Origin of the sequence: Bradyrhizobium sp. CCBAU 25338 (assembly GCF_028128965.1) — a bacterium.
Taxonomy (GTDB): domain Bacteria; phylum Pseudomonadota; class Alphaproteobacteria; order Rhizobiales; family Xanthobacteraceae; genus Bradyrhizobium; species Bradyrhizobium liaoningense.
In genome coordinates this window covers 619941-676979 of record NZ_LFKY01000002.1, presented here as the reverse complement: position 1 = coordinate 676979, position 57039 = coordinate 619941, and the positions used below count along the sequence as shown (strand labels likewise).

The window sequence follows — 57039 nt, the reverse complement described above, 5'->3', positions numbered from 1 at the left end:
AGGAGCAGGGGCTGATCGCGGCCGGCGCCGTGCTGACCGATCACGAGATCCACCAATTCCTGTTCCACCCGGGCTTCTCGACCGCCCAGACCATCTCGGCGCTGTCGGGCCGCGGCGTCGGCATGGACGTGGTCAAGCGTACCATCGAGAACATGCGCGGCACGATCGATTTGTCGACCAGGCCGGGACAAGGCACCACCGTGACGCTGCGCCTGCCTTTGACGCTCGCGATCATCGAGGGCCTCCTGATCCGCGTCGGCGAGGGTCGCTACATCATTCCGCTGTCGGCGGTGGAGGAGTGCGTCGAGCTGACGGCCGAGGACGAGCGTTCGCGCGGCCGCAACTTCCTCAATGTGCGCGGCAACCTCGTCCCGTTCTTGCGGCTGCGCGAGATCATGTCTTCGTCGGGTTCGCCCGACAAGCACCAGAAGACGATCATCATCTCCACGGGCGAGACCCGCGTCGGCCTCGTCGCCGACCAGATCATCGGCAACCACCAGACCGTGATCAAGTCGCTCTCCAAGCTGCACTCCGACGTCACGATCTTCTCCGGCGCGACGATCCTCGGTGACGGCACGGCGGCTCTGATCCTCGACGTCGCGCAGCTGGTCTCGCTGGCGCAGTCGAAGGTCGAGAAGCAGCATATCAGCGAGGCGGCGTGATGAACGGGAATTTGGCGGGCGAGGATCAGTCCGTCGCAATGCAGGTCGTGATGATCGGCCTCGGCGAGGAGAAGTTTGCGCTCGACGCGGGTCTCGTCCGCGAGATCATCGATCCCGTTCCCGTGACCAAAGTTGCGGGTGCGCGCGCCTTCGTTCCCAGCGTGATCAACGTGCGCGGCAACGTCATTCCGCTCGCGGACCTGCGCATCCGCTTCGGCATGCCGCAGCTCGACAACTCGGCCGACACGCGCATCGTGGTCATCGAGCTCGAGCTCGACGGCGAGCCCGTCCTGGTCGGCCTCACCGCCGACAAGGTCTACGAAGTCACGGAAATCGCGCAGACCGACGTGCAGCAGACGCCACGTGTCGGCATGCACTGGAAGCCGGAGTTCATTCGCTTCATCGCGAAGTGGCGTGAAGAGTTCGTCATCGTTCCCAACATGGAACGCATTCTGAATTGAAATGAGGTCTCGGGGGCGAGATCTGTAGGGGCTGGAAATGAGATTTACCGTCAAGGCAAAGCTTGCCACCGCGTTTGGCTTGGTCATCGTCCTGTCCGGGCTCGCGGGCGGCGTGGCCTACATGAAGCTCGGCGACATGATGGCCACTGCCGACAGCATGGTCCTGCGTGCAAACCGCATGGAGAAGGCGACGCAGATCGAAAAGGATATTCTGCTTCAGCTGCGCGCCGAAAAGAACGCAGTTCTTGGAACGGAAGCTCAAGCCGAGCAGTTTGCCGCTGAGGCCGCGAGGCTTCGCGAGCAAGCGACGAAGACCAGGGATGAGGTCTACACGCTGGCGAGCGAGGGGGGCCGGAAGCTGCTCGACAGCTTTGCAGCCACCTACGCGAAGATGAATACGTACCAGGAAGAGACGTTTCGGCTTGCGAAGACTGACAAGCCCAAGGCCATGGAGCGCTCGATGGGTGACGGCCGCAAGGTCGTCGCGGACGCGATGGAAGCCATGGGCGCCTACGTCGTCAACACGAAGAAGCAGATGGCCGAGCAGGCGGTCCAGTCCAAGGCAGAGGGGCACCAGGCCCAATTCCTGCTGATGACGTTGATCGGCATCTCGCTGGCGGTTGCTATCGGGGCCGCGCTCTGGATCTCCATCTCTATCAGCCGTTCGCTCGGAAGGGCTGTTGGCCTTGCGGGCGCGGTCGCGGAGGGCGATCTCAGCCGGACCATCCCCTCGGCGAGCAACGATGAGATCGGAGATCTCGTCAGGTCGCTGAACGTGATGGTCGAGAAGCTTCGGCAGATCGTCACCGAGGCGATCACGGCGGCGCAGAACGTCTCGGCCGGCAGCCAGGAGCTGTCCGCCAGCGCCGAGCAGCTCTCGCAGGGCGCGACCGAGCAGGCTTCGTCGGCCGAGGAAGCCTCCTCCTCGATGGAGGAGATGGCCTCCAACGTGAAGCAGAACGCCGACAACGCCAACCAGACCGAGAAGATTGCGGCGCAATCGGCCAAGGACGCCGAGGCCAGCGGTGTCGCCGTCGGTCGTGCCGTCGAGGCGATGCAGACCATCGCCGAGAAGATCACGATCGTGCAGGAGATCGCGCGCCAGACCGACCTGCTCGCGCTCAACGCCGCAGTGGAAGCGGCGCGCGCAGGCGAGCACGGCAAGGGCTTTGCGGTGGTCGCCTCCGAGGTGCGCAAGCTCGCCGAGCGCAGCCAGGCGGCCGCGGCGGACATCGGCACGCTCTCGACCGAGAGCGTCAAGGTCGCGCAAGAGGCGGGCCAAATGCTGTCCAAGCTCGTGCCCGACATCAAGAAGACCGCGGAGCTGGTGCAGGAGATCACCGCGGCCTGCCGCGAGCAGGACGTCGGTTCGGCCCAGATCAACCAGGCGATCCAGCAGCTCGACAAGGTCGGCCAGCAGAACGCCAGCGCGTCCGAGCAGGTGTCCTCGACCTCGGAGGAGCTCGCTTCGCAGGCCGAGCAACTCCAGTCCACCATCTCGTTCTTCCGGATCGAGCACGCGGCACGCAAGGAGAATGCCGCGGCCGAGCCGATCGACCGCGCCGTCGGTCAGCTCCGGGCCAAGGCTGCGCACATGGCGGCTGTGGATCGCGACACCAAGAAGCCGGCCCCCGTTCGCAAGCCGGCGCGCGCGATGAAAGTCGCCGGTGGTGGTGGCTTCGCCTTCGACATGCATGACGGCGAAGACGACCGCGACGCCGAGTTCCAGCGTTGATCAGCCGGTCCGGCCGTTGTGCCGGGCCGCATTCATTTGCCAACCTCCGGATTCTTGGACTGCATCATGGCCGCAACCTCGCAATATCTGACGCTCGGGCTCGCCGGCGAGACGTTCGGCATCAGCATCCGCAATGTCCGTGAGATCCTCGACATGCGGCCGATCTCGCGGCTTCCGCACGCCCCGAACTTCCTGCTCGGCATGATCGACGTGCGCGGCAGCGGCTATCCGATCGTCGACCTCCGGACCAAGCTCGGCCTGCCGAGCGTGCCGTCCACCGAAGCCACCCGCATCATCATCCTAGACGTGCCGATGAAGGACCGCCTGGTCGGCGTCGGCTTCGTCGCCGACTGCGTGTTCGAGGTCACCGACATCGACGAGCAGGCGATCGAGCCCATCCCCGAGGTCGGCGGGAAATGGCAATCCGACTATGCCGTCGGCATCGGTCGCAAGGGCGAGAAGTTCGTCGTGATCTTCGACCTCGCCAAGCTGATGGCGAACGACAAGATCCCGGAAGGGCGCGATGCCGGCGCGGACGCACCTCGCGCCGCCTGAGTTGCAAGAGTCAAGCGTGATCACGCGTAAACACCCCAATTCGAACCAACGAGACTGACATGAGATTCACCGTCAAAGCCAAGCTTGCCAGCGCCTTCGGCGTCGTCATCCTGCTGTCCATGATCGCCGGCGGCGTCGCGTATCTGAAGTTGAACGACATGGTCGCGACGGCCGAGCACCTGTCTGCCCGTGCCGGCCGGCTGGCAAAGGTTGGCGAACTTCAGGAGGCCGTCCTGCTTCAGGTGCGGGCCGAGAAGAACACTATCCTCGCGGCGGAAGCCGACCAGGACAAGTTCATCGGCCAGATCGCCCAACTGCGCGAACGCGCGATGAAGGTGAAGGACGAGGTCTATTCCAGCGCAAGCGAGACCGGCAGGAAATTGATCGATACTTTTGCCGTTGCCTACGCGAACTCCAACGCGGTACAGGATCAGACGCTTGCGCTCGCCAAACAGGACAAGGCCAGGGCGACCGAGCGGTCGATGACCGAGGGCCTGAAGGCCTCCACGCCGGCACTCACGGCGGCGAGCGACTACATCAATTATGTGAAGAAGCAGATGGCCGCGGAGAGCGAGCAGGCCAAAGTCGACGGAAGCCACGCCACCCTGATTCTCGTTTCCCTGATCCTCGCCTCGCTCGTCATCGCCATCGCTGCCGCGACCTGGATGGCTCTGAATATCAGCCGTTCGCTTTCCAGCGCGGTCGGCCTTGCCGATGCGGTGGCGATCGGCGATCTCAGCCAAAAGATCGATTCATCCAGCAATGATGAAATCGGCGACCTCATCAAGTCGCTGAATGCGATGACCGTCAATCTCAATCAGACCGCCGCGGTCGCCAATGAGATCGCGCAGGGCAACCTCATGGTCGAAGCCAAGCCGCTGTCGGACAAGGATACGCTGGGCCTGGCACTCGAACGCATGGTGGAGAAGCTTCGGCAGATCGTCGCAGAAGCCCTCACCGCCGCGCAGAACGTCTCGGCCGGCAGCCAGGAGCTCTCCGCAAGCGCCGAGCAGCTGTCGCAGGGCGCGACCGAGCAGGCCTCCTCCGCCGAGGAAGCCTCGTCCTCGATGGAGGAGATGGCCTCCAACGTGAAGCAGAACGCGGACAACGCCAACCAGACCGAGAAGATCGCCGCGCAGTCGGCCAAGGATGCGGAAGCTTCGGGCGCAGCCGTCGGCCGTGCCGTCAGCGCGATGCAGACCATCGCCGAGAAGATCACGATCGTGCAGGAGATCGCGCGCCAGACCGATCTGCTCGCGCTCAACGCCGCAGTGGAAGCCGCGCGCGCCGGCGAGCACGGCAAGGGCTTTGCGGTGGTCGCCTCCGAGGTGCGCAAGCTCGCCGAACGCAGCCAGGCGGCCGCGGCCGAGATCGGCACGCTCTCGACCGACACCGTCAAGGTGGCGCAGGAGGCCGGCGCCATGCTGTCCAAGCTCGTTCCCGACATCAAGAAGACCGCTGAGCTCGTCGAGGAGATCACCGCGGCCTGCCGCGAACAGGACGTCGGTTCGGCGCAGATCAACCAGGCGATCCAGCAGCTCGACAAGGTCGGCCAGCAGAACGCCAGCGCCTCCGAGCAGGTGTCCTCGACCTCGGAGGAGCTCGCCTCGCAGGCCGAACAGCTCCAGTCAACCATCGCCTACTTCCGCATCGAGCAGGGCGGAAAGGGCCACGCCGCCGCGCCGATCGACCGGGCGGTGAATCAGCTGCGCGCCAAGGCGGCCACCATGGCGGCGGTCGAGCGTCCGGCCAAGAAGCCGCTGGCCAAGCCGGCGCGTGCCGTGAAGGCTGCCGGTGGCGGCGGTTTCGCCTTCGACATGAACGACGGCGAGGACGATCGGGACGCCGATTTCCAGCGCTAAGATTCTGACGCGTCGGCCCGCCATTGGCGGGCCGGTCCGTCTTCGGCAATTTTAGCTAAAGTGTAGGATTCCAGATGCTCCGTATGGCCCGTTATGCAATGCAGGTGGCCGTCCCGGGTCGGGGCAAGCAGCCATGATGCCTGCCATGCAGGACACGGCCGTGCATCTTTCGGACCGCCATTTCCGCACCATCGCCGAATTGATCGAGGGCCAGGTCGGCATCAAGCTGCCGCAGGGCAAGCGGCTGATGCTGGAGGGACGGCTGCACAAGCGCGTGCGCGCGCTGAACTTCTCCGACCTCAACGAATACGTCGAGAACCTGTTCGAGGCGGACCATTTCGACACCGAGCTCACTCATCTCATCGATGTGGTGACGACCAACAAGACCGACTTTTTCCGCGAGCCGCAGCACTTCACTTTCTTGCGCGAAGTCGCGGTTCCCGCCCTGCTCAAAGCGCATGGACGGAGAAACGCGAATCTGAAGATCTGGAGCTCGGCGAGCTCGACCGGCATGGAAGCCTACACGACCGCGATGGTGCTGGACGACATGACGCGGAGCGGCTCGCGCTTCCAGTACCGCATCCTCGGGACCGACATCTCGACCGCGGTGCTGCGCCTCGCCAGGACGGCGATCTACAACCGCGACGTGCTCGCGCCCGTGCCGGAGCAGTTCGTGAAACGATATTTTTCGTCGTCCCGGGACAGGTCGCGCGGCGAAGTGCGGATCGTACCTGAGCTGCGGCGCATGACGCACTTCATGAGGATGAACCTCATGGACAAGTCTTATCCCGTCGATCGCGACGTCGATATCATCTTCTGCCGCAACGTCCTGATCTATTTCGAGCGCGAGACCCAGCGCAAGGTGGTGGAGCAATTGTGCAGCCATCTGCGCCCGGGCGGCTATCTGCTGGTCGGGCATTCGGAATCGATGATTCACAGTGCAGTGCCAGGGCTGAAGCAGGTTCAGCCAACCATCTTCCAGGTCTAGCCGGAGCGCAACCAGAATGCCGAGGGAGAAAGTTCGCGTGCTGATCGTGGACGATTCGGCGTCGGTGCGCCAAATCCTGCTGACGATCCTGAGTGAAGATCCCGAGATCGAGGTGATGGCGACCGCGTCCGATCCGTTCGTGGCGGCCAAGCGGCTCGAGAAGGAGCTGCCTGACGTCATCATCCTCGACCTCGAAATGCCGCGCATGGACGGCATGACCTTCCTGCGCAAGATCATGGCGCAACGTCCGATACCGGTGATCATCTGCTCCTCGCTGACCGAAGAGGGTTCGAACGTGATGTTCGAGGCGTTCGAGGCGGGTGCAGTCGACATCGTGCCGAAGCCGAAGATCGACACACGGCAGGCGCTGCTCGAATGCTCCACGCGGCTGCGTGAGGCCGTGAGGTCGGCCGCCCGCGCCCGGGTGCGCCCGCGCGCGGAGCGTCGCGCAATCGAGAAGAAGCTGACCGCCGATGCCATCATCCCGCCGCCGGTGCAGGGCAAGGTCCGGCCGACCACGGAACGCATCGTGTGCATCGGTGCCTCGACGGGCGGCACCGAAGCGCTCAATGACGTCCTCGAGGTGCTGCCGCTGCACTGTCCGCCCATCGTCATCGTCCAGCACATGCCGGCAGGCTTCACCGCAGCCTTTGCCAGGCGTCTCGACGGCGTCTGCCAGATCCGGGTCAAGGAGGCCGAGGACGGCGAACCGGTGCTGCCGGGTTGCGCCTATATCGCGCCGGGAGCCCGCCACATGCTGCTCCAGCGCATCGGGCTGCGCTACCAGATCGCGATCAAGGACGGGCCGCCGGTGTCGCGGCATCGCCCGTCCGTCGACGTGTTGTTCCGTTCGGCGGCCCAACATGCCGGCGCCAACGCGCTCGGCGTGATCATGACCGGCATGGGCGATGACGGCGCGCGCGGAATGCTGGAGATGCGCAAGCTCGGCGCCTCGACGCGGGCTCAGGATGAAGAGAGTTGCGTGGTGTTCGGCATGCCCAAGGAAGCCATCGCCCATGGCGGCGTCGAGAAGGTCGTATCGCTGAACCATATCCCGCGCGAAATCATGCTCTGGTATCAGACCGGGCACGTTGCGGTGGCAGGTTGAGCGCAATGTCCGTCATTCCCGCCGACACGCTTACCGAGGCGATCGCCGCGATCGAAGATGTCTCCTCGCGTATTGAGGACGTGTTCGCGCGCGTCGGTCACGAGCTCGGACGCGGACATCTCATCTTCAAGGAGCTGAACCAGGGCCTCGCAACGCTGTCCTCGGAGCTCTCCGGTGCCGAGATCGAAGGCGCCGCGACCGCGCTACAGGAAATCGCAGCGCGGCTCAGCGACCTGGCGCAGGCGCTGCCGGCCGAGAGCGCCCTGCTCGAGACGATCGGCAAGAGCACGGCGGAGGCGTCTGCCTTGCTCAAGCCGTTGTTCAAGCACATCCAGATGATCACCATCATCGCCCGCAGCGCGCGGATCGAGGCAGCCGCGCTCGACGGCGATCGCGAGGGCTTTCTCGCCTTCACGCAGGAAGCCTATGATCTCGGCAAGGCCGTGCAGGGCGCGATCGAGGGCTGTGCGCGGGATCAGCAGCGCCTCTCGGAGGCGGTCGCCACCGCATTCGGCCGGCAGAAGGAGTTCGAGAGCCGCTACCGGAATCAACTGGCGGCGGAGAGCGTCGAACTCGGCTCCGCCTATTCCGGATTGCATGATCAGCGCCGCAACAGCAGCCATCTGGCCGACCGCGCAAGCTCCAGCACCAGGAAGATCGCCGAGGCGGTCGGCAGCGCGATCGTTTCCCTGCAGGCGGGCGACAGCACGCGTCAGCGTCTCGAGCACGTCTCCCACGGCCTCGCCCTTGTGTCTGGAGCCGCCCCGGGCCTCGTTCCCGAACCGATCGCGAGCGATGACGGGGCGCGTGCGATCTGCCAGTTGCAGGCGGCCCAGCTCAGGGATGCCCAGCGCGAGTTCGGCGGCGACATCGGCCAGATCGTCCGCGCGCTGACCGCCATCCTGCACGATGCGAGCAGCGTTGTCGGGCACGGCCGCACGTTGTTCGGCGGGGAGGATGGCGGCTCGTCGTCGTTCCTGACACGCATCAAGCAGACGCTGGCGCACGCATCGGCGCTGATCGCCACCTGCGAGGGTGCGGGCCGATCGGTCGACGAGGCGCTCGCGATCGTCGAGGATACGCTGACGAAATTTCGCCAGGCGATCGCCGGGCTGGCCGAGGCGACAATCGACATCACGCTGATCGGAATGAATGCGGGCCTCAAGGCCAGCCATCTCGGCAGCCGCGGCAGCGCTTTCGTCGTCATTGCCAACGAGCTCAAGGCAACGGCCGACCAGGTCTCGGTGGGAGCGGGGCGTTTGAGGCCCGTGCTCGACGGCATCGAGCGGTCGGCCGGCGAGCTGAAGGAGCTCCGCGTGCAGGGCGATCCCACGCAGCTCGCCAAGCTCGAACCGCAGATCCTCCAGGCGCTGCGCGAGGTCGAGGCCGGCAATGAACGGCTCGGCAAGCTGATGAGCCGGCTCGTCGATGAAGGTGCGGAATTCGAGGGCCTGATGAATTCGGCGCAAGGCCTGATGACCACGCTCGGCGAAGGTTCTGCGGCATTGCCCGCGGTCGCGGCGCGGCTCGAGGCCGCGAGCGCAGCCGCGCAGCAGCCGCGGCCGCAAGCGCAGGACGAAGCGGTGCTCGACCAGCTCTTTGCGCGCTACACGATGGAACGCGAGCGGGACGTGCATCGGGCGTTCCTGCAAACGTTCGGGCTGGCGTCGATCGCCGCCGTGCGCCGGGTCGAGGCAGTCGAGACCGCGGACGACGGCATAGAATTGTTCTGATCTTGCCGCGGGCGCCGCCTCCTGCGCCGGCGGAAATTTGACGGATTGACTTTGCACGGCGTTAACCGTGGCGGAATGCTCACCGCGCCGGTCATTGTCGCGCCCTACGGTTCGTTGCAAATACGCGTGGAAATCACGACGGGTGTCTCCATGCTGAAAGAAGGCAAATACGCGGCGTGGTTCAGAACCGCGCAAGCGCAAGGCACCGGTATCGTGCATCTGGCCCAGGGGCGGATTTCCGGCAGCGACAGCTTCTTCACCTATGGCGGCTCCTATCAGTTCCATGACGACCAGCGTTTCACGGCCGTTCTAACCACGCGGCGACATGCCGACGGGCCGCCGACCGTGTTCGGGCTCGACGAGGTCGAGGTCGATCTCTCGGGCGTATATACCGGTGCGATGGCGACCTGTTCGGGAACGGCCCGGGAAGCGCCTGACGTGAAGTTCGAGGTGACGCTGATCTACAGCCAGGAAGACGCTCCGGCTGCCGACGCCCGCAGCGCGGTCGTGAAGCTCAAGGCCGATAAGCTGCCCAAGGGGCTCGACGGCCGTTCCCGCAGGCGGCATCCGTTCACGGCTGGCTCGCCCAAGTAAGAGCCAGATCGACGACGCTCCGCGTAGCTTCACGAGAAGCCTGCACCTGCCGCCCTGATTAGCATTGCATTGACATTGTTGTCTCGAAGTCACGCCGCGGCCGCGCTGAAGCAATGCCGCCTTTAGAAGCGAGAGCTAGTATTGTGGCCGGTCAAGCGTGGTGGAAGAACATGCCTCAAATCTGGATGACATACGACGAACTCGGTGCGCTTTGCGGCTGCGGCGCAATGGAGGCCCGGGACCGCGCCATCCATTTGTCGCTCGATCGTCGCAAGAGCCGCGATGGGATGACACGCGTCAAACTCGATCTGGCACTGACGGTCAAATTCTTTGCATCCGTTCGCGAGACGGATTTCGATCTCGATTTCGCCATTGAAGCGCTGCAGAACACCCATCGGCAGATGGCCGAACTGCTGGCTCCCTCCGAGCCCCGCAACAGCCGTCGGGTGGCTTGAGCCGGCCGCCTTAGGAAGGTGGTCTGGGCAAGAAAGCCAGGATCATCTGGGCGAGCATGACGCCCACGGTGCCTCCCGCCGCCTTCTGCAGCACGTCGAGGAAGCCCGGATCGCGGTCGGGTATGAACGCCTGCAGCAGCTCCAGCCCCATAGCGACCGCGATGACGAGAGAGCAGGCCAGACCGAACCGTCCGGGCAGCAGGAAGGAAAGCAGGAAGCCGAGCAGCCCGTAGGCGCTGAAGCGCTCGATCACGACGACCCAATAGGCCTCGTGATGCCCCATGAGTGCGGGTCTGCCCGCCAGCCTCGCCAGGGTGGCATAGACGATGAGCGCAAGACAGATGCTCGCAGCTGCTATGATGTGGTTCCTGCGCATGACGCCAACATACAGGGTTGGTTGTTCGTCAGGTTCGAAAGCCGAAAGTATCGTTAAAGGCGTCTGCCGCCGTCGCCGCTCGCACATGCCTGCTTTCAAGGTGATACGTTCGGGCGGTTCGACGTTGCAGGCGCCGCGACGGACTGTGCGGAGTGAGGTGTGCGGCGTGAGCCGCGCCGAAGTCAGGTCTTCTTGCCCGTCTTCGACTTCAACGAAAGGCCAAGCCGTAACGCCATGCGCTTGATCGCATCGGGCGAGCGCCCGAGAATTTTCGCCGCTTGCTCCAGCGAGGCTGAAGACTTCGCCAACTCCATGAGCCGGCGGTCTTCCTTGAACGACCAGGGCCTGCGCGCCATCACGAAACGATCCTCTCGTCGACACAACGACAAAGCCGCCAAGCGGACCCATATTCGCTCGACGGCTTTGCTTGGGCGGGGCCGGGCTTTGGGGGAGCCCGGTGCGAGAGATGGATAAGCGGTTCGTGAAAGTTCGCAACAAACAACGCGGATTAAGCTAACCTCTCAACCTTACCGAGAAGAAGTTGGTGCATGGCGCTCCGTATAAGCGCGGATGTTTCGTCAATGTCGTCTGCAACCGCCAGCGGCCGCATTCGAAATCCGCCGAAACCGTCTTCATCAATGCGAAGCGCAGACGTGCTCGTCCACCGTGCGCTTGCCGCTTCGTGGCTGCTTGCCGGATGAACACGGGATTCGGCCTCATTTTGACTATATCCTTGGCTGGTCTGGATCGCACAAAGCCGGCTGGGACGGGAGCAAGCTTTAAGCTTTGTTAACTATGTCTGACCGATGGTAAGCCGCCTGAATCTCGAATGTGGGATGGCCCAAATGTTTCAGCTGTTCCTGAGAGCGCGCGCGCACAATCTTCTCGGCTCCCGCCGCGAGGACAAGGGTTTCAAGGCCCGCTCCGTCGAGCGCGATGCGGAGACCGACCGCGTGCGGATCGGTGCCGTCCTGGCGGCGATCGAAACGGCATTGCAGGAGGCGGAGAGGGAGCAGGCCGGGCTCAACCGGCGCGTTGACGATGCCCTGGCGCGTGCATCCGTCACCTTCGGAAACGGGACCGACGAATATCTCGAGCGGGAGCCGCTCGACAATTATCATCAGGATCTCTTCGCGGCCGACATCTCGAACGGCCAGCGACGGCTCAAGGAATTGGCAAGCACCATTGCTCACTTGAAGTTCGTCAAGACCGCAATGCTCACGCGTTTTCCGGATTTCAAGCCGCCGCAGCTCGACAGCTAGCGCTCTGCAGCCATCCCTCGAGACGCGCGCATCAGGCGGGCTCCTCGGGAGGGACGGAGTGCGCGACAACAGCTTCAACGGCCACGGACGCCGAATAGCCTCGTCCTGAGGAGGCGCGTAAGCGCCGTCTCGAAGGAGGAGGCGTGCACTCAGGATGCCGCCAGGAGTCGTATGCGGCACCCAGCGCAGACCGCGTGACAATTCGGTATCGCTTTGCGGTTTGGTGCTGCGATCCTTTTTGCTATGGTTCCGGCAAGCATTGACGGATTTGAAGGAGAGCAGAGGTGCCGGTCAAAAATCTACAGACATTGGTTGGATTGGCAGGTGTTTTGACTCTGGCTGCGCCGGCGACGGCTTCGGCCATCACCGCCGAAGTGGCGCGCGCATGCGATGCTGCGGTCGCCAGGGCCTTTCCACCCAGACAAATCGGCAATCCCGCGGCCGGCAGCGCCAAGGGAACGGGCAAGGATCAGCGCGAATACTTCCAGAAATGCGTCGCCAATAACGGCAAGGTCGATGACATGCCGGCGGATGCGCCAAAGGACAACAGGCCTTCAAAATAAGAAACGGGGACGCCGTGGCTAGCGTCGTGGCGGCGGACAGGGCGAGTAGAACGCGCCGTTCGCCGCATTGATGCGTTCGACGCATTGATTGGGATCGGTGACCGTTCCGGCGACCGTGAAGTCGTAGCCCATCCCCTTGACCACGACGATGTAGCGGCCGGGAGCGAGCGTGAAGCCGTCCTGCTCCGGCTGGAGCAATAGCATTCGCGACTGCTGTTCGATCGGACCTACCTTGTAGGGGTAGGACATGCTGCGGATGACCCAGGAATCGCCGGCGTTGACCATGGCGGCTTTCCCGCTGGCATCGACGCCCAACGCCCGGGAAACTTTCGCGACGACCCGAACTTCGGTGCCGCTTGCGTCAACGCCCCCATCGGGTCTGAACACGATGAATTTGACATCGCCATCCGTCAGTGTGGTCACGCTCGGTGCGTTGATCGCTGCCGAGATCGCGACGCGCCGGTCCGGAATCTTTCCGGGCACCGGCTTGAGCTCATGGAGTTGGCCCTCGCTCAAGGCGTAGACGCCGAACGTCGTCGGCAAAGGCATCGAGGGTTGCGCAACTGGCGCCGGCTCCTTTGGGTTCTCCGACGTTCTTTCCACGGTCTCGCCCAGCGAGGGACTCGGAATGGTGGTCGGTTGAGGATCCGAAGTCTTCGCGCGCTCGGACGGCGGCGCCACCTGCGACAATGCGGTCAGTTGTGTCCTCAGCCGTGGCCAAGAGACGATCGCGGTCCCGGCGCCCGCAATGAGCAGGGGGATGGCGGTCAATCGAATGAGGGAATTGAAGGCCGCCCTCTGTTTGGGACGGTCGGGCGATCTCGGCGATGCGACAGGACGACGTGGCGTTTCCGCGGCCATGGAAGGGGTCGGGGAAGCCAAAGCAGGCGACGTTGGAATGGGCGGGGGAGTAACCCGCGCGTGAGGAGGGGCATCGACTTGCGGAGAATTCGACGCGACGGTGGCACTCGCCTTTGCCGATGAGGAAGTTCCGCCTCGCTCAAAGGACCGTTCGACCTCCCGAATGGCGCGTTCGAGGACTTGCTGGAGCTCTCGTGCTTCCCACGCACTGGCGGGGGTGAATTGTTCCAGGAGCTTGACGCGGGCCAACTCGTAGACGACATCCCGCATCTGCCGCGGGTCGTCGGAGATCTCGCGGATCCGCCCCGACAGCAGGCGGACGAGTCCGGCCTTGATCTCTTGCGCCTTCGAGGCGTTGGCTGCTGTGTCGCCGGTCTCGGTCATCAAGGCCGATCAACTAGCCCGGATAATGCTGTTTCGCTAGGCTTTTCACCCCGGCTCCCCTCGGGCGGGTGGGCCGCTCTATGGCCGCCCCTGCAAAGGTCCTGCACGATCGTCTCGAGGCGCTTGCTTTTGGGCAGAAACCTGTGACATTTCGTCCGGCTCCTCATTCCGGTGTTTGACCATGCGCGGCGTTTTGACAGCAACCATGTTTTTGGCCTTCCTGGTTCAGTCTGCTTCTGCGCAAGGGACCAAGGATCAGGCCAACACCACCAGCTCCAGCATCATCACGACACCGACGAAAAAAGCGCAGACCACCCAAGCAGCGTCCCGGCCGACCGCTGTCCGGAACGTGACGGGGAGCCTTCCTGCCGGAAGGGCCGCCCAAGGCGTTTGGAGGGATGGCAAGCTGGTTGCCGTGCCCAGGTGAGGGCCCGCAACGAACCGTCAAGCAGCCGTGAAGGAACGGTGTCCGGCTCCCTGACGTTCTTGATCGGGAGATGTCGCATGAAACGATTAGTCTTGATCATACTCGCGTTTGCCGTGCCTGCCGGCGCTTGGGCCCAGGGCGTCAATGACCCCTCGACGCCCAATCGCAACGTGGTCATCGTCAACCCCTCGCAGCCCTCGCCTCCCAACGCCACGCGGAATATTCCGAGCCGGATCGAGCCGCCGGTCACGAGCGGCGGACGCGCCCGGCCCTATCACGGGAACAGAACCCGGGGGAGCGGGTCGAGCCGCTATTAGCCGCCTGACGGGCTGTGAGACAGGCTATTGTGGGTTGACCTCGACCTCCAGGGTCGAGGTGCCGGGGTCGTGCCGGTTCTTGCCCGAGATCAGCAGCGTGAACTTGTCGGCACCGCGCGTCGTGCTTTCGGCCGAATAGCGGAAGCCGGACCCGACCACCGCCAATTGCCCTCGCGATGGTCCGCTCACGACCGAGACGTTGAAGATCTGCATGTACGACCAACGTAGCCCCTGGATGCAGTCGGCTCCGGGTTCGATCGACATCGTCCATCTCACCGTATCCTGCGATAAGGCGAACGGCGTCCGTTCCTTGATGCAGAGGGGGCTGGCCTGCGCCGCGGGGCCCGATATGACGGAAGCCGCAACGGCAACACCTGCCAGCAATACCGGACTTGCACGCATTCTCAGCAACTCCACAGGGCGAATGCCGAAAGTTAGCAGCAATGACCTAATGAGGTCTTAGAGCAGAGTTTGCCCTTGAGCCGATCACGTGACGCGGATCTCAGGTTCTTCGGTCATCCGGTCGACCTCTCTCCGGACCATGCCATTCTGCCCCTGTTTTGCCCGACGGTCAATTCCATTTCGGAAAACTGTAACCCATTGATCCGACTGGCTCCGGCTACTGTGCATGGGGTTGTTTTTCGATTTTTTGCGGGAAGGCCCCAGGGAAGCTGGTCCGCGAACTGGCTTTCCTGCCACTGACAAAGGTGTAGGCTGAGGTGTGGAAGATGAGGACGTTGCCCAATGGCCGTCCTTGTCGCTCTGTCAGGGAGTCACCAGCGTGCGAACGGGTCGACGTGGTCACTGTGAAATGCGGTTTGGGACGCTGTCTCGGACGGTCGCAACCGTTGCCGGTGTACTCGGCCTTGGTCTCGCCTGTCCGGCCTTGGGTCTCGCCCAGACCGAGCTGGCGCCCTCGCTCAACGACTATCTTCCATCCAGCGAGCCGGAAGTCACGCGCGACGAATGGCGCCAGCGGGTCGAGGACGCACGGCGCCGCGCCAAGGACGTCTTGCACGAGCGGCGGGAGCATCCCGAGCTCTCCAAGCCCATTCCGGTAGATCCGGACCTTGTCGCGACCGAGAGCCTGCTCAACGATGAAAGCCTGCAGCGAGGCGACATCGTCGCGACCAAGAAGGGCATGTTCGTCTACAAGGGGCGGTCCGATCAGCCGCGCCGCGATGAGGACTTTGTGCCGGTCAATCCGAAATCGGTACGCTGAGGAATTCGCTGCAGCCCCGGAAGCGATAGCCACAAGGCTGAAGCGGGCTCAGTATCGCCGCAAGATCTCGTTGAATTTGGGATCGGTGATCTTCGTCGTCTCCAGCAGCAGCGATTTGCCTTGCGGCGTTGCCTGCACATAGGCCGCGATCAGCAGAGGCTCGTAACGCGAGCGATTGGCCAGCGCCGACCGGATGTCGGATTGCGCCAGAAGCTTGATCTCCTCATCGGTCGCCGCCGCGCTCGACGTTACGGTCCGGACGCGAGCGAAGGCAACGTCGATCGGCACCGATCCGGTCAAGTAGGACATCTTCACCGCCGGCGTGACCGCTTCGCCGGATTGGGCCTGTAGCGTGCCGAGCGTGAGCCACAGCGCGGGCCGGATCGGTGAGACTTTCAAGGCAGCCAAGACGGCGGCCTGGGCTGCCTTGTTCTCGCTGGCCCTGCCGCCCGCCTCGGTCGACGGAGGTCGAAGAACGTCAGCGGCCGTCGCTGCCGCGTAGTTCGCAAGCAGGTCGCCATCCCATGAAAACGCGGCCAAGCCAGCGGCGGCTGCCAGCTTCGCCTTGTCGGGCGGAGGCTCGCCCGAGAACAAATCGACGGCACGAAAGTTCGGCCTTGTCAGATCGCCGTAGAACGCCATGCCGGCGTGAAGCGCCAGCACGATTGCGGTGCAGATGCCGACGACGCGAAGCAGGATCATGCGGTTCATGGAGGAATTGACGAGGCCTGTGCGGGCGGGCCCGACGACGGGACCGAGGTCCAGCCAGCACCCTTTAAATTGCCAGCAGACTATCGCCCTGGATGGTCAGCAGCGTCAAGTTTCCGGTCGCGTAGGCTCCGGTGTCGATGTTGATGCGGTTCGGGCGGATATCGGGCGCGCTGACTGGCGTATGACCGTGAACGACATATTTGCCGAAGCGCTCCTCGGAGGCCAGGAATTCCTCGCGGATCCAGAGCAGATCCTCATCCTTCTGACGATCGAGCGCGACGCCCGGCTTGACGCCGGCATGGACGAAAAAGAAGTCGCCGCACGTGAAGGAGGAGGGCAATTGCTGGAGGAAGGCCAAGTGTTCGGTCGGCAGCGCGCGTTTCAGTCCCTCGATCAGTTCGACCTGCTGTTCCGCGGACGGATTCATGGTCGGCGTGATGCCGTAGGAGACCAGCGTCAGCAGGCCGCCATAGTGGCGCCACTCCTGCAGGCGGGCCGGGTTCTTGAGGACCTCGAGCAGGAAGACCTCGTGGTTGCCCTTCAGGCAAACCGTCTCGTGCGATTTCGAGCGTTCGATCAGGAGATCAAGAACGGCGCGTGAGTCCGGGCCGCGATCGACATAGTCACCGAGAAAGACCTGAATGGCGCGTTCGGGGGCCGAGCGGGCAAGATCGACGTCGATCACGGTTAACAGCGATTGAAGCAAGTCGGCACGGCCGTGCACGTCGCCGATCGCATAGACGCGAACGCCGTCGGGAAGCCGAGGCTTGGTCTTCTTTCGAAAATGGCTGGAAAAGCCCATCAGGTCGGTCGAATCGCTTCTGGCGTCACGAGCGGATCATCGCGACCGCTCTTAGCAGAACAAGTCACGCATCGGTATTCTTAATTATTTCCGACCGCTTAGCCCGCATTTTGATTAAAGGATTGCGCGGCGATTGAGCCGTATTTCAAGGCGTCTCGCGTAGCGTCTCCCCAACAAGAACGGGGAGCGCAACATGCGCAAAGTCGTGAAATTCCTGGCGGCTGTGGCCGCAATCGTCGTTGCTGCGGGGGTGCAGCAGAATGCGGAAGCCGCCTTCGTCGGCGCGCCCATGGGGCTGCGCGGTGCCATCCAGTACATCAAGTTCGAGCAGCCGACGCTGGCGCCGATGGCATTCACCATCTTTTGCCTGAAGTACAAGGACGAGTGCAAACCGCGGCCGCAACAGATCGTCTTCCGTGGCGGACGCCTGAAGCTCACGGCCCAACGCCTGGCGCAGATGCAAGAGGTCAACCAGCGGGTCAACAGCGCGATCCGTCCCGAACCCAACTTGGAAGGGCTGCGCGGCGAAAAGTGGTTGCTGCATCCCGCGAGCGGCGACTGCAACGACTACGCTGTGACAAAGCGCCACGATCTGATCGCCAAGGGCTTCCCGGCGCGTTCGGTGCTGCTCAGCGAAGTCGTGACCTCCTGGGGCGAGCATCATCTCGTGGTCGTGGTGCGGACCTTCTCAGGCGATCTCGTGCTGGACAATCTCTCCGGCCACATCATGCCCTGGTCGAAGAAGCCCTATCGCTGGGTCCGCATTCAATCGCCCAAGAACCCGAACTACTGGGCCTCACTCGGCGATCGCTCCGTCTGAGAGCAGCCGGGCTTCATCGCGAGGATTGGCTGACGCTCTGCGACAGCCCCAGCCCCACGATCACCGAGAGACACAGGATTGCTGCCGGGCGCAGCAATCCGGGACCTGCGAAGCTCTGGACCAGCGCAAAGAGAACGCAGGCCGCGGCTGCCGCGGGAAAGAACGAATCGCGTCCGCGCTGCAGAGCGCCGAAGAACAGGCGGACCAAAGCGATCAGGCTCACGGCTATCATGGCAGCCAAGCCAATCCATCCCATCCCCGCAAAGACGGCCATGGCCGCAGAGGGCGCGGTCAAGACAGCTCCGGCATCGCTCTGATAGATCCTGCCCACCGCAGCAAAGGTCCCGGCACCAGCGCCGAACCAGCGCGTGTCGGCCAACATGCGCTCGAGGGCGGCCTTGGTCTCGGCTCCCATCTCCGGGACGAGCCGCATCAGGACCGGCCCGGAGTGCTTCTCGAAGAGGAAGGTGAGCACGATCGCCGCGCCGATCAGGGCTGCCACGGACAATGCGCTCGCGGCCAATGGTGACAGGTCCAATCTGCGGATGACGAGGATCAGCAGCATCAGCACAACGCCAAAAGCCGCCGCGATTGCGCTGTTCGTTCCGGAAAACCAAAAGATCGCGGCGGCGCTGACCAAAGCTCCGACCAGGCCGCAAAGGCCGATCGCGACCGAGCGAAGCACCGAGTGATGCGTTTCGGCCCGTTCAGCGGCGAGCTGCATGACCGCCAGATTGAGCATGAGGCCAAGGCCCGCCAAGGTCGTCGTGAGGTCATGGGGAACGTCTGCAGCAAGCGCCGGCAACAGCCTATGCAAGTCGAGAATCAAGGCTGAGACCGCGGCTACGCCGCTCAGCACAAGGAGGATCAGCTGGGCCCGGCTGCGGTTGCGCACGACTAGGATGGTGACGCCGAGCAACGAGATCGCCGCAAGCGCCAGCAGCAGCGCGTTCACGGTCAAGCCGATATCGGCTGTGATCGGCCCGAACGGCAGGCCGCCGAGGACCTCGTGAGCGCTCGCCCAGATCGGATGCGCCCAACTCAGCGGAAGAGGGACGAGTTGGGCGGCGATGCACAGCGGAATGGCGGTCAGGATCCGCCGGCCCCACGAGGTCGCGCGAACATAGTGATCGTAGCCGGCCTTGCGCGTGCTCGAGGCGGCCGCCAGCAAGCTCAGTGCTGCGGCCATCGTCGCGAGCTGTGCCCCGAACTTGACGCCGGCGATTTCGAGAGCGGAAGCGGAAACGATGGAAACGATGAGGGCAAAATAAGCGAAGGACAAACGGCGCTCGAGGGGAATCCTGAAACGATCAGGTCACCATACAAGCGAGCGGTGGGTTTTCAAGCAGAGGTCTTCGCAGGCAACCAGCCTGGCTTTCGCGCGCCCCACGAGGGGGCTGGTGGCAGCCTCAGCCCGGCGTCATCAGCGCACAGACTTGACCGGGCGGGCAAATACGCGCCCGGCGCGCGCGGCAGCAAGGCCAAAGCGGGCCCCTGACCCGAAGAGATAGCCGCTCTGCAGGGCAATGGCTGCGAACACCATGCCTTTCAGGCTCTCGACCACCGTGAGATCGACCATCAAGCCGACCGGGACGGCGGCGAGCAACATGACGAAGATCAACGGCAGGAGCACCAGGACGCGAAAGCGCTGCCCCAGCACGGCACCGACGAGAAAGCTGAAAATCAAAAGCGCCGTCATCCGAAACACCTCTCCGTGCTTCGGACCCTAGGTTCCCCTCCCTAAAAGGACCCTTAAGTTGTATGGCTAAATTTGGCCTATTGGCTGCAATTTGCCAGCAGCGAATGATAGGCCTCTCGCAGCCCGTTCAGGGCCACTACGCCCTTTATCTCGCTGTCGCCTTCGCTGACCGCCACGGACAGCGAGGCCGCTGTCTGCCACTTGCCGGCGGCAAAGGCAGAGACCTCGTCGGGTAGCAGCACGGTAGCGCCTGCGGCCGCCATGCGGGCGTCGAAGGTCAAGGTGCCGCCGCCGTTCGCGGCGATCGTGACCTTAGGGCGGCTCCGCGGCGGGAAGGGCCGGATCAAGGCCACCAGCACGTCGATCTTGCCCTGTGGCGCACAGCGGACGATCAGGCCGGCAAAGTCCGGGTCCGACTGGGCCGTATCCGCGGTCTTCATGATGGCGGCGAAGCTCTCGCCGTCCTTGGCCCCCTGGGTCCGGGTGAATTTCCAGACGGAGGAGGGGTCCGGTTGGGCAACCGCAACACGTGGCGCTTCGTGACACGAGGATTCTGCGCTGCCAGGGCAGGGGGCGGCAGGGTTCCACGGCCGACTAGCGGCGCCGAGGAGGGAACCTGCCAACAGCGAGATCAGAAGGAGGCCAGACACGGGGGAGTCCTATCCTGAATGGACCCAGCTTTAGCAAAGGGCGGCGACGCCCCCGCCCGACATGCTGAGGCCTCAAGTTGCGCATTTTGCCCGCCAGCCGGGCACACGAAATACAACAAATGGTCACAAAGGGTTAAACCAAGCCTCCAAGAGTGGCTTGTAAGCAACAGTGGCCGACGGATCGCTCCGTTAACCGCTGGGAACGCTTGTCGCACCCACCCCCTAGGCCGTACCAACTTACGTCAATTGGGACTATCGGGCGCGATTCATGTCATCTATTGCCAAGACCTATGTTTTGAAGCCTGCGTTTCTGGCGGTCGCTTTAGCGCTCGGGGCCTGTTCGACCAATCCCGGCTCGGGTCCACTGACGGACGACGTCAACAACAAGATCCAGACCGAGAACGCGCCGGCCTACGAGCTGGTGCCGCTCAATCCGGCTACGGTGAAGATCCTGCACACCCATGAGCCCAAGGGGCTCGCCGGCGTGTTCACCGATCGCCGTCCGCCCGCCAGCATCGTGTTCGGCATCGGCGACGTGGTCAGCGTCACCATCTTCGAAGCCGCGGCAGGCGGTCTGTTCATCCCGGCTGAAGCCGGCGTCCGTCCGGGTAACTTCGTGACCATCCCGGACCAGGCGGTGGACAATGACGGCTTCATCACCGTGCCCTATGCCGGCCAGATCAAGGCCGCGGGCCTTACAGCGGTCCAGATCCAGCGCTCGATCATCGAGAAGATCGGCAACCGCGCCATCGAGCCGCAGGCGGTCGTTGCGATGTCTTCGCAGCGCACCCAGCTCATCAGCGTGCTCGGCGAGGTCAATTCGCCGGCGCGTTATCCGGCGAGCGCGGCGGGTGCGAAGGATCGCGTGCTCGACGCGATCACCCGCGCCGGCGGCATCAAGGGCCAGGGCTTCGAGACCTGGGTCATGCTGGAGCGCGGCGGCAAGCGGGCGACCGTGCCGTTCGAAAATCTCGTGATGGCGCCCGAGAACAACGTCTATGTTCGTCCCGACGACAGCATTTATGTCTATCGCGAGCAGCAAAAGTTCCTGGCGTTCGGCGCCAGCGGACAGAGCGGCGAGTTCAACTTCGATGCCTGGCGCATCAACCTCGGCGAAGCGGTCGGCAAGGCCGGCGGTCTGCTGGATGGCCAGGCCGATCCGGCTGCGGTGTATCTCTATCGCCGCGAGCCGCGCGAGGTCGCTGCCCAGCTCGGCATCGACGTGAGCAAGTACACGTCAGAGACGATCCCGGTCATCTTCAACGTGAACTTCCGCGATCCGGGCGGCTTCTTCCTCGCCACCAAGGTCATGATGAAGAACCAGGACATCATCTACGTCTCGAACTCGCGCAACGTCGAAGTCGCCAAGTTCCTGACCTATCTGCGTGTGATCATGGCGACCGGCAGCGATGCCGTGAACCTCTCCAACGATGCCTTGATCTTCCGCAACAACATCAAGCTGGCGCCGTAAGACGCCAACTTGATCGACCAAGACCGATGGCACCGGGCCTTTGTCCCGGTGCCATTTTCGTTTAGCAATCGAAGCGGTTCTGCCGGGGCTGCGAGTTCGGGATTTGGATCAAGGTGCCACTGAACACGGCGTGCCGGTCATCGGTCCACCCCGCAGTGTTGCAAGGGGCTTCATGCGGTTTCGAGCATTCTGGCGTCTTCCGGCGCTCGTTCCTCTCGCCTTCGGGCTTGCACCGATCGGAAAGGCTCTCGGGGCTGCCGCGGAGCTGGGCGTCCGCCATCGGATCGACGTGATGGTCTCCGCCGAGCCCGATGCTCCGATCCTGTCGCGCCTGAGGGGGGCCAAGGGCGAGCTGTCCTTGACCGTTCGTCTCTCGGCGAACTCCAAGGAGAGCAAGTTCTTCGGCATGCTGCGCCCGTCTTTTCCCGATATCGTCGTTCCCGATGGCGCCGGCAAACCGCTGGTGCAACAGACCAAGCTCTGGGAGGAGGAGGTCTGCCATCAGCGCCGCGGCCTGCCGAAGGTCACCGTGACCCAGCTCGGCGGGCATTTTGCGGACGGCGAGGGGCGGATCGAGATATCCGCCCTCAACCGGCACATCGGCCTTCTGGTCCCGCCCGACGAACTAACGCCCGGAATAAAACTCGATCCCGGGAGCGATAGCCTCGGGGCATTCTATGCCTTCCGGGCGCAGACCCGGAACAGCCGCCTGAATGTGGATCTTAGGATCTACTCGATCGATTGCCCTCTCTAGTTCGGGCAAGGAGCGATCAGCTCCGGCAAATGGGCTGGTGCCTCCCGATCTGATCTGCTTCCGATGCGCTATCGCGCGGCGTGCGTGTCGTACCAACCCGCTGGAGGAAAGTCCGGGAAGCGGTAGTCCTTTCGCCCGGCCGCGCGCACCAGCGCGGCCTGAATCCCGCCAAGCATGCGGAATACGCTCTTTCGCCCCTGGAAGATGCCTGCGTCTCCCGCCAGCGCATAGCCGCGGAAAATCCCCTTGTAGACCTCGAGCGCTTCGAACATGTCCATCCACCGCCCGGGCAATTCGTTGCCGAACAGCCCGCTGCTGCCTTGTTCGAATCTGTGCGGCTGGAAACAGCCTTCGGTCGCCGGCTGAGGCGGCTCCTGCAGGGAGACGAGGCTTTGATCCACGATCTTGTATTTGGAATAGCCCAAGCTCCTGAGCAGTTCGAACTCCCTTACGAGATCATTCCAATTCTTCTTCTCGGACTCGATCGACACAAATCGCGGGGGGTCGGAAATGTTCTCGAGTGATGACAATGCGTCAAGATCGTTCCCTTCGATGTCGATCTTGCAATATCTGGGAATGCCGTGGTCGCGCATGATATCGGCCAGCCGCTCGGCTTTAACCGTTATCTTTTGCACGCTCGCTGCGCCCAGCATCTGGTTTCGCTTGACCCACTCGAGATTTGCCGTTCCCCAGACCGAGTGCTCGGTGTTGACATAGAAGTCGATATTCCCCGGCGTCTTGGCGACGGCCAGGTTGAGGATCTTCAGTTGCCCTGTGGCAACCTGCTGGGAAAACTGCTGGCCAAGTGCGGTACAGAATTCCGGTACAGCTTCGATGGCAACGACCTTGAATCCCTTTTTGAGATAGAACCCGGTGTCTTCACCCTTATGGGCGCCGAGATCGTAAATGAGGTTTTCGTCAATCATGGTTTTCGTACTCGTGTCCAGGTCGTGATGAGCGTCGTGCGCAATGCGTTTCTAGCGGTGGAAAGACAAGATGTTGGTTGGATGAATTGATCCGGCAATCAAATCCGTCACTGCAGCCATGTTTCCGGCAAGCCTGCCTCGATAATCGATCATCGGATGCTCGCGAAGCGAACGCAGCGCGTTGGACGCGAGCGCTCGCGTCCAAAAATATGCGCATTTTCCGAGGGTAATTGTTCCTTTGCGCGCAAGGTAGAGCGGATTAGCGAGCTGCGAGTAGCCATATTTGTAGCCACTGACCCGTCCAGACTTCGACCCGAGATGCACACCGATCAAGTTTGAAGCTCGATAGATGTCCGAGAATTCCCTGATCTGTCCGGAAAAATCCGTATCCTCCAGCCAGCCATAGAGCGGAAGATTCTCGTCGAATGCACATTGGTCGAAGACTGTCGCCCTGAAGGCCATATTGCATCCGTACAGGCCTTCCTTCCACTTGCTGTGTCCGATCTGATCGCTCGCCCGAGGCAGCGCCAGCGCATCCGAAGCCTGCTCTTCGGTGATTGCGATGCTGCCTCTTGCCCCGTCCATGATCACCGCTCCTGTAACGGCGAGGACCTGTGGACTTGCAGCAAACAGCGCTTCGCACTTCTGCAGCCAATCGGCTGCGGGCCTGAAGTCATCGTCGAAGAAGACAATGATCTTCGCAAGCCAGGCCTCGGGAGTGCTTATCCTCTTGGCCGTCTGCACGCCGTGGTTTCTCTGCGACGTCAGTCCCGGCCGAGGAGAAACCAGTCGGTGCACGCTCGGATCATTCGGGACGGCGGCAGCACCGGGCAAATCCTTGGGCAAATCCTCGGGTTCAGCGCCCACGAGCACGACGTTGTCAGGCGCTCGTTCTTGAAGTCGAAGCTGGTCTAGAAGAACTTGAACGTCTGCCGGTCTGCCGCGTGTCGCTAAGATGACGTCGATATTCAATTTACCCTCGCAGAGCGACGGCCAGCAACGCTGGTCGTTTGACATAAGAACTTCGTGGAAACGTTCGATCGGAAGCAGAAATTCTCCCGGAAACAGTCCGCCGGCAATTGGCGACGTGAGCTTTCGCAAGCCTGGAGATGCGGTGCGGGCGAAGCACTACCGGACCACGTTGCGAAAATCCAGCGTAGATGATTGAAATTGGGACCGTCCAGCCCCTTCATCGGATGAGATCCGCGCTTGGGGCGAACCGTATTGTTAACAAACTCGAGGCTGCCAGGATCGGGACGCATTGCGGAGCAGGCCGGCAGTACGCTCTCTCTCTTCACTGTGCTCCCGGATGAGTTGACGCCGGAAATTAACCTCTGTAGGCGGGGTACGGTTCAGAATGGATCATCCATCGCCGTCTCTTCCGAGTGCGGCACTTGCTGGACGCCTGCGGGATCATCCGCTCTAATGTATTCTCCACTGGGGGGCGTCAGACGAAAGCGATGGGCCGTGTTTCGATGAACATTCGCTGGTCGGCTGATCTCGTAGCCAGCTGTGTGCTGTTCTTTGTTGTAGCGAGCGCGCCGTTCCCGTTTGGGTCGACCAACAATCTGGCCATTGCCTTCTGGTGCGCTTGTCTGGGAATTGCCTTGATATTTGCGCCAGTGAAGGCCCTGCGTCGTCCCCATCTCTGGATCATCGCCGGCATCTTCATCGTTGTCGCGGCTTACGGGATCGCGCTGCACGAACAGCTGTCTGACAGCCCGTGGATTGCGCCATATCATCCGATCTGGAAGCAGCTCGGCTCGCTGGTCGATTCAGCCGTTGCGCCATCGGCCTCGATTGTCAGGCACGAAGCTTTCTTCGCTCTGGGGGCGCCACTTGCAAACATTTTGGCTATTCTGGCGGGGCTCGTCATTGGAGCCGACGCGAGGCGTGCACGCCAGATAATGCTGGTGATTGCGCTCTCAGGCAGCTTCTACGCTGCATATGGCGTCCTCTCGTTCCTCATCGAACCGACCATGATTCTGTGGCGCGACAAGACCGCCTATCTCAGTAGCGTCACCGGCACGTTCATCAACCGCAATACCGCCGCTGCCTATTTCGGCTCATGTGCGGTCATCTGGATACTTCTGCTTCTTACGGACGTGCGCCGCCACCTTCCCGGGGGACGCTTCAGATGGAGCAGTCTCTCCCGCGATCTGACTAAAATTCCGCAGGCTTCGATAGCTCTGAAATTCGCCGCACTCCTGATCTGCGTCATGGCGATGTTCATGACTGGCTCGCGGGCGGGCGTGGCTGTTTCGCTCCTCTCCATGATCTTCGTCTTTGTCGTCTTTCTCCGGAAGGACCTTCCGCCGCGCACCGGCGTCTGGATGGCCTTGGCGGCCGCGGCCTTGGTCGCTCTCGTTCTCTTGGAATTGCTCGGTGGTCGTGTCGTGGGCCGCTTCGATAGCCAGGGGCTGACCGATAGTGGCCGGCTGGAGGGGTGGAAGTCCTCGCTGCTCATCATCGCCGATAATCCCTGGTTCGGCACTGGGATGGGGACTTTCCAGTCGGCGTTTCCAGCCTTCCGCAGCCCGAATATTTCTATGCGCGGCACCTGGAATGCAGCCCATTCGACCCCTCTGGAGGTCGCTTTGGAGACTGGAATTCCGATGACGCTGCTCCTGGCGGCCGGTTGGGCGGTCATGTTCACAGTGCTTGCGCGCGGGGTGTTCAGCCGCAAGCGTGACGCTTCGATTCCCCTGGCGGCCATCGGCATTGCACTGCTGGCGTTGCTCCATTCCGGCCTCGATTTCACGTTGCAGATACCGGGTTACAGCATCCCCTTCTTTGCGCTTTTCGGGGTCGGCCTAGCGCAATCCTTTCACTCCGGCGAGGGGAGCGTCGAGCCGAAAGGGGCTGCGGCAAATGCGCTGTCGACCGGTGCTCGCACTTCGGGATCGCCAAAACAGTCCTCTTTCCAGGTACTTGGGCCTTAACTATTCCTTTAGAATTGGTGGACAGCACTGCCTCTTTCGACTACTTTCCAATCGTTTCGTTCGGGCCATAAAGGCAAACTAGTTGTTGAGGAAATTATGAACCTTATCAGGTTTACGGTTCGAGCCGCTGTGGTGATTGCGGTCGCAAGCTCGATATCCTCCGCCGCCAGCGCGGCTGTTTATCCGCCCAGCCGGCAACTGCAGGCTCAGATCATCTCCGATTTCAAGGGATCTCCTGCAACGCTTTTGCAGCAATATCCTGATGGCGGTCCGCAGTTGATTTCGCGCGTCCGAGACCTTGGAGCGTCGGATCCGACAACAGTGCCGGGTCTGATCGAATTGTTGAAGAACCCAGCGACGACCAAGGATCAGTTGCGCGCGATCGTCGCTGGACTTGCCCAGGTCGCCCGCATGGCGGCACAGACCGATCAGGCGTTTGCCAACGAAATTCAGGCCGCCGTCGCCGGAACGAACAATCCGGACGTGATTGCCGCCTATCAGGCCGCAACCGGTGATGTTGCAATCGCCGCGGCGGGCGGTGCTGGGGGTGGTGGCTCCGGTGGCGGGGGCCCGACGACCGGCTTCGGATTTGCCTTTGGTGGCAGCGGCTCCGGTGTCCAGAACTTTGGTGGCCTGCACTACCCGAACAGTGTGACGACTTATACGGGTTCAGTGAATCCCTCGACCGCCTATCCCGCGGTCAGTCCGACGCAATAACGTCCAGGCCTCTTGCGCCGGCATCCCTTAGAGAAAATAAACCAAGGCAGCGTGTCACGCGCTGCCTTTGATCTTCCGCGATGACTCGCACGATATAATACTGCCCGTGAAGCACGTGGTGCGTCCATGCTTCGATGGCTATGCGTGATTTGCGGATACGTGAAATCACGTCGCCGCGCGCTTGTCGGCCCAAGTACGGGCATTGATTGATTTCAGGAATTACCGGATGTTGCAGCTGAACAAGTCCACCTCAGAGATCAATCGCGAATTCGCCGAGACTCAAGGCTCACCGTTTCAATCGCTGACTTTGCATCTGGATGTCATCCGGCATCAGTTCCCAACGATCGTCGCCATCATATCCGCCTCCGTGATCCTGGCGCTTCTCTATCTCTTTACTGAAGCTCCGCAATTCACCTCTACGGCGTCGATAGTCATCGACACTCGAAAAGTACAATTGTTTCAGCAGCAATCGATGCTCGGTGACGTGGCCCCTGACTCCGCGTCGGTGGAAACGCAGGTCGAAATTCTCAAGTCCGAGAACATCAGCTTGGCGGTCATTCGTGACCTGCACCTGACGGAAGATCCGGAGTTCCTCGGCAACGGCGGAAGCTTGATCGGGTCGATCGGCAATTTCTTTTCCGATCTGTTTTCCAGTGGCCGTGCCGGTTCCGAGTTCAGATTGCAGCGCAAGGCTCTGCAACGCTTTGAGAGCAATCGTACCATCAAGCGTCTCGGTCTCACCTACGTCATGGAGATCGGCTTCACGTCGCGCGATCCAGCGAAAGCGGCGCAGATCGCCAATGCGATCGCTGACGCCTACATCGTTGACCAGCTGGAAGCCAAGTACCAATCGACGCGCCGCGCCAGCGTCTGGTTGCAGGATCGCATCAAGGAGTTGCGCGCTCAAGCATCCGCGGCACAGAAGGCGGTTGTCGATTTCAAGACGGCCAATAACATTGTCGATACCGGCGGGCGCTTGATGAACGAGCAACAGCTCGCCGAAGTGAACAGCCAGCTGGTTGGGGCCCATGCCTCGACGGCCGAGGCCAGGGCGCGGCTGGACCGCATCAACGATATTCTGAAGCGCGAAATCCCGGACGCGGCAGTGGCGGATGCTCTTCGCAACGAGACCATCGTCAAGCTGCGAGGCCAGTATGTCGACATGGCCGCCAAGGAAGCGATCTGGGCCGCCAAGTATGGCCACGATCATCTTGCCGCGGTGAACCTGCGTCGCCAAATGGACGAGATCAAGCGGAACATCATCGACGAGCTCAAGCGCATTCAGGAGTCCTACAAGAGCGACTACGATATCGCCGTCACGCGCGAGGAGAGCATCAAGGCTAGTTTGGCTACTGTGGTCTCGGAGTCCCAGCTGACCAATCAGGCGCAGGTTCGGCTACGCGAGCTCGATAGCAATGCGCAGTCGTATCAGGCGATGTACGACAATTTCCTGCAGCGCTACATGGAATCGGTCCAGCAGCAATCGTTCCCGATCAGTGAAGCGCGCGTGATCAGTGCAGCAACGACACCGCTGGTCAAGAGCTATCCAAAGACTCTTATCGTGCTGGGCGTGGCTCTTTTTGGCGGTTTGGTGCTGAGCTTCGTCCTGGCGATCGTGCGTGAAATGATGGACCGGGTGTTCAGGACGACTCAGCAGGTCGAAGAGGTGCTCGGCGCGAGTTGTATAGCGCTGCTGCCGACAGTGAACGCAGCTGCGACCAAGGACGCAAGGCCGAAATTGCTGCGTTATGTCGTTGATCATCCTCTCTCGCGCTTCTCCGAAGCGGTGCGCTCGACGAAGGTGGCAGTCGATCTAAACTCGATTGTTCGAGAGAACCGCGTGCTGGCGGTTACGTCGACTCTTCCGAATGAGGGCAAGAGCACGCTGTCTGCTAACCTGGCGCAATTGATGGCCCATGGCGGTGCGCGCGTCCTCCTGATCGATTGCGATCTCCGCAACCCCTCGCTGTCTCGCGCGCTGACGCCCGACGCGGAGTCTGGTTTGGTCGAGATCCTTGCGCACAAGGCGAAATTGGAGCAAGCGTTGACGGTTGATACGCAAACGGGGCTCTCGATCCTGGCTGCAGGTACGACCTCCAAGCTTCTTCATACCAACGAGATATTGGCATCCAAGATGATGCATGGCCTGATTGGCGAGCTGAGGGACAAGTTCGATTACATCGTGCTCGACATGCCGCCCATGGCGCCTGTAGTGGACGTGCGCGTGACATCGACTTTCGTCGACTCCTACATATTCGTCGTCGAGTGGGGCAAGACCCTGATGGATGTCGTCAGGCACAACCTGCGTGGTTCTCAGGAAATCCAAGACAAGCTGCTTGGCGTCGTTCTCAACAAGGCAGATACGAAGCGCCTTGCTCGCTACGAGTCGTATCACAGCCGCTACTATTATAAGAAGAACTATGCCCGTTACGGCTACGTCGACTAGCATGGGCGAGATCTGGCGGAAATGTTGCAGGGGCGTATTGCTTCTGACGGGTATCGCTGGAGTAGCCTGGTCACTGGTGGTGTTGCCGTCGTTCTGGACCGATCTGCAGGTCAGCTCCGTCGCCACGCACATTCTGGTCGGTGAACAGCTCAAGCCGGGGACCGTGGAGTCGATCGCGGTGCGTATGGACGCCGACTCGCCATCGAGCCTTCCCTACCCAAGTCTGGTGCGAGCCCGAGCGCTGATTGCACTTCGCTCTGCCGAGGAGGGCCTGCTGGGAAAGGGTTCCCAGGACCTGGAGCGAAAATTGTCGACCGCGGAGAACAAGCTGAAGTCGTCCTTGATGCTCGATCCGGCCGACGCTTTTCTTTGGCTGTTGCTGTATTGGGTGAAGAACGAGCGAGACGGTTTCGACGCGGGAAATATTCGCTATCTTGAGCAGTCGTACGCGGCTGGACCATACGAAGGCTGGATCGCGCTCCGCCGCAACAGGTTGGCGCTTGCGATATTTCCATTGCTCGGCGAACAGCTGCAGCAACGGGTCGTTGCCGAGTTCGCTGGCATGGTCGAAAGCGAGTTCACCGATGATGCGGCACGCATTCTGACGGGAGTCGGTTGGCCTCAGAAGGATAGATTGCTGGCGAGCCTTGGGGGCGTTCGCCTGGTCGCCCGTGAAGCCTTTGCGAAGCGGCTGGCGTATGAAGGGGTGAAGGCTACCGTGCCGGGAGTCGATTTGCCTGAAAGGATGTGGCGGTAATGGTTCGATCGCTCTTTCGGCTTGCCCTGCTGATCTGCATGGCTCCGGCCTGGACATTGATCCAGAACATTCCGTCGGCTCACGCACAAAGCACTAAATCAAAATTCACGATGCAAGGCGCCGCCGACACATCGGAATCGCCCGTCATCCGTGACGGTGCCAATCGGCCCTGCCTCAATGTTGAGGCGGCTGCCAAAGGGCATGTCCAGAACGGAGAGCTGATGGATCATATCGTGAGCGTCAAGAACAACTGCTCTCGAATGATCAGGGTCAAGATCTGCTATTACCATAGTGATCACTGCAAGGATGCGACCGTCTACGGCTATCAGCGCGTCGACACGATTCTGGGAACGATGAAGATGTCGACGTTTCGATATTCACTATCTCAAAAATGAACTCGCCGCGCGCCCTGCTCATCTCGTCGCAGGTGCCTCGAAAAGGTCCATGAACTTTCTTGCGTCATCTTCGCGCTGAACGAGCAGCGCTGCGCGATTGCGCTTGGCCTCGTTCAAGGCGGCTTGAAAGTCAGCGACCGACTTTTCCCACACGAGGATTTGTTCCGCGATCCCGTCGAGATCTGACGCGCTCGGATCGAGCAGCAATTCTTCCGGCACCATGTTGGCGATGCATCCGCGGCTGGAGGCAGCGACGATGATGCCTGCCATCTGCGCCTCATAGATCACCACGGGCTGCGCCTCGTTGACGTATCTGGTCGGAAACACCAGAACGTCGATCGAGGAGAGAAAGTGGACCTTGGCGTCGTCATATACGGGCCCCACATACTCAATTCCACCGATCTCGTTCGCGCGGCGCTTGATGTAGTGCTCGATCTCGAGATCGGCGCAGGGACCGGCGATTCGTGCCGTCAGGCCGGATCCGCTCTCTCGTAGTCGAGCCATCAGGTCGAGAAAGCGGTCGATGCCTTTTTCGAGCGAGATGTTCGATAGATAGCCAATCGCGCTGAACGTCCGCTCACAGCTCCGCGGTTCGACCGCGGGCAAATCGATAAACGCCAGGTTGGAAATGACGACCGTCCTTAGATGCTTGCCATACAGCTCCGAAAGTGTCGTCGCCATCCCGGGACAGAGCGCAATATGAAATTGGTTGGCGCCGGCCATGCGAACAATGGACGCCAAGATGGCGCTACGCTTCGTCAGGTAGGCGAAGCTGTGATGATGAAAAGCGATCGTCTTCCCTAGCCACCGCGCAAGGATGACGACCAGGAGGTCATAGAGCAGTCCATATCCGCCGGACAGAGAAAGGTAGAGTATCGAGGCCTTCGGGTGGCGAAGGACAGTTCGTCCGCATCGGACGTATGCGCGTGCGCGATTGAAATGATGCCGCCACCGATTGGGAGCATCGCCCGGCGAGGTGTCGCCGAACGCGAGTTGATATCCGGCAGCGCGCAGAGTGTCGGCCGCCCGCTTGGTGACGAGAGCTGCGCCATGAACCGGCGGAGGAAGGGGACCCGCCACAATGATCATTTTACCGGGCACGAGGTCGTCGGTCCTTCAGCATGTCAGCCAATGAATAATCGATGGCGAGCGCAGTATTTTGGCAAGACAGCGCCGCGGATCCCCAATGTCGCCCACGGACCGTGGAGGCCAGGTCACTGTGTGCGACACATGGGCCGTACCCGGGATACGGCTACGAGCCGCGTTTGAACACTAAGTGACTGTGAAGGCGGTTCGGTGAAAGATCTTTGCGGTCTTGGGGATGTCTCGCTGGTGAACCGCGGGATTGCCGCCGATCATCGAGTATTCCTGGGGCGCGACGTGGGTCACGACGGCGCCCGAAGCCACTACGCAATAGTCCGGGATGGTGACGCCCTGCAGAATGATCACGCCGGTGCCGATCATCGTGTAGGCTCCTATCGTGATTGGAGAGCATGTCTGCCGGGCAGACATTGGATTGACGCCGTGGGTCAACAGCTGGCTGCGGAATCCGGCGAGACCGCAAAATTGACGAAACTCGATCCGGTCGGTGCAATCAATGTAATGCTGGCTCATCACCAGACTCGCTTTGCGCATGATGAGATCCGAACGTCGCTTCGTCCTGTTTCGGAAGGCTGGCGAATTCAGGCGAGTTGACAGTCCACCGATCCAGTTCAGATTGCCGATGACCGCATCTTCATCCATCTGCAACCGATCAAGCCGGCCGATATAGTTGAGATGACCGATGTAAGTCTTCGCTTCCAGGACGCATTCGTCGGCGAGGATCAAGGACAGACCGATCCGCGCGTCGCGATGGATGGAAAAACCAGGGATCGCGTTGAGGACCAGCCGACGGACTCTCCAGGGGAAGAAAAGGAATAAAACTTGAATAACAATCTTCAGCATAGTCGTTCCTCGCGCCCACCCAAAATAACCGAAAGTGCTGCGGTTTGGTCAAGATCTCGGCTTTAAGGTTTATTTCGATAGTGTATCGCCTCGAGGACGCGAACTCACCAACGCACCAGCTAGGCGGCTTCCGCCGGACAGTCGAGCTTCTTCCGGATGAAGACCATCAAGACCGTCTTGAAGGCGTGAGGCGTGAGCGACTGAACGAGCTGGAACGCACGGTAGATGCCGCGGTTGTTGGCGTGGTAGGCTGGCTCCGCATCCCAAGCATATACAAAATGGTCAAACCGCGCGGGTGGGAAATACCTCCGTAGCGTAGCCGGCGTATTCAAACGATAGACCGCCGGAAAGATGTCCTCATCCTTGCGCTCGGGTTGTGCCGAGCTGAGTATGGTGCGGCCAATTCCGCTCGGGATCAGGCGGTTGGCCAATGCGATGTAGCCGTACCTGTTTGGGGTTCGCGCGCAGATCCAGCCGCCGGGCTTCAAAAGCCTGTCCATCTCGGCGGTGCTTTGGGCCGGATCCGGAATGTGCTCGAATGTGCAATCCGACAGGATGATGTCGGCGCAATTGGCAGGCAGTGGCGCACGTCCCGTCGGATCCAGGAGCATCGCCTCGTCGAGCGACGGATTGGTGAAGACGGCTTCGTCGACGTCCAGTCCGATGACTTGGGCAACGCGTCCCTTGAAATTGCAGAGATTGCGCCGGTACTCCGAGCTGGCGTCTTCATGGATCGCGCCGCGGCCTGCGCCGAAATCGATCATTCTGGTGCTCGGCGTCACGAGGGCATTCACGCGTTGGTAAAACGCAATCGTACCGTCGATTCTAGAAAATCCGCCAGCAGCTAATTCCGGGAAGAAAGTTGAATGCATGGGACTCACTGACGCTGGTGCGCTCAAGAGAAATGACGGCCAAATACCCAGGCAGTCCTCGTCTGAACCACGACCGGAATATTCTAGACCGGTGGACGGGACGACGATCCGCCGTGATACAGCAAATCCTGATAGGCCGAGGTCTCACGAATTTCGAACGCGCTCGGCAGGTCTATGACGCTGGCGTCCCCGCGGCTGAGCCGAAAACTCACTTTGCCCGGCACCAGCGGAATTCGAAACGACGTGATTCCAGCTTTCGCCTTCAGGCTCTTCGAGCCCTTCGCGGTCGCTATCGTGAGCTCGCCCGGCTCCTTCAAGAACGCAAGCAGCTCAATGTCATTCTGAGGCGGATCGGCAAAGCGGCTGACCAGATTCGTCGCGAACCTAAACGGTTGAGCAGAGCCGGTCCCGGCCGCCTCGGTGGACTCGATACGGTGAAAATAGTAGAGCACGTCTTCAGTGATCGGCGGCATCGTGCCGTTCTTGAACCAGGCGATATAGAACGCAGCGAGATCATAAAAAGCATATTGAATGCTGGTGGACGGTCGAATTTCGGATCCTTCGGAATAGTCGTTCCAGGTGGCGATGTTGACCGCGTCGGAGCCGATTTCCAATGCCGCGGCCCATGAAGCCCGGAACAATTCACTGTTGTGGCATTCCGAGAACCAGCGATTGTGCGGCCGGAAGTCCTGGGGCCACACCACCGATGCCCAGACCTTCCCAGCCTGTTTGGCCAACTTTCCTACTTTCTTGAGAAGAGGGATGTCGCTCAATTTGTCGACCCCCCACATCGATGCGCCGTCGATCAGATCCATGAAATCGATCGTTCTGCGCACATCGAGAAATGTAGGATAGAAGAAAACCTTCTCTCCGCCGGCCGTCAGTCGCTGCAACAGTTCCTTCCATCGGCCAACGTCCCACTGCTCGGGCGAAAAGGCCCCCAGGATCAGTCGGCCGTCGGAGTGGCGCGCAACGTGGGCGTTCCGCGCCAGCTTAAGGACGGCGTCGGCAATCGCATCGACCGGCGTCTTCACCAGAATTACGGTATCGATCGATAGTATGACTTCAAATCCCGGCGGGCCCTGTTGGGCGGCCTCGAGCATGTTGCGCAGATGGATCATGTACGGGGAGCCGTCGTCTATACCTCCCATGTTGAAAAGGAAGCCATCCAGCCCGATGTGATGCGCGGCTTTGATCTCATCGAGCATGTCAAGCACAGCCCAGTTTGCCTCTGGGCGCGGAGGTCGAGGCAGGGGCCGTTCGCGAACGAAGCCACCTTCGGCCCGAAGTTTACCTTGGGTCCCGTCTGGCGACAGATAATCGGCATACTGATCTTTGTCCGCCGGCCAGTTATCAAACGAGGTCGGAAACCAATGCCAATGAGCGTAAACTTTCTTCGCTTTCGCTCCTGAACTCGTCGCGGCCGCCACCGAGGCCGGCAGTGAAGATGCTCCCGCGAGGAGGATTCCGGCGGAAAGAAGCCGACGTCGGTCCATACGTGCGTGCAGCTTGAGGTCGTCGTTGATCCGGGCCGGGGAAAAGGACATTCAAGTAAGTATTCCGTTGATATCTTCTATATATTACAAGGATATCTCACCTGAGATTTGGCCGCAAGGTGAGCGAGTTCGAAGCGTTAACGCGACCGAGATATGTATTGTACGATCTGCACCGAGGCTGAACTGCGGTGGGATGTGCTATTTCCAGAGCCAGCGCCGCAACGTGGAGCTTGGCGAACTCTAATGTCTTCAAGTCATGAACCAGTTCTCGCGTAGTGCAGCCGCTTCCCAGTTCTATGTGACGCCGAAGAGCGTCTTCGACTATGTCGTGATCGGCTCAGCCGGCGCCTACTTGCTCCTCTCGTTCACCCAGGCCTGGTCCAGCCCGCGTGCATCGTTGATCGCTGCCATGATACTCGGGGTGAACGGGATCGTTTCCTTGTTCGGACTGAAGATCGCTCTGGCCAGATCTTACCTGCTGTTCGTTGTCTTCTTCGTCTTCAACCTCCTGTTTCTGGCCGTGGCGCCGCTTCAGCAGATCGGGAACGACTTCGATCCAATTCTGGCTGATGTAAGTCTCGTTGTGCCGGCCAGCGTCCTTTGCGCATTCATGACGATCGTGGGCCTCTGCTTCGTCATCTATCGTCCCTTTCGAGCTCCCGAACCTCGCCATAACCGGTTTCTGGACAGAAGCCTCGCCGCCGAGCCAAATCCGAACTACACCCTTCTGGCAGCTGCCTCGATGGTCGTATCGCTGGGATTGGTTGGTTATCTTGGCTCGTCATTGCTTCAGGTGAATCGCGAGGCCTTCGGTTCGGTGGTCGGCGAAAGCAAGATGATCAACATTCTGGTCACGGCATTCTTCCGGCCATTCACCCTGGTTGCTCCTGTTATCGGTGCGAGTGTCGCTTTGGCTCGCCGGAACACGGGCTGGGTGACGTGCTTTGCAGTTCTGCTTCTGGCGGGTCTCTTCATCAACAACCCGCTCATTTCCGCACGTTTTCGCTCCTCGACATTGATTGTATTCTGCGTGCTTGCGATATTTGGTCCAAGAAGCGTTCGTCTGTTTCTTGTCACCTATTTCGCCGGATTGCTGGCCTCGCCCATATTCGGATCCATTTTCCGGTACGCAAACGTCTCTCTCGATCAGCGGCCATTCTCGCAGTTCTTTGTTCATCCTGACTTCTCAGGCCTCGATCTGTTCTGCTATGCCATCATGTGGGTCGAAATGAAGGGCTTGGAATGGGGATCGAACATCATGGGAGCACTGCTGTTCTTCGTTCCCCGAGACCTTTGGGCAGGGAAGGGAAGAACGGTCGGCGAGATCATGCATGACTACATCTTCATCCTGAAAGGCTTCGGCACCGATAACGTTTCGGCTCCGCCGCCGATCGAGGGCTATTTCAGCTTCGGGATTGTTGGGGCGATGCTGATGTCTGTCGCGATCGTCTATGTTCTCGATCGGGTAGAACGTCGCGGCTTCGCTGCCCAAAGGCTGTCGCCGCTGTACTTCATTCTCTGTCTTTCGCCGATGCTTTGCATGATCTTGCTTCGCGGCCCGTTTCAAGTGGGGTGGTCGGAATGGGCAATCCATAGCTCTACCGTCGTGGCTTCGGCGGCCATGCTCCTCATCACCAAACGGACCGTCTATATTCCTGCACGCCCGTCAATTCGCCGCGTGTCAATGCCGGAGACGTCGCAGAAGTGAGCGGCTAACCGGGCTGCGTTCGGATACGGCCCGAGGCTCCCTTGACCACTACCCAAAGCGCCGCGGCACCATTGGCAATCGCTAGCGACACGAACGCACCGGTAACTCCAAAAGCCAAGCAACTGGGAATCGCGATGACGGCGGTTATCGCCGCCGAGATCAAGCTGCCGGCCTGCATCAGGCCCAGCCGGTGATTGGCCCTCAGCCACATGCTCACAGTAGCGAGTGCGAGGGCGAAGCTCGTCGAGATCAATGCAACGGGGATGGATCCTCCGAGCGCGACATACTTGGTTCCGAAGATGAGAGAGGCCGCGTCGCTGCCGAACCAAATTGCCATGACGGCCAACGGAAGCGGAGCGAAGACGATCAGAGCCAGGATGAGCAGGTGGGGCGTTTCAATCTGGCTGATCCTCGCGACTGCAATGCGCGGCGTGATGAATCCTGAGAGCCCGCCAAGCAACTGAGCGAATGGGGCTATCACGGCGAACATCAGCCGATAGCTTGCAACGGCTTCAGGCGAGTTCAGAAACACGAACACGAACGGATAGATATTTGTCGTCGCCAGGCCGAGGAGGTTGTTGATCAGGAACGAGTATCCCGCCCGGAAATGGGACTTCAGGGAGATGTTCTGGTTGTCGTTGAGCTTGCGTGGGATGTTTCGCCAAGCCGAGACAAGGAAGACCAGATTGCCGAGGATGAAGGGTACGGTATATGCAAAGTGCGATTCCAGATTGACGTGGGGCAGCATCCAGGCTGACACGATCAGGACCGTTGCGTAAGCCGCTGCTGCGACGGCGGATGCCTGCACGTGTCCCTGAATGTGCATAATTCGCCGAACGAACTGGACCGGACCGGCAAAGCTGAAGAACAGGCAGGCTAGAGCCACAACTGTGAGCGTTTGCATCTCGTGAGTGCTGCTGCTCAAGACGAGTGCGCATCCTGCGGCCAGCGCCAGGCAGCAAAAGGATACATTGATCGTCCACAGGCGCCGTAACAATGATCGTTGACTGTCCTGTGCGCTGATTCCGGTCGCGATGATGGGATCGCAGATGACCGCGTGATGAGCGCCGATGAGAATGAGATAGCAGGTATATCCAAGGCTCAGCTCGGCGAATTCGGCCAGCGGCAGCCGGCGCGCGACTACCGCCAGGTAGAAGAAATTGGAGAAGCTGAAGATGACCTGCTCGCTGCCCAGAACGAAATATTTGATGAGGTAGGTTTTCATCTTCCTGAAATTGGATTGCTGCTAGCGGGCGCTAGGGCCTTAGCGGTGGTGCCCTGTTTGCGCAACGTTATAGGATGATGCGGAGCCCCGATGCGAGCTTGTTTGAGGACAAAGTTAATTGCCTGATTCTCATCCTGGGCGAACGAATCCACGATCAGGCGCGTGCCCATACGATTGGCGGCATCGCTAAATGAATGGACTGCCTCTACCGGATGGGGCGGGGCAAGACATCAGTACGCCACGGGATCGCGAGTCACTTGTACCACCGTGCGCAAGATGATCTTCGCGTCGAGCCAGATGCTCCAGTTGTTGATGTACCACAAGTCCAGGTCGACCCTGGATTTCATCATGTTAACGGTCAGCGTTTCGCCGCGGTAACCGTTGACCTGGGCCCAGCCGGTGATGCCTGGTTTGACGTGTTGGCGAAACGCGTAGTTGCTGATGACCTGCTCATACTCCGAGTTGTGCGCAGCCGCGTGGGGGCGGGGGCCGACCAGCGACATGTCGCCCAGCAGGACATTGAGGAGCTGCGGCAGTTCGTCGATCGAGGTCTTACGTAGCCATCTGCCGACCGGGGTTACGCGAGGATCGTTCCTGCGCGCCTGCAGAATGATCGGTCCATCTTCCAGCACGCGCATCGTCCGAAACTTGTAGATCTTGAAGGCGCGACCGTTGAAGCCGTTCCGGGTCTGCCGAAAGAGCACCGGGCCGGTCGATGTGCATTTGATCAGGATCGCGGTCATCAGCATGACCGGTGCGAACACCAGCAGGCCGAGGCTGGCGCCGATCAGGTCGAACGCGCGTTTGAGAGCCTGTTCTTGTCGCGAAATTGGTGCACGCCGTATCTCTGCAATCATGCTGCTTCCGGCAGTCGTGACCGGGTAGCGCAAGAACCTCGAGACATCCGGATCGGAGACGAGATTGACCGGTATCGGAAGGATTCTCAGCGCGTCCGCGATCATGTCGATCGCGTGCCAATGATCCCACCTGAGCAGCAGGAACACCTGTTCGATCTGGTTCTCCCGCGCGTAGGCGATGAAGTCGTCGAGGCGCGGTCCGATCGACGGAATCAGCGACGGCGAAGTCAGGCACTCCGGGCGGAGCTCCATGATCCGCGTGATCCGGTAGCCATGCTGTGTGAGCTCTGCCATTGCCTCTGATGACACCAACCCGCGCTCGGCGATCGCCACGGCGCGGCGCCTGGCGAAGGCACCACCGTTCCGCAACGCCGTCGTGACAAATCGCGCAATGGCTGCCTTCGCCAGCAGAAGCAGAACTGGAGCGACCAGGTAGAACGAGATTATCGTGCCGCGCGAGATTTGATTGCTGGCCTTCATGGCGAAGGTGATAACGATCAGCGCGCCGAACAAGGCGGTCCACGTTGCCAGTGTCTTCTTGAATAGCCGCGGCAGGTCAGTAAAGTTTTTGAGAGCGTAGCCGTGCTGAACCTTGATCAGAAGTACGAAGTTGAGCGCAACGAGGAGGCTGAGCGCGGTGTAGACGTCAAGTTGGTCGTGCTCCGGCCGTGCATAGATCTGGTACCCGGCAGCACAGCCAACGCCGCTTGCCACGATGATGATAGCGTCGGCCACAAGAGCCAGCAGTTCAACAATGTTGGGTCGCCACCATCTCACGACTAAACTTGCGCGTGCCGGATTCGCCTCATCGAGAACGTGAATCTCTACCGGACTGTCCGCGGCGGAGGTCGGGCGAGCCGATGCAATTGTCATAATATCAACTCAGGACAAGGAAGATCGGGTTGGGTGCTATCAGGAGAGGCCGTAGCCGAAACAAGACGAATGAAAAAATAACCTTACTTCTTGTGCTCTCATTATCCTAATTCTGCCATTTGGAACACAAAATTCGAAGGTCGGAAGGGGATACGTTCATGCGTCACCGACGGCGGCGATCGGGATCAACGGTGACGCGCCGGGTGGCGATCGGTCTCGCGGCGCTGTCCGCAACCGGCCTTGTTGTCTTCGCCTTGGTTCCTGATGTTACGCCCGTCCACACTCCCGCCGATTCCTCGTTTCACGCCAGCTTCTTCCTGGATGGGCGCTACTCCGCTCGCTTCGCCGGGGAGATGATTGCTGCCAAGGAGGGCTATTTCAAGCGAGGCGTCGCAATGAGAGCCCTTCCAGACGATCCGAATTTCGTCGAAACGGTTGCGAGGGAGAATGCAATCGGGGTGACGACGGGCCAGAAGTTCTTGCTTGCCGTTTGGCGAGGGGCTCCTGTCACTGCCTTTGCAGCCAGCTTCCTTGACACCTCGGTGGCGATTTTCGCGCTGGAGCGGTCGGGCTTGCATCGTCCGGACGACCTCATCGGAAAGCGCATCGGTTGCCGCGAGGGGAGTGAGGCAGAGGTGGTCTTTGACGCCATGATGGCCAGGCTTCGATTGCCGCGTAGCCAGATCGTCAAGGTTTCCGACCGGGCCAACTTCCAGGCACTAAGAGCTGGGGATGTGGACGCGATCGTTGTCCCGATCGATCAGCAGCCTAGCCCGACCAGCGCGGACTACGTCCCATTGAGCGTTATGAAACCTCAGGACTACGCAATCCACGTGCCTGGGCAGGTTTATTTCGCCAGCAACGATCTGATTCGAGAGCGACCGTCCGCAATTGCCGATCTGTTGCACGGCTTGGTTCGGGGTTGGCAATTTGCCTATGCCGATTATAGCCGGGCGATTCCGATCATTGTCGATTTTGACCGGTCGGACCTCTCTCCCGAGCGCGTCAAGTTCGAAATGGAGCAGCAGCGGTCGCTGGTGCTGCCTGTTGGCGCCCGAATAGGCGAATACGACGAAAGTCGGTGGCGAACCCTGCGCGATATCCTGGTCTTCGCGGGTCTTGGCAGGGAGAACGCCCCGCTGTTTCAGGCTGTCAGCACACAATTCATCAGGGGCGAGTACCGGCGAGCGCCGGAAAAAGAGGGAGCCGGCGCCTTCTAGCGGCCCCGATTCGACATCCCGGGCTGGTGGATGGGTACGCGATGGTCCGTTGCCTTTTTCCGATCCCGTTGATAAACAATCTGCTCGATATCCGGCTGAATTTTGAAATATTCTGATTTGGCGCATTTCGTCGCCGGTTGGCGACGCGCAGGGGAAGGTGATGGCAAAGCAGACTATCCGGCGTTTGGGGTTGTTGGTATCGGCAATGGTCTTGTTGGCCGGGCCGCAGGCAATCGCTGCGATGCAGTTGCCGGCACCCGTCGTTTCGACGCCGGCCGAACACGTATTCCCGGTTACCTTCTGGGCTCAATCATATCCTTACCGCTATGTGCCGCGGCGGCGTTGCCCTCAAGTCCGCGTGGAAACTCCCTACGGCTGGTATTGGGATCGGGTCTGTATAGCGGAGACCAGCCCGATCCTTCGCCGGGCTTACTAGGCGGGACGTTTCTCGGAAAGCTCCGGTTGCTTGACGGATCTTGACGGTACGCGTTCATCATTAAAATGATCCTTTCTTTACTCCGTTAATGAGAGCTGCCACCACCTCGCAAGCGAAAGTGCGGGGGAACGACAGGCTGGTGCCTTGCGCAAGCGCATGTACTGGCCCGAAGGTTCACGGACTGCGGGGCTGGGTTCGATCGGGCTGTCAAGATCGGCAGAAGCGTGGCGTGTCGATGCGGAGCGAAGTTTTTCTTTCCGATGATTGGCGGGCCTGTATCGAGCGTAGTCCCCTTGATTTCGCACCGGAGTTCAAGCGGCGATTAGCCGCCGCGGCAGCGATCGTTCAGCGGAGGCTGCGAAGCCAATGCGGTGATCCTTGGCTGTTTCGAGTTTTTGGATACGAGTTATCGTTCAGGATTTGGATTGAATGCGTATTCTGTTGGTCGGCATCAATTATGCTCCCGATCTGATCGGCGTGGCCAAATACAATACGGAGCTTTGCGAAAGCCTTGTTGCCGAGGGCCATGAGGTGAGGGTCGTTACGGCGCCTCCCTACTATCCGGCCTGGAGCATCCCCGCCGGTTTGAATGCCTCCTATTTCAGGCGCTCGATGATGGAGGGCGTGGGCGTCATGCGAGCGCCGATCTACGTTCCCAAGCAGCCGACTGGTGCAAAGCGTCTGATTCATCACCTGTCCTTTGCACTGACGAGCCTGGTGCCGGTGCTGATCGATGCATATTCCTGGAGGCCAGACATCGTAATTTCCGTCGCGCCGTCGTTGATGTCGGCCCGATTTGCTTCCTTCGTTGCTCGTCGCATCGGTGCCAAGTCGTGGCTTCATGTGCAAGACTTCGAAATTGATGCCGCATACGGTCTAGGACTGCTCCGGAATGCTTCCCTGCGGAAGGTGATGCTCAAGGCGGAGGCGGCGGTCCTCAGATCGTTTGATCGCGTTTCCAGCATCTGTCCGCAAATGGTGGAGCGTTTGTGGGACAAGGCCGTCGATCCGCATAGAGCGACCGAGATCCGAAACTGGATCGACACGGATGTGATATTTCCCCGTCCGAAGCAGACCAAATATCGCACATCCCTGAATATCGACGAAGATGACGTCGTTGCTCTCTACTCCGGGACCATGTCGGCCAAGCAGGGACTCGATCTCCTCGTCGAAGCCGCAGCTCTTCTTCGGCACAATCCGCGACTGCATTTCATTCTGGCTGGTGAAGGGCCGCACAAGGCAAGACTGGTGGACATGGCCTCCGAGAATCCGAGAGTTCATTTCCTGGGACTCCAGCCGAACGAAAGTTTCAACGAATTGTTGGCAACGGCTGACCTTCACGTAGTCCCGCAGAGGGCGGAGGCGGCCGATCTCGTATTGCCATCCAAGTTGGGGGCGATGTTTGCGTCCGCGCGTCCCGTCGTCGCGATGGCAGAACGGGGCACGGGGCTTGCTGCCGAAGTGCAGGGTGCCGGTTTGCTCGTTCCGCCGGGAGACGTTGGATCGCTTGCAGATGCCATTCTTCAGTTAAGCGAAGATCCTTCTCTTCGCGAGAGGCTTGGCGCAGAGGGACGAAAGCGTTCCATCGAACGTTGGGACCGCCGTACCATCGTGCGTCGATGGATCGAGAGCATGAGTTCGATTTGCGGTCTGCCGGGCAGATCTGAACACGGGACGGGTGTGGTTTCCGAGAAGGCGACGACATCGATCAATGACGCTCTTCGTCTGTCCTGACGTGACACGTCAGAATGTCTCCGGCGTTAATGATCAGTCCCTGCTACGATTGACCTGCATGGAAGGTCGCTTCTACATGACTGCGGTGGTTGAGCCGTTCCATCGTTATCGTATTTGTTTCCAATCCCGGCGGTCAACGGCAGGTTTTCGCATATGAGTGGGCGTGTTGCGCTAATTACGGGCGTCACTGGACAAGACGGTGCGTATCTCGCCGAGCACCTTATATCGCTCGGTTATGTCGTTCATGGCATCAAGCGGCGTTCGTCTTCCTTCAATACTGCCCGTGTCGATCATTTATATCGCGATCCGCACATTGGTGATGTGCCGTTCCTGATGCACTACGGCGACATGACGGATTCCACCAATCTGATCAGGCTCGTGCAGCAGATCAAGCCGACGGAGATCTACAATCTCGCGGCGCAGAGCCATGTCGGCGTCAGTTTCGAGAGTCCCGAATACACCGCTAACGCCGACGCAATCGGGGTACTGAGGCTTCTGGAGGCGATCCGCATCCTGGGCATGGAGAAGGAGACGCGGTTCTATCAGGCATCCACGTCCGAACTGTATGGGCTGGTGCAGGAGATCCCGCAGAGGGAGACAACGCCGTTCTATCCGCGCTCGCCCTATGGTGTCGCGAAGCTCTACGGATACTGGATCACGGTCAACTACCGCGAGGCCTACGGGATGTTTGCCAGCAACGGCATCCTGTTCAACCACGAGAGTCCCATCCGCGGTGAAACGTTCGTAACCCGCAAGATCACGCGCGCCGTGGCCCGCATCGAGGTCGGGATCGAGGATACGCTTTACCTGGGCAATCTCGAGGCGAAACGAGACTGGGGGCATGCCAAGGACTATGTCGAAGGGATGCACTTGATCATGCAGGCGGACAGACCGGACGATTTCGTGCTTGCCACTGGCGAGACCCGCTCCGTGCGCGAGATGGTTGAACTCTCCTTCAGGGAGGTGGGACGCGAGATCGAATGGCGCGGCAAGGGCGTTGATGAGACTGGCATCGACAGAAGCACCGGCAAGACGGTGGTTCGAATCGACCCGACCTATTTCCGCCCGACCGAGGTGGACATTCTGGTTGGCGATGCGAGCAAGGCGAACAGGATGCTGGGTTGGAAGCCGAAGCGGACGTTCGGCCAGCTCGTGCACGAGATGGTGGCAAGCGATCTGAAGGATGCAAGGCGGGAGCTATCGAGTGCCAGCCACAAAGTTTGATCTGAATGGCAAGAGCGTCTACGTCGCCGGGCATCGGGGGATGGTCGGCGCTGCGCTCGTGCGCAGGCTCGCGCAAGAAGACGTCCGGTTGCTCACCGCGAAGCGAACCGAAATCGACCTGATCAACCAAGCCCAGGTGTTCGATTGGTTCGCAAGGATGCGGCCGCAGGTCGTGTTCGTCGCAGCGGCCAAGGTGGGAGGAATTTCCGCGAACGACAAGCTTCGCGCCGAGTTCATCTACCAGAACATCGCAATCGCGGCTAACGTCATCCACGCTGCGCATACAAGCGGTGCCGAGAAGCTGATGTTTCTCGGTTCATCCTGCATCTATCCAAAATTTGCGCCTCAGCCGTTGCGCGAAGACTCGATCTTGACCGGTCTACTTGAGCCGACCAACGAGTCCTATGCGATCGCCAAGATCGCCGGCATCAAGATGGCAGAGGCTTATCGGCGCCAATATGGCTCTGACTTCATTAGCGTGATGCCGAGCAATCTCTACGGCCCCGGGGACAACTATCACCCGGAATATAGCCATGTCGCAGCGGCCCTGATCCGACGCTTTCACGAAGCCAAGGTCAGCGGAAGCAAGAGCGTCGTCGTCTGGGGGAGCGGTTCGCCGCGTCGCGAGTTTCTCTTCGTTGACGACATGGCGGACGCTTGTATTCACCTGATGAAGAACTATTCCGACGAGAGGCCGATCAACATCGGGACTGGCAGCGACATTACCATCGCTGAGCTCGCCCGTATGATCGCCGGTATCGTCGACTATCGAGGGGATATCGTCTTCGACCCGACACGTCCTGACGGAACGCCGCGCAAGCTGCTTGATGTCAGTCGTCTCTCAACACTCGGGTGGCAGGCCAAGACTCCGTTGGAGGCCGGGATGCGGCGCGCCTATGAGGCCTACCTGACGACCCAGGCATCCACCATAGACGACCGGTGAAACATAGTCCTCCCTCTGTCGGCCGAACTTACCAGAATGCGCGAGTTTCAGAAGCTGGATCAGTTTCGTGTACCGCCGGGGTTTCGCGGACGGGGAGCGGTCGTCGTGGTGCTTTGGCAGGTCGTTCAATCGACACTCTTTGCACTTTCGCCTCAACCCTTTTTTGCATGGCGGCGCTTTCTGTTGCGCCTGTTCGGAGCAAAGATCGGTCGTAAGGTGCTGCTGCGCCCCACGGTGCGCGTGACCTACCCCTGGAAGACTGAGATAGGGGACCATTCCTGGGTTGGTGATCACGTCGAGCTGTACAGCCTGGATTGCATTTCAATCGGCTCTCATTCGGTAATTTCGCAGCGATCCTATCTCTGCACGGGATCGCATGACATGGCCGACCTCGCGTTCAGCTACATCACCGCCCCGATCACGGTCGGCGATCAGGTTTGGATCGCCAGCGACGTGTTTGTTGCGCCGGGCGTGAAGGTGGGCAGAGGCGCCGTCGTCGGTGCGCGGAGCACCGTACTCAAGGACGTTCCTCCCGAGGTCGTGGCCATTGGCGAGCCCGCGCGGGTCGTGCGCGATCGCCTCGCGTCCGGTGGGGACAAGTCCTGCAATGCAATCTCGGAGCAATCCGATCCGCGCCGCTGATTGGCTCGAGCCGCGGACCTCGGATTCCTGGTCCTGCGTCGTCTTCCGGTGGACACGTGCAGATCATGATGCAGATCCAGCACAACCTGGCTGACCAAAGGCGTTGATGTGCCAACCATGGAGCGATTGCTCGGTTTGGCGATGCGATCAATAAGCTCGGGCGTCTAGGCCGACTTTATCGCAGAGGTCCATATGAGCAGTAGCGGCTCGTCGCGGTTTTCGGCGCTTCGGTCGCGGCGAATCGACGACCAGACGGATGCCGCGCGACGCCTTCAATTCCAGAGCGTTCACGGACCGGATCAGGTCTGAGCTGCAGTCAATTCGGAATTCAATCTGAAGTTACATATGTGTATGCGGCTCTTGGGAGCTGTTCTCAAGTCGAGAAATCTGCAGCAATCTTGTTGCCCTCTCATGGTCGGGACTCGTGGTCCGGATCGGGCGACCCATAGCTCTCGGCCGTTCCAGATCAGAAGTTGCGTCGCGGTCGTCCTCGTTTGACCTCAATCGGGAAATAAGGATATCTAGACCTAGAAATGCAACCTGCGGTGATGTCTGAGCGACGATCCATGCGCCCGAGGCGAGTGAATGCCTATTGATCGCTACGCCGAATACTCGGAAAATCGAAATGGGCTAGAGGCAGAGCCGAGGGAACGGCTGATGCCAAGAACTCTCCAGGAACAGCTGGACCGGGTTGAGCGGGACATCAAACTCTTCACCGAGTTTGATAGGGCAGAGAAAGCTCGGTTAAATCGCGAGTCTTACCTGTGGACTGCCGAGGACCGCATCGAGTGGCAGGAGACGCAATCTGACAATGCTCGACGACTACGAGAGCTTCTCGACGAGCGTGAAGCTTTGCGCCGCCAGCTGAATCTGTAGAACCGACGGTTGTGGATGCTGCAATCCGCAAGGGAGACATGGCAGCTCTCCCTGGTCCTGCTTCAAGAATGCCCCCGTTACGATCTTACCCGCATTCGCCTTTTGATTGCTTTGCCGTGAGCGATGTTCTTGGGAGGCACGCGGCGCCGCAATCGGAATGATTGATCAATCCGGCAGCGGACCGCTGCTGACGGATCGCGATCGTCAGTGCGGATGATGCGGGGTCGAGCGCATGTGGTCGCGCAAGCGTACGATCTTGAGATGGTCCATGACGGCAGCCGGATACGGCTAGCCTTTTCAGTCGGGGTGCAGGTGATATCTGTGAGCCAGAGCCGACCCGGGGCCACGGCGGTGAAGTCGCGCGCGCCGTGACGTATTGCGGATGACCCATCTCAGCTACGATCCGTCAGTCGATGCCTTCGGGTTGCAAGCCAGCCTGCTCGCACTCGCGAGGTATGTGGGCGATACTTGCCTGAGCCAAACTGACGAGAAGCAGCCTTGGACAATGCGCTCGCTCAAATCAGACGACCATTCCCCGGTCAATCCAGGGCCTTTGGTGTTTAGCGCAAAGTCGCTCAAGTCAATCCGCTTCGGTCTCCTACCGGACGTACCAATACCCCCACCAGCGCTGGGACACCGGGCGCGCCTGCGCCTTCATGGCTGCGACTTCCTCGACCGGGCGAAGCTGGGGGCCGTAAATTGCAGGCGGGTAGACGTCATCCCATAGCACAACTCCGCCTTGAACGTGGGCCGCCCGCTGATGTGCCGGAGCAAGGGCGAGCTCGGCGGCTGGAGCCACGGATACCGTCAAGCTGAGGCCGAGGGCAGACAGGGCAATGGATGGAATAAGGGCGCGGAAGTGCATTGGATTGAATCCCTCGTGAATGAGATGCGAAATAATGCGACGGGTTCCAGATGGTTGCAAGGGCATGGGCGGGCCCGTTGTCCTAAATTTCATGCGCGAGGAAGAGGCGTCTGCTCGACCGCAACAGGATACGAAGGCCAAGAGCACTCTCTCTATATATAGAGAGAGTGGCCCTTGCTCTATATATAGAGAGAGTGGCCCTTGCAGAGATATCTCGAACGTTGCGGCCGAGATGAGATGCACGGAAGGCCCGCAGGGCAAGCACAAGCGCTGCATGCGCACGGTCACGCCTGAACAATCTTTCGGCGCCAGGAGTCGTCGAGAACCATGATGTCGACACACTGCTTGGCCTTGATAAGTCCTGCACTATCCGGGACGACTCCTATGGCTTCTGCACTTGTCTCCGCTTCCATTTTCGGCACGGGCCTCATCTTGGGATACGTACTGCGCGCCTGGCGCGTCCAGCGAGGAGATGCGAATTCATCCCGCGGTACCTCGCGTCGAGCGGTCCAGCCGACTCCCACCTCGACATTCGGCCATGCCCGGCGAGCCTTTTAGGTAAGGTCCGATTGGCGCGCAGGCATCCGGGGTTCACTGAAAAGAATGGGGCATGAGGTATGAGTGAACCCAAGAAGGACGCGCCTCGGCGCTACATCGTCGATGGCGCCGGACAGCGTGTGCTTGTTGGGTTGACGATCTCGGAGACGATTGAATTCGAAACCCTGGACAATCCGGATGCCCGCTTGAGCGCTGGTTTGGCTGGCGAGGAGCGTTGTGTTCGCGAGGGCGAGAACGAGCGTTGGCTCGAGCTCTACGTCAAACATGAGCGGGCCTGGAACGATTGGATGGCCGAAACCCGTGCCCGGGTAGAGAAGCCCCGCCTGCTCAACTAGGCGAAGCGTTTCGCCATGGCGGGCACGCCGCGTCCGTATCACACGGCGAGCATGCGGCTTCCCTGAATGCTCATCAGCGTGAGGTTGCCGGTCGCATAGGCGCCGGTGTCGATGTTGACGCGGTTGGTCAGGAATTCCGCGCTGCGGACCGGCGTGTGACCATGGACGATATATTTGCCGAACTGCTCCTCGCTCCGGAGGAATTCTTCGCGAATCCAGAGCAGGTCGCGCTCCGTCTGCTCGGCCAATGGGACGCCCGGGCGAACGCCTGCGTGGACGAAAAAGAAGTCTCCGCAACTGAAGCTCAACCGCAGATTGTCCAGGAATTCCAGATGCTCGGTCGGCATCGCGCGAATCAAGTCGCGCAGGATCGATGCCGGCTCGTCGCGCTTGAGATTTGGCGGGGCAAGCCCGTAGGACATCAATGTCTGGGTCCCCCCGACGGCAATCCAGTCCTCGAATAGTGAAGGGTCTTCGAACACCCTCACTAGAAAGGCCTCGTGGTTGCCCTTGAGGAAGACCGCATTTCCTCGGCGGCTCCGCTCGACCAGGATGTCGAGGGTGGAGCGCGTATCCGGGCCGCGATCGATGTAATCGCCCATGAAGACTTCGACAGCATAGCGCGGCCGGCTGCGCGCGACGTCGGCGTCGATCACCCGCAGCATGGGCTGGAGCAAATGCGCGCAGCCGTGAATATCCGAGATCGCATAGATGCGCACTCCGTCCGGCAATTGCGGTTTGGGAGTGGGCGGGCGTGGTCGCACGAGGGATTTCATGGCGCTCAATCGATCGGGTGGTCGAAAAAATGTCCCCAAGTCGTCGGCACCGGAGAGCTTCCATCCAACACGAACAACGTGAATTCGGTGAGGCCGCGTCTTGTTCTCCGACTTGATCACGCCAAAAGAAGGGCGCGGCATTTTTTGCCGGCCTTGTTTCGGGGTGCGCAGGACAGCAGGGGTGCAGGAACAGGAGCGATCCGCGGGAATTGCATCGCTACGCCGAAGCTTGCGGCAAGTCTGCATGACTCGGCAGAAATCTTTGCATGCATCCACAGATTGAAGCCCGAGGAAATTCTCGAGTCGACCTCGGCTTTGCTTTCGGCGGGAGCAACGCACCGCCTCAAAGTTGAGCGAAGCAGCGCTGATGCATCGCATTGGACGCGGAACTTGATTCAAAATAGGGCAGTCCGATCGCTCATATGTCAGCACTGTGACGACATTTTCAGCGCGTCGAATTTCGCTGCGCATTTCAACACGACGCATCATCCGTGCGCCGCAAAAGTTTTGCGTGCAGCGCCACAATGTCGCTGCGATCAATCAACACTTTCCGTTGCGGGGAAGTGACGAGTCTTCAGCATCACGATGAGCGTCAGGCGCTCTCTCGATAAGCAGAGGTTCGAATGGCTGTTGCAACTTATGGTTCTGAGAATGCTCATGCGCTGTCATCCGCGCGTGGCAGCGCTCTTCAGAGGCCCTTTCAGATCGTCGTCATCGGTGCTGACTTTCTGTTGATCCTGCTGAGCTACGCGGCGGGTGCTTCGCTGTATGGTATGGCCGTCGCTTCGCCTCCCGACGGCGCTTCGGTGGGAGCCGGATTGTTTGTCGGCGTGGTGTTCGTGGGGATAGCCTATTTCCGGGACGTCTATTCCACGCACCGCCTGCTCAATCTCGTATGGCAGCTTCGAATGGCGGTGTTCATCTGGCTGACGTCGCTCACGATCCTTGCCGTTGCGGCCTTCTTGCTGAAATCGACCGATAATCTATCGCGTGGCACCGTCATCGTGTTCGCCTTGATCGGCGGCCTTGGCTTGATCAGCCTCCGCTTCGGCTGGCAGGCCGTGTTCGGCACGAGCTTTGCCAGAAGCCGGTTGGTCGACCGCAAGGTGATCCTGCTCAGCCTGAAGCCGCTCGACTTCACCTCGAACCGCTTCAAGGATCTGCGGAGGAATGGCTTCGACGTCATGCGCCATTTCGTGCTCGGAACCGACCGGGATGATGGGCACTGGGAGCGACAGATCCGCGACGTCATCCGCCAGTCGCGTTCGGCCGATGTCGATGAATATCTGCTTGCAATCGACTGGAACGAATTGCCGATGCTGCGCAAGCTCGGGCCATATTTGCGCGCCGTTCCGCAGCCCATTCGCCTGCTGCCGGACGACCCGCTCGCTGACCTGGTGACCCGTCCCTTTCTGCCGGTCAGCGGAACCGTAGCGGTCGAGATCCAGCGGCCCCCGCTCACTATCCTCGAGCGGCTGCAGAAGCGCTGTCTCGACATCGGCATCGCTCTGTTCGCGCTTGTGATGCTGACGCCGCTGTTGCTGACCGTTGCCGTGCTGATCAAGCTGGATTCCCCGGGAACCGTCATATTCCGGCAGTCGCGGCGCGGCTTCAACGGCAGGCCGTTCGAGATCTGGAAGTTTCGAACCATGACCGTTAGCGAGAACGGCGAAACGATTGCCCAGGCGACCAAGAGGGATGCTCGGGTCACCAAGATCGGGCGCTTCCTGCGTATGACGAGCATCGACGAGCTGCCGCAGCTCTGGAACGTGCTGCGTGGGGACATGTCACTGGTTGGCCCGCGCCCGCACGCGCTCGCCCATGATAATTACTACGACGAGCTCATCAGCAAGTACGTCTACCGCCATCACATGAAGCCGGGCCTGACGGGCTGGGCCCAGGTGAACGGATTCAGGGGAGAAACGCCGACGATCGACCTGATGGAGAAACGTGTCGAGTATGATGTCTGGTACGTCAGCAACTGGAGCATCTGGCTCGACCTGAAGATCATGGCCCGCACTGCGTCGGCAGTGATGTTCCAGGAAGCCTATTAGTCGGTCAATTTCTGAGTTGCCGGAACCTCCGGCCCGAGGCCTCAGGTTTCGTCGCGCGGCGGCCTGCCGAAGAGCCGCATGATTGCATCGCGCAGGGCGAGCAACGGCGGCACGAGCACGAAGAAGGCCCCCATTGCAATGGAGACGATGACGTGGCGGATCGAGAAAGGTTCGTCATGCTCGATCTCGCGCCGGCTTGGGTCGATGGGCGCCGGTGAGAGCGTCGTCGTCATAGGCTGCCGAAGCGGCTTGCGCGGGGGAACTACGATCAACACGAATAGAATGTTGAGCAGAACCCAAATCGTCAGAATCGTAAGAACGATCAGCATCCGAGCCACCGGAAAGGAACTGCGAATATGAGGCGAGATTAGCCTCAGGGTACCGAGAAAGAAAGATGCCTATAGTTTCAGCATTTTGAGGCATCAAGGCCAGGATTGTCTCGTCTTTTCGACGGATGGTCGCCAATGGCGGTACAGTCTGAGCCACCATCTTGTCGTCAATCCTTGCGCTTGGCTAGAGCAATAACTGCAAGTTGTGGATTCCGGACGAATACGGAGGCCCGAGCAGCCCGGGCGTGCCTGGCACGATCTCCGATCGCCCGACGGGCTCGAGCTGTCTCGTGCGCGAAGACGCACTCGATGGCCTTCGCACGGCAATTCCGCTAAGCACGAATAAGGCCCGCTGCCAAGCGGCAGCGGGCCCCGGGGTTGTCCAGTTCGGCTAAAGCGCGATGAAATGAGGATTGATCGCTGCGACGACGGTAGTGGGCCGCCCCCTCTCCCGCTTGCGGGAGAGGGTTGGGGAGAGGTGCTTCCGCAATGGGACAATCCCCAAGAGGAGAAAGCCCTCACCCGGCGCTTCGCCATAGCCGAGGCTTTGCCTCGGCGTCTTTTGAGATGACGGCCGCCGGAGGCGGCCTACGCCTCTCCCGCAAGCGGGAGAGGTGACCGACCCGCGGCAATCGATTCAACCTAAAGCCAGTCGCCGCGCCTACGCGTCAGGCATGCTCGACGTAGTAGCTGTTGTGGTGCTTGCCCTTGTAGGCCTCGATGCGCTTGAGCATCTTCGGGTTGGCGCGGTTGAGCACGGCGCCGAGCAGCTTCTTCTGGAGGACTTCCGAGCCGGAAACTGACTCCTGAAGCGCGCTTCGTGTCGTCTGCCCCCATTCGATGACGTAGACCATGGCATCGATCAGGAAGCTGACGGCCTTCGAATCCGCCACCGGCATCACCGGGGCGAGATCGATCACGATGTACTCATAGTGGTCTCTCAGCACCTTGAGCAGTTCGGCCATCGCCTTCGATCCGATGACGTCGGCCGAATTCACCATGCGGGAAGCCACGACGGAGGGGAGGAAATCCAGTCCCGTTTCCTTGCTCCGCTGCACGTGGTAGCCGAGGCTCGCGGGATCGTTCAGCGCCTCCACAAGTCCGCTCTTGGCATTGGGCGCGAGCTCTCGCGTCAGCGAGCGCGTGTGCAGATCGCCGTCGATCAGAACCGTGCGGTGCCCCGTCAGAGCGACCAACTGCGCGAAATTGGCGGCGACAGTCGTTTTTCCTTCCTTGGGAAGGGAAGAGACGATGCCGATCACCTTGATCTCGCGGGTCAGGCGGGCGACGTCGATCGACACCTTGATGTTGCGCAACGTCTCGGCAAACCGCGAGAATGGATGATCGACGACGTAGCGAGACAGATCGGATGGGCCGGCCTTCGAGGGTGGACGAATATCGGGCAGGACGCCGAGGCACTTCACGCCGAGCTCGTCCTCGACCTCGCCGGGGGTCCGCAACACGTCGCTCAGCAGTTCCCGCGCAAATGCGACGCCGAAGCCGAGACAGAGACCGCCCACCAAGCCTCCCACCAGCGCCAGGACCGTGCGCGGCGAGCTCTTGCGATCCGGCTTGGTGGCGGTGCTGATGAGACGCGCCTCGCTGAGCGGAAAGCTCTGGTTCTGCGTCGCGCTTTGCAGTTTCTCGAGGAAGTTGTTGTAGAGATTGCGATAGGTGTCGGCGGCGCTTTCGAGATCGCGCAGCTTGACTTCGGCCTGGCCGGTGTGACCCGCCTGGGCAACGAGCTCCTTCACGTTCTTCTCGAGCGAGGCCTCGCGGCTCTTTGCGATCTCGTAGTCGCTGCGATAAGCGTCGCCGATCCGACGCAGCTCATCGGCGATGTTCTTGCGCAGCTCCTCCATCTTGTTGGCCAGATTGACCGCTGCAAGGTGAGTCTTGCCGTAGCGCCTGGACCAGTCGGCATATTGGGCCTGGAGGTCGAGATATTGGGCGCGGAGGCGGGTAATGACCGCGTTGTTGAGAGCGTCCGTCACCGTCGGCTGGGCGAGATCCTGATCGGAGATCGCGTCGATCCGGTCGAGCCGGGCCTTGGCCTCGGCGGTCGAAGCCCTCGCTTGAACCAGCTGCGTATTCAGATCCGACAATTGCTGCTCGGACATCAGGCCGCGGCTGGTACCGACGATGTTGTGCTCGGCCTTGAAGGTCTGCACGGCGCGGTCGCTGGCCGTCGCCTGCTCGCTCAGCTCGAGGCTGCGCTGCTGAAGCCACTCGGTTGCCCGCTTGGTGGACTGGTATTTGGCTTCGAGGGCGCCGACAAGGTATGCATTGGCGATGGCGTTGGCGATCTTGGCGGCCTTGTCGGGGCTGCGCGAGCGATAGCTCAGCGACAGGACATATGTGGTGAGGACGCGCTCCGTTCGCAGGCTCTTCTGAACCTGCTCGACCACGGCATGTTCGATTCGTTCCTGGGACGCGGGCTCGCGGGAGCCGAATAGCGACGTGGCCTTGCCGATGATGAGGGAGAGGAGGCCTGGACTCGAACCATTGAACTCCGGATCCTCCGTCAGCTTCAGGCGACGGACAACGGACAGAATCAGGTCGTCCGAGTTGATGATTTCGACCTGGCTGTCGACATAGCCGGTATCGATCAGAGCGCTGCTGGCGTTGCTGTCCTTGTCCAGCACCTGCGCCTGACGCGTATCCATCATGATGCGGGCATTCGCCGTATACATCGGTTGCGTCGTGGCCAGGTACACGATCACCAGGGCCAGCGAAACTCCGACGCACACCGCGATGATCGGCCACTGGCGGCGCAGCACATCGGTCACGCGCTCGAAGCTGAGGACCGCTCCGCCGAACTCGATGCCGAAGCGGTGGCCCGACTGAAAGTGCTCTCTAGGCTGATACATCTGTGAATTCGCTGCCTTTGACGATCGCTGATCAATTCGGAAGGGGGACGGGTTTGAATGGGTCGGCCAGCTTGGTCCTCCATTCGCCGTCGAGCAGAGCTCCGCCTCGGGGCGGCTGCGCAAGTCCCTTGCCTTGCGATTGGGCGCCGGAGTTGTCCTCTCCCGCTGCGGAATAGCCTGCTTGCACGTTGAGATCTCCGATCCGCTGTGCAAAATCCCTGATCTTGCGCGCCGCGTCAGGCTTCGTCGACGTGCACCGGCCTTCGGCTATCCGCAGCGCGGCGCCGATGGCTGACCGATCGGCTGAAGCCGATGCGGAGATGAGCGTCTGCACGGACGGCAACACTGATGGATCCGTCACGAGATAGGCAGAGAGCCGATATCGCAACTTCTCCTTGTCATTGCGCAGCCGCTCCAGCAGCGAGGAGGGCGACTTGACGAAGGTGTCGAGTTCGAGCTGCGAGGCGCGGTCCGAGAATTCGACGCACTGCGCATGGCAAGCATCGACGCTGATGAGAATCAGGGCAGAGCCTGCGAAGGCGATCGGGAGCCATCGCAGCTTCATGTGACGACGTGTTGCTCCGCAGCCCATCCGTGTCCCTTCGTCCCTGTTGCAGTAGGAGAACACGCGAAACTTGCCAGTCAACTGTGTCAATTTTTGTGCGGCGCAAAAGCTCGATACACCGATCGTCCACAACGAATGCGTTTGCTGCTTCCGATCGGTTGCAAGAGCGGGAGATGCAATGCCTGCGAGATCGGCATGCTTGCGCCCAGGAATGTTGCAACATGAAAACAAATGAGGCGTTCGCCCGTCAAAGCGCCGCAAACACGCGTCGCAAAACCGACACAAGCGCCATGCGCGGACATTGTTCCCTTCCTGCCGAAAAAATATCCGCGCGACATGTGCGACGACATCTTCATGCGAAGAGATCCGGAATCAATGTCGCTGCGCCCTACCGCAACAGCGCCGAATTTCGCGCACACTTTCCACGCAAATACTCGCAATCATCGCGGCTCATGAAATTTGCGCCCGAAGCATGCGCGCCTCGAACAAAAAGTGGCGTGAAGTTGGCGCTCGCATGTCGGAATGATCTGCGAGCATTGAAAGTATCGTCGATCGTCATGCATCGAGCGCGAGTCCGCGATCGCGAAGATTGAACATGCGCGAGACCTGATACACACTGCTGCGGTGCAATAGCTATGGAATGTTGATGTGACGGAGTCGGTTCATCGTGAGAAGACGCATGTCCTGCCGCTCGACAGCATTCGGGGGATCGCCGCGACTTCGGTGGTGATTCACCACCTGCTGCTGATGCCGACTTTCCTCGCGGCGTTCCCGCACAATGCGTGGATCAACTGCTCGTTCTTCAGGAGCGCCTGGCTGTTGGTCGATTTGTTCTTTGTTCTCAGCGGGATCGTTATGTCGCTCAGCTATGTCGAGAGCGACTTCGGGCGCTTCTCGCTGCGCGAATTCATGCTGCGGCGCCTGGCGAGGGTCTATCCGCTGCACATCGTCATGCTGTTGGCAAATCTGTTGTTTCGCCTCCTGCGCATCAGCCTGGTCATGGCCGGCGTCGTGGTGGCCGCGCCGGCGGCCTTCGAGGTGAATAACGCCTATTCCTTCGTTCTCAACGTCCTGCTGCTGCACTCCATGGGGTTCATCGACTATCTCAGCTGGAACGCGCCGAGTTGGAGCATCAGCGTCGAGTTCTACACCTATCTGGTGTTCGGTCTGATCGTGCTGCTGGCCCAGCGCATGCGTTCCTTGTTGTGGTTCTACGTCCTGTGCGGGGCGCTTGCCGTCGGCAGCCTGGTCTTCATCATCTTCGTGCTCGACAAGAGGAGTCTCGGGCTTCAGACCGATTTCGGGATCCTGCGCTGCTTCGTGAGCTTCTTCCTGGGCGTGCTGACGGTCAGGATCGTCGATCGCCTGCCGGCGAAGCCGGGTCCTGCCGTGCAGGGCATGCTGCAATTCGTCGCCATGATCGCCAGCATCGTCCTGGTGTCCCTGGCGGAGACCAATCCGGCGGCAACTTTCCTCGCGCCGGTGACGTTCGCGATCTTCCTTGGCAGTCTGCTGGCCTTTCCGGATGCGCTGCTGGTGCCGCGGATGCTGGTGGCCAAGCCGCTGGTCTGGCTCGGTCGCCGTTCCTACTCCATCTATATGGTGCACGCGCTCGTGGTGCTGCTGGCCGAATATTTCGTGCGGGCGCTCGGGGCGGGGCGCATCGCAGCTCTCGATTCGGTCTGGGCGGGTCTGCCGGCCACGCTGAACCTGGTCGTCTCGCTGGCCGCGGTGCTCGTGGTTTCGCACTTCACTTATCGCTACGTCGAGATTCCCGGCGGCAGGTGGATGCGGAACGCTCTCGGGAGCCGGACCGATTTCTCCGCCTCTCCGGCGCCATCGGCGCGGCCGACGAACTGAGCCGGACATGACCATCCTCGCGCTGAACCGGCCGAAAGTCACGCTGATCAGCCTCAACATCGAGGCGATCGCGCTCGGCGCCTATCTGATCCGCGACGCCTTCGGCGGCGTGATGCGCTACT

At 60.7% G+C, this 57039-nt stretch carries 53 protein-coding genes (2 of these 53 running past the window's edge); 33 read left to right on the top strand and 20 right to left on the bottom strand.

The window, feature by feature from the left end; all coding sequences use genetic code 11:
* From ACM42_RS04590 to ACM42_RS04545, 10 genes are all read left to right on the top strand, one after another.
* Positions 1-662 carry the 3' portion of a chemotaxis protein CheA gene (locus ACM42_RS04590; protein ID WP_271526803.1) on the top strand. The gene continues 1414 nt to the left of window position 1, outside the view, so 662 of the gene's 2076 nt are visible here — the last part of the coding sequence; its start codon lies off the left edge, out of view; the stop codon is at positions 660-662.
* Entirely contained in the window at positions 662-1123 is a 462-nt protein-coding gene (locus ACM42_RS04585; protein WP_271526802.1) for a chemotaxis protein CheW, read from the top strand. Before ACM42_RS04590 ends, ACM42_RS04585 begins: the two co-directional genes overlap by 1 nt.
* A gap of 37 nt (positions 1124-1160) precedes the next feature.
* Entirely contained in the window at positions 1161-2858 is a 1698-nt protein-coding gene (locus tag ACM42_RS04580) for a methyl-accepting chemotaxis protein (protein WP_271526801.1), read from the top strand.
* Between the two features lie 66 nt (positions 2859-2924).
* Complete coding sequence (locus tag ACM42_RS04575) at positions 2925-3413, top strand: chemotaxis protein CheW (RefSeq protein WP_271526800.1); 489 nt, start codon at positions 2925-2927, stop codon at positions 3411-3413.
* Positions 3414-3472: 59 nt separating this feature from the next.
* Entirely contained in the window at positions 3473-5275 is a 1803-nt protein-coding gene (locus tag ACM42_RS04570; RefSeq protein ID WP_271526799.1) for a methyl-accepting chemotaxis protein, read from the top strand.
* 133 nt (positions 5276-5408) lie between these two features.
* Entirely contained in the window at positions 5409-6263 is an 855-nt protein-coding gene (locus ACM42_RS04565) for a CheR family methyltransferase (protein WP_271526798.1), read from the top strand.
* 16 nt (positions 6264-6279) lie between these two features.
* Positions 6280-7371 carry a protein-glutamate methylesterase/protein-glutamine glutaminase gene (locus tag ACM42_RS04560; protein ID WP_271526797.1) on the top strand — a complete coding sequence of 364 codons (1092 nt, stop codon included), beginning with the start codon at positions 6280-6282 and terminating at the stop codon, positions 7369-7371.
* A 5-nt stretch (positions 7372-7376) separates the two neighbouring features.
* On the top strand, positions 7377-9104 hold the full coding sequence (locus tag ACM42_RS04555) for a chemotaxis protein (RefSeq protein WP_271526796.1): 1728 nt from the start codon (positions 7377-7379) through the stop codon (positions 9102-9104).
* Between the two features lie 150 nt (positions 9105-9254).
* Positions 9255-9698 carry a hypothetical protein gene (locus tag ACM42_RS04550; RefSeq protein ID WP_271526966.1) on the top strand — a complete coding sequence of 148 codons (444 nt, stop codon included), beginning with the start codon at positions 9255-9257 and terminating at the stop codon, positions 9696-9698.
* A gap of 170 nt (positions 9699-9868) precedes the next feature.
* Entirely contained in the window at positions 9869-10153 is a 285-nt protein-coding gene (locus tag ACM42_RS04545) for a hypothetical protein (RefSeq protein ID WP_271526795.1), read from the top strand.
* Positions 10154-10163: 10 nt separating this feature from the next.
* Here the strand turns inward: ACM42_RS04545 and ACM42_RS38465 are convergent, their stop codons facing one another.
* Entirely contained in the window at positions 10164-10529 is a 366-nt protein-coding gene (locus ACM42_RS38465; RefSeq protein ID WP_333921126.1) for a VanZ family protein, read from the bottom strand.
* Positions 10530-11374: 845 nt separating this feature from the next.
* Between ACM42_RS38465 and ACM42_RS04535 the strand changes: the two genes are divergently transcribed.
* Together ACM42_RS04535 and ACM42_RS04530 are read left to right on the top strand one after the other, a co-directional pair.
* The gene (locus ACM42_RS04535; protein WP_271526794.1) at positions 11375-11791 is read left to right on the top strand and encodes a hypothetical protein; all 417 of its coding nucleotides are present in this window, start codon (positions 11375-11377) and stop codon (positions 11789-11791) included.
* Between the two features lie 284 nt (positions 11792-12075).
* The gene (locus ACM42_RS04530; protein WP_271526793.1) at positions 12076-12354 is read left to right on the top strand and encodes a hypothetical protein; all 279 of its coding nucleotides are present in this window, start codon (positions 12076-12078) and stop codon (positions 12352-12354) included.
* An 18-nt stretch (positions 12355-12372) separates the two neighbouring features.
* On the opposite strand, the gene ACM42_RS04525 is transcribed toward ACM42_RS04530, so the two are convergent.
* Positions 12373-13599 carry a hypothetical protein gene (locus ACM42_RS04525; protein ID WP_271526792.1) on the bottom strand — a complete coding sequence of 409 codons (1227 nt, stop codon included), beginning with the start codon at positions 13597-13599 and terminating at the stop codon, positions 12373-12375.
* A 504-nt stretch (positions 13600-14103) separates the two neighbouring features.
* On the opposite strand from ACM42_RS04525, the gene ACM42_RS04520 reads away from it, so the two are divergent.
* Positions 14104-14343: a hypothetical protein gene (locus ACM42_RS04520; RefSeq protein WP_271526791.1), complete on the top strand. Its 240-nt coding sequence runs from the start codon at positions 14104-14106 to the stop codon at positions 14341-14343.
* Positions 14344-14367: 24 nt separating this feature from the next.
* Here the strand turns inward: ACM42_RS04520 and ACM42_RS04515 are convergent, their stop codons facing one another.
* Entirely contained in the window at positions 14368-14607 is a 240-nt protein-coding gene (locus tag ACM42_RS04515; protein ID WP_271526790.1) for a hypothetical protein, read from the bottom strand.
* Between the two features lie 547 nt (positions 14608-15154).
* On the opposite strand from ACM42_RS04515, the gene ACM42_RS04510 reads away from it, so the two are divergent.
* Positions 15155-15565 (top strand): hypothetical protein, encoded by a 411-nt coding sequence (locus ACM42_RS04510; protein ID WP_271526789.1) that lies wholly within the window; start codon positions 15155-15157, stop codon positions 15563-15565.
* Between the two features lie 48 nt (positions 15566-15613).
* Here ACM42_RS04510 and ACM42_RS04505 read toward each other — a convergent pair whose 3' ends face one another.
* Positions 15614-16276 (bottom strand): hypothetical protein, encoded by a 663-nt coding sequence (locus ACM42_RS04505; RefSeq protein WP_271526788.1) that lies wholly within the window; start codon positions 16274-16276, stop codon positions 15614-15616.
* A 64-nt stretch (positions 16277-16340) separates the two neighbouring features.
* Complete coding sequence (locus ACM42_RS04500; RefSeq protein ID WP_271526787.1) at positions 16341-17078, bottom strand: metallophosphoesterase family protein; 738 nt, start codon at positions 17076-17078, stop codon at positions 16341-16343.
* Positions 17079-17271: 193 nt separating this feature from the next.
* Between ACM42_RS04500 and ACM42_RS04495 the strand changes: the two genes are divergently transcribed.
* Complete coding sequence (locus tag ACM42_RS04495; protein WP_271526786.1) at positions 17272-17898, top strand: transglutaminase-like cysteine peptidase; 627 nt, start codon at positions 17272-17274, stop codon at positions 17896-17898.
* Positions 17899-17911: 13 nt separating this feature from the next.
* On the opposite strand, the gene ACM42_RS04490 is transcribed toward ACM42_RS04495, so the two are convergent.
* The 3 genes from ACM42_RS04490 to ACM42_RS04480 form a co-directional block, all read right to left on the bottom strand.
* On the bottom strand, positions 17912-18853 hold the full coding sequence (locus tag ACM42_RS04490) for a hypothetical protein (protein WP_271526785.1): 942 nt from the start codon (positions 18851-18853) through the stop codon (positions 17912-17914).
* A 468-nt stretch (positions 18854-19321) separates the two neighbouring features.
* Complete coding sequence (locus tag ACM42_RS04485; RefSeq protein WP_271526784.1) at positions 19322-19597, bottom strand: hypothetical protein; 276 nt, start codon at positions 19595-19597, stop codon at positions 19322-19324.
* Positions 19598-19674: 77 nt separating this feature from the next.
* The gene (locus tag ACM42_RS04480; protein ID WP_271526783.1) at positions 19675-20037 is read right to left on the bottom strand and encodes a hypothetical protein; all 363 of its coding nucleotides are present in this window, start codon (positions 20035-20037) and stop codon (positions 19675-19677) included.
* Positions 20038-20515: 478 nt separating this feature from the next.
* Here ACM42_RS04480 and ACM42_RS04475 point away from each other — a divergent pair, with 478 nt between their 5' ends.
* Together ACM42_RS04475 and ACM42_RS04470 are read left to right on the top strand one after the other, a co-directional pair.
* Positions 20516-21718 (top strand): polysaccharide biosynthesis/export family protein, encoded by a 1203-nt coding sequence (locus tag ACM42_RS04475; RefSeq protein ID WP_271526782.1) that lies wholly within the window; start codon positions 20516-20518, stop codon positions 21716-21718.
* A 172-nt stretch (positions 21719-21890) separates the two neighbouring features.
* A complete protein-coding gene (locus tag ACM42_RS04470; RefSeq protein ID WP_271526781.1) occupies positions 21891-22472 on the top strand; it encodes a hypothetical protein in 582 nt (193 codons plus the stop codon).
* A gap of 68 nt (positions 22473-22540) precedes the next feature.
* Here the strand turns inward: ACM42_RS04470 and ACM42_RS04465 are convergent, their stop codons facing one another.
* Positions 22541-23398, bottom strand: coding sequence for an FkbM family methyltransferase (locus tag ACM42_RS04465; protein ID WP_271526780.1), 858 nt, complete (start codon positions 23396-23398; stop codon positions 22541-22543).
* 51 nt (positions 23399-23449) lie between these two features.
* Positions 23450-24370: a glycosyltransferase family 2 protein gene (locus ACM42_RS04460; protein ID WP_271526779.1), complete on the bottom strand. Its 921-nt coding sequence runs from the start codon at positions 24368-24370 to the stop codon at positions 23450-23452.
* A gap of 488 nt (positions 24371-24858) precedes the next feature.
* Between ACM42_RS04460 and ACM42_RS04455 the strand changes: the two genes are divergently transcribed.
* From ACM42_RS04455 to ACM42_RS04435, 5 genes are all read left to right on the top strand, one after another.
* Positions 24859-26340, top strand: coding sequence for an O-antigen ligase family protein (locus tag ACM42_RS04455; protein ID WP_271526778.1), 1482 nt, complete (start codon positions 24859-24861; stop codon positions 26338-26340).
* Positions 26341-26436: 96 nt separating this feature from the next.
* The gene (locus tag ACM42_RS04450) at positions 26437-27057 is read left to right on the top strand and encodes a hypothetical protein (RefSeq protein ID WP_271526777.1); all 621 of its coding nucleotides are present in this window, start codon (positions 26437-26439) and stop codon (positions 27055-27057) included.
* 226 nt (positions 27058-27283) lie between these two features.
* Positions 27284-29503 carry a polysaccharide biosynthesis tyrosine autokinase gene (locus ACM42_RS04445; RefSeq protein ID WP_271526776.1) on the top strand — a complete coding sequence of 740 codons (2220 nt, stop codon included), beginning with the start codon at positions 27284-27286 and terminating at the stop codon, positions 29501-29503.
* Between the two features lies 1 nt (position 29504).
* Entirely contained in the window at positions 29505-30260 is a 756-nt protein-coding gene (locus tag ACM42_RS04440; protein WP_271526775.1) for a hypothetical protein, read from the top strand.
* Positions 30260-30655 (top strand): hypothetical protein, encoded by a 396-nt coding sequence (locus ACM42_RS04435; protein ID WP_271526774.1) that lies wholly within the window; start codon positions 30260-30262, stop codon positions 30653-30655. The genes ACM42_RS04440 and ACM42_RS04435 overlap by 1 nt, the downstream gene beginning before the upstream one ends.
* A gap of 18 nt (positions 30656-30673) precedes the next feature.
* On the opposite strand, the gene ACM42_RS04430 is transcribed toward ACM42_RS04435, so the two are convergent.
* The 4 genes from ACM42_RS04430 to ACM42_RS04415 all read right to left on the bottom strand — a co-directional run bounded on the left by ACM42_RS04430 (position 30674) and on the right by ACM42_RS04415 (position 35018).
* Positions 30674-31744, bottom strand: a complete 1071-nt coding sequence (locus ACM42_RS04430; protein ID WP_271526773.1) for a glycosyltransferase family 4 protein — start codon at positions 31742-31744, stop codon at positions 30674-30676.
* 183 nt (positions 31745-31927) lie between these two features.
* The gene (locus ACM42_RS04425) at positions 31928-32599 is read right to left on the bottom strand and encodes an acyltransferase (RefSeq protein ID WP_061878790.1); all 672 of its coding nucleotides are present in this window, start codon (positions 32597-32599) and stop codon (positions 31928-31930) included.
* 119 nt (positions 32600-32718) lie between these two features.
* Positions 32719-33498, bottom strand: a complete 780-nt coding sequence (locus ACM42_RS04420) for a class I SAM-dependent methyltransferase (RefSeq protein WP_271526772.1) — start codon at positions 33496-33498, stop codon at positions 32719-32721.
* Positions 33499-33554: 56 nt separating this feature from the next.
* Complete coding sequence (locus ACM42_RS04415) at positions 33555-35018, bottom strand: endo-1,3-alpha-glucanase family glycosylhydrolase (RefSeq protein WP_271526771.1); 1464 nt, start codon at positions 35016-35018, stop codon at positions 33555-33557.
* Positions 35019-35223: 205 nt separating this feature from the next.
* On the opposite strand from ACM42_RS04415, the gene ACM42_RS04410 reads away from it, so the two are divergent.
* The gene (locus tag ACM42_RS04410) at positions 35224-36675 is read left to right on the top strand and encodes a hypothetical protein (protein WP_271526770.1); all 1452 of its coding nucleotides are present in this window, start codon (positions 35224-35226) and stop codon (positions 36673-36675) included.
* Between the two features lie 4 nt (positions 36676-36679).
* Here ACM42_RS04410 and ACM42_RS04405 read toward each other — a convergent pair whose 3' ends face one another.
* Both ACM42_RS04405 and ACM42_RS04400 read right to left on the bottom strand, forming a co-directional pair.
* Positions 36680-37900 carry a lipopolysaccharide biosynthesis protein gene (locus ACM42_RS04405; RefSeq protein WP_271526769.1) on the bottom strand — a complete coding sequence of 407 codons (1221 nt, stop codon included), beginning with the start codon at positions 37898-37900 and terminating at the stop codon, positions 36680-36682.
* A 230-nt stretch (positions 37901-38130) separates the two neighbouring features.
* The gene (locus tag ACM42_RS04400; protein WP_271526768.1) at positions 38131-39630 is read right to left on the bottom strand and encodes an undecaprenyl-phosphate glucose phosphotransferase; all 1500 of its coding nucleotides are present in this window, start codon (positions 39628-39630) and stop codon (positions 38131-38133) included.
* A gap of 191 nt (positions 39631-39821) precedes the next feature.
* On the opposite strand from ACM42_RS04400, the gene ACM42_RS04395 reads away from it, so the two are divergent.
* The 7 genes from ACM42_RS04395 (at position 39822) to ACM42_RS04365 (ending at position 48463) form a co-directional block, all read left to right on the top strand.
* The gene (locus ACM42_RS04395) at positions 39822-40850 is read left to right on the top strand and encodes an ABC transporter substrate-binding protein (RefSeq protein WP_271526767.1); all 1029 of its coding nucleotides are present in this window, start codon (positions 39822-39824) and stop codon (positions 40848-40850) included.
* 865 nt (positions 40851-41715) lie between these two features.
* Positions 41716-43020, top strand: coding sequence for a WcaI family glycosyltransferase (locus tag ACM42_RS04390; RefSeq protein WP_271526766.1), 1305 nt, complete (start codon positions 41716-41718; stop codon positions 43018-43020).
* Between the two features lie 153 nt (positions 43021-43173).
* On the top strand, positions 43174-44244 hold the full coding sequence (gene gmd / locus ACM42_RS04385; RefSeq protein WP_271526765.1) for a GDP-mannose 4,6-dehydratase: 1071 nt from the start codon (positions 43174-43176) through the stop codon (positions 44242-44244).
* The gene (gene fcl / locus ACM42_RS04380) at positions 44225-45187 is read left to right on the top strand and encodes a GDP-L-fucose synthase (RefSeq protein WP_271526764.1); all 963 of its coding nucleotides are present in this window, start codon (positions 44225-44227) and stop codon (positions 45185-45187) included. The genes gmd and fcl overlap by 20 nt, the downstream gene beginning before the upstream one ends.
* Before the next feature lie 36 nt (positions 45188-45223).
* Positions 45224-45829: a WcaF family extracellular polysaccharide biosynthesis acetyltransferase gene (locus tag ACM42_RS04375; RefSeq protein WP_271526763.1), complete on the top strand. Its 606-nt coding sequence runs from the start codon at positions 45224-45226 to the stop codon at positions 45827-45829.
* A gap of 585 nt (positions 45830-46414) precedes the next feature.
* Positions 46415-46705 (top strand): hypothetical protein, encoded by a 291-nt coding sequence (locus tag ACM42_RS04370; protein ID WP_271526762.1) that lies wholly within the window; start codon positions 46415-46417, stop codon positions 46703-46705.
* Between the two features lie 1482 nt (positions 46706-48187).
* On the top strand, positions 48188-48463 hold the full coding sequence (locus ACM42_RS04365) for a hypothetical protein (protein WP_061878803.1): 276 nt from the start codon (positions 48188-48190) through the stop codon (positions 48461-48463).
* Between the two features lie 38 nt (positions 48464-48501).
* On the opposite strand, the gene ACM42_RS04360 is transcribed toward ACM42_RS04365, so the two are convergent.
* Positions 48502-49239 carry a metallophosphoesterase family protein gene (locus ACM42_RS04360; protein WP_271526965.1) on the bottom strand — a complete coding sequence of 246 codons (738 nt, stop codon included), beginning with the start codon at positions 49237-49239 and terminating at the stop codon, positions 48502-48504.
* 623 nt (positions 49240-49862) lie between these two features.
* Between ACM42_RS04360 and ACM42_RS04355 the strand changes: the two genes are divergently transcribed.
* Entirely contained in the window at positions 49863-51293 is a 1431-nt protein-coding gene (locus ACM42_RS04355; RefSeq protein ID WP_271526761.1) for an undecaprenyl-phosphate glucose phosphotransferase, read from the top strand.
* 41 nt (positions 51294-51334) lie between these two features.
* On the opposite strand, the gene ACM42_RS04350 is transcribed toward ACM42_RS04355, so the two are convergent.
* From ACM42_RS04350 to ACM42_RS04340, 3 genes are all read right to left on the bottom strand, one after another.
* Positions 51335-51622: a hypothetical protein gene (locus ACM42_RS04350; RefSeq protein ID WP_271526760.1), complete on the bottom strand. Its 288-nt coding sequence runs from the start codon at positions 51620-51622 to the stop codon at positions 51335-51337.
* 668 nt (positions 51623-52290) lie between these two features.
* Entirely contained in the window at positions 52291-54492 is a 2202-nt protein-coding gene (locus ACM42_RS04345) for an AAA family ATPase (RefSeq protein WP_271526759.1), read from the bottom strand.
* A gap of 31 nt (positions 54493-54523) precedes the next feature.
* Positions 54524-55189, bottom strand: coding sequence for a hypothetical protein (locus ACM42_RS04340; protein ID WP_271526758.1), 666 nt, complete (start codon positions 55187-55189; stop codon positions 54524-54526).
* A 516-nt stretch (positions 55190-55705) separates the two neighbouring features.
* On the opposite strand from ACM42_RS04340, the gene ACM42_RS04335 reads away from it, so the two are divergent.
* Both ACM42_RS04335 and ACM42_RS04330 read left to right on the top strand, forming a co-directional pair.
* The gene (locus ACM42_RS04335; protein WP_271526757.1) at positions 55706-56917 is read left to right on the top strand and encodes an acyltransferase family protein; all 1212 of its coding nucleotides are present in this window, start codon (positions 55706-55708) and stop codon (positions 56915-56917) included.
* 7 nt (positions 56918-56924) lie between these two features.
* A protein-coding gene (locus ACM42_RS04330) for a hypothetical protein (protein WP_271526756.1) crosses the window boundary here: on the top strand, positions 56925-57039 show its 5' portion. 1223 nt of this gene lie beyond the right edge of the window; only the first 115 of its 1338 coding nucleotides appear in the window; it begins with the start codon at positions 56925-56927; the stop codon falls past the right edge of the window.

Coding starts and splice junctions, on each gene's coding strand:
- ACM42_RS04585 (WP_271526802.1), top strand. CDS start 662: ATGAACGGGAATTTGGCGGGCGAGGATCAGTCCGTCGCAATGCAGGTC.
- ACM42_RS04580 (WP_271526801.1), top strand. CDS start 1,161: ATGAGATTTACCGTCAAGGCAAAGCTTGCCACCGCGTTTGGCTTGGTC.
- ACM42_RS04575 (WP_271526800.1), top strand. CDS start 2,925: ATGGCCGCAACCTCGCAATATCTGACGCTCGGGCTCGCCGGCGAGACG.
- ACM42_RS04570 (WP_271526799.1), top strand. CDS start 3,473: ATGAGATTCACCGTCAAAGCCAAGCTTGCCAGCGCCTTCGGCGTCGTC.
- ACM42_RS04565 (WP_271526798.1), top strand. CDS start 5,409: ATGATGCCTGCCATGCAGGACACGGCCGTGCATCTTTCGGACCGCCAT.
- ACM42_RS04560 (WP_271526797.1), top strand. CDS start 6,280: ATGCCGAGGGAGAAAGTTCGCGTGCTGATCGTGGACGATTCGGCGTCG.
- ACM42_RS04555 (WP_271526796.1), top strand. CDS start 7,377: ATGTCCGTCATTCCCGCCGACACGCTTACCGAGGCGATCGCCGCGATC.
- ACM42_RS04550 (WP_271526966.1), top strand. CDS start 9,255: ATGCTGAAAGAAGGCAAATACGCGGCGTGGTTCAGAACCGCGCAAGCG.
- ACM42_RS04545 (WP_271526795.1), top strand. CDS start 9,869: ATGCCTCAAATCTGGATGACATACGACGAACTCGGTGCGCTTTGCGGC.
- ACM42_RS38465 (WP_333921126.1), bottom strand. CDS start 10,529: ATGCGCAGGAACCACATCATAGCAGCTGCGAGCATCTGTCTTGCGCTC.
- ACM42_RS04535 (WP_271526794.1), top strand. CDS start 11,375: ATGTTTCAGCTGTTCCTGAGAGCGCGCGCGCACAATCTTCTCGGCTCC.
- ACM42_RS04525 (WP_271526792.1), bottom strand. CDS start 13,599: ATGACCGAGACCGGCGACACAGCAGCCAACGCCTCGAAGGCGCAAGAG.
- ACM42_RS04520 (WP_271526791.1), top strand. CDS start 14,104: ATGAAACGATTAGTCTTGATCATACTCGCGTTTGCCGTGCCTGCCGGC.
- ACM42_RS04515 (WP_271526790.1), bottom strand. CDS start 14,607: ATGTCGATCGAACCCGGAGCCGACTGCATCCAGGGGCTACGTTGGTCG.
- ACM42_RS04510 (WP_271526789.1), top strand. CDS start 15,155: ATGCGGTTTGGGACGCTGTCTCGGACGGTCGCAACCGTTGCCGGTGTA.
- ACM42_RS04505 (WP_271526788.1), bottom strand. CDS start 16,276: ATGAACCGCATGATCCTGCTTCGCGTCGTCGGCATCTGCACCGCAATC.
- ACM42_RS04500 (WP_271526787.1), bottom strand. CDS start 17,078: ATGGGCTTTTCCAGCCATTTTCGAAAGAAGACCAAGCCTCGGCTTCCC.
- ACM42_RS04495 (WP_271526786.1), top strand. CDS start 17,272: ATGCGCAAAGTCGTGAAATTCCTGGCGGCTGTGGCCGCAATCGTCGTT.
- ACM42_RS04485 (WP_271526784.1), bottom strand. CDS start 19,597: ATGACGGCGCTTTTGATTTTCAGCTTTCTCGTCGGTGCCGTGCTGGGG.
- ACM42_RS04480 (WP_271526783.1), bottom strand. CDS start 20,037: ATGAAGACCGCGGATACGGCCCAGTCGGACCCGGACTTTGCCGGCCTG.
- ACM42_RS04475 (WP_271526782.1), top strand. CDS start 20,516: ATGTCATCTATTGCCAAGACCTATGTTTTGAAGCCTGCGTTTCTGGCG.
- ACM42_RS04470 (WP_271526781.1), top strand. CDS start 21,891: ATGCGGTTTCGAGCATTCTGGCGTCTTCCGGCGCTCGTTCCTCTCGCC.
- ACM42_RS04465 (WP_271526780.1), bottom strand. CDS start 23,398: ATGATTGACGAAAACCTCATTTACGATCTCGGCGCCCATAAGGGTGAA.
- ACM42_RS04455 (WP_271526778.1), top strand. CDS start 24,859: ATGGGCCGTGTTTCGATGAACATTCGCTGGTCGGCTGATCTCGTAGCC.
- ACM42_RS04450 (WP_271526777.1), top strand. CDS start 26,437: ATGAACCTTATCAGGTTTACGGTTCGAGCCGCTGTGGTGATTGCGGTC.
- ACM42_RS04445 (WP_271526776.1), top strand. CDS start 27,284: ATGTTGCAGCTGAACAAGTCCACCTCAGAGATCAATCGCGAATTCGCC.
- ACM42_RS04440 (WP_271526775.1), top strand. CDS start 29,505: ATGGGCGAGATCTGGCGGAAATGTTGCAGGGGCGTATTGCTTCTGACG.
- ACM42_RS04435 (WP_271526774.1), top strand. CDS start 30,260: ATGGTTCGATCGCTCTTTCGGCTTGCCCTGCTGATCTGCATGGCTCCG.
- ACM42_RS04430 (WP_271526773.1), bottom strand. CDS start 31,744: ATGATCATTGTGGCGGGTCCCCTTCCTCCGCCGGTTCATGGCGCAGCT.
- ACM42_RS04425 (WP_061878790.1), bottom strand. CDS start 32,599: ATGCTGAAGATTGTTATTCAAGTTTTATTCCTTTTCTTCCCCTGGAGA.
- ACM42_RS04415 (WP_271526771.1), bottom strand. CDS start 35,018: ATGTCCTTTTCCCCGGCCCGGATCAACGACGACCTCAAGCTGCACGCA.
- ACM42_RS04410 (WP_271526770.1), top strand. CDS start 35,224: ATGAACCAGTTCTCGCGTAGTGCAGCCGCTTCCCAGTTCTATGTGACG.
- ACM42_RS04405 (WP_271526769.1), bottom strand. CDS start 37,900: ATGAAAACCTACCTCATCAAATATTTCGTTCTGGGCAGCGAGCAGGTC.
- ACM42_RS04400 (WP_271526768.1), bottom strand. CDS start 39,630: ATGACAATTGCATCGGCTCGCCCGACCTCCGCCGCGGACAGTCCGGTA.
- ACM42_RS04390 (WP_271526766.1), top strand. CDS start 41,716: ATGCGTATTCTGTTGGTCGGCATCAATTATGCTCCCGATCTGATCGGC.
- gmd (WP_271526765.1), top strand. CDS start 43,174: ATGAGTGGGCGTGTTGCGCTAATTACGGGCGTCACTGGACAAGACGGT.
- ACM42_RS04375 (WP_271526763.1), top strand. CDS start 45,224: ATGCGCGAGTTTCAGAAGCTGGATCAGTTTCGTGTACCGCCGGGGTTT.
- ACM42_RS04370 (WP_271526762.1), top strand. CDS start 46,415: ATGCCTATTGATCGCTACGCCGAATACTCGGAAAATCGAAATGGGCTA.
- ACM42_RS04365 (WP_061878803.1), top strand. CDS start 48,188: ATGAGTGAACCCAAGAAGGACGCGCCTCGGCGCTACATCGTCGATGGC.
- ACM42_RS04360 (WP_271526965.1), bottom strand. CDS start 49,239: ATGAAATCCCTCGTGCGACCACGCCCGCCCACTCCCAAACCGCAATTG.
- ACM42_RS04355 (WP_271526761.1), top strand. CDS start 49,863: ATGGCTGTTGCAACTTATGGTTCTGAGAATGCTCATGCGCTGTCATCC.
- ACM42_RS04350 (WP_271526760.1), bottom strand. CDS start 51,622: ATGCTGATCGTTCTTACGATTCTGACGATTTGGGTTCTGCTCAACATT.
- ACM42_RS04345 (WP_271526759.1), bottom strand. CDS start 54,492: ATGTATCAGCCTAGAGAGCACTTTCAGTCGGGCCACCGCTTCGGCATC.